49 protein-coding genes and 1 tRNA gene (1 of these 50 running past the window's edge) are annotated in these 57,671 nt (G+C 48.8%); 31 read left to right on the top strand and 19 right to left on the bottom strand.

Annotated features, from left to right (window positions below; translation table 11 throughout):
- Positions 1 to 1,848, top strand: the 3' portion of a protein-coding gene (locus H9I36_RS11390) for a glutamine synthetase III family protein (RefSeq protein ID WP_187385474.1). Its footprint begins 243 nt before the window's first position; only the last 1,848 of its 2,091 coding nucleotides appear in the window; the start codon falls outside the window, past its left edge; the stop codon is at positions 1,846 to 1,848.
- 160 nt (positions 1,849 to 2,008) lie between these two features.
- Here H9I36_RS11390 and purD read toward each other — a convergent pair whose 3' ends face one another.
- Positions 2,009 to 3,346, bottom strand: coding sequence for a phosphoribosylamine--glycine ligase (gene purD / locus H9I36_RS11385; protein ID WP_187385473.1), 1,338 nt, complete (start codon positions 3,344 to 3,346; stop codon positions 2,009 to 2,011).
- Positions 3,347 to 3,579: 233 nt separating this feature from the next.
- Between purD and H9I36_RS11380 the strand changes: the two genes are divergently transcribed.
- From H9I36_RS11380 to deoC, 8 genes are all read left to right on the top strand, one after another.
- Entirely contained in the window at positions 3,580 to 3,792 is a 213-nt protein-coding gene (locus H9I36_RS11380) for a FeoA family protein (protein WP_187385472.1), read from the top strand.
- Positions 3,793 to 3,850: 58 nt separating this feature from the next.
- Positions 3,851 to 4,072: a FeoA family protein gene (locus tag H9I36_RS11375; protein WP_187385471.1), complete on the top strand. Its 222-nt coding sequence runs from the start codon at positions 3,851 to 3,853 to the stop codon at positions 4,070 to 4,072.
- A gap of 81 nt (positions 4,073 to 4,153) precedes the next feature.
- A complete protein-coding gene (feoB, locus tag H9I36_RS11370) occupies positions 4,154 to 6,340 on the top strand; it encodes a ferrous iron transport protein B (RefSeq protein ID WP_187385470.1) in 2,187 nt (728 codons plus the stop codon).
- Between the two features lie 167 nt (positions 6,341 to 6,507).
- Positions 6,508 to 6,708: a FeoB-associated Cys-rich membrane protein gene (locus H9I36_RS11365; RefSeq protein WP_187385469.1), complete on the top strand. Its 201-nt coding sequence runs from the start codon at positions 6,508 to 6,510 to the stop codon at positions 6,706 to 6,708.
- A 4-nt stretch (positions 6,709 to 6,712) separates the two neighbouring features.
- Positions 6,713 to 7,300, top strand: coding sequence for a DUF3793 family protein (locus tag H9I36_RS11360; protein ID WP_187385468.1), 588 nt, complete (start codon positions 6,713 to 6,715; stop codon positions 7,298 to 7,300).
- 13 nt (positions 7,301 to 7,313) lie between these two features.
- Positions 7,314 to 7,730 (top strand): flavodoxin, encoded by a 417-nt coding sequence (locus H9I36_RS11355; RefSeq protein ID WP_187385467.1) that lies wholly within the window; start codon positions 7,314 to 7,316, stop codon positions 7,728 to 7,730.
- A 241-nt stretch (positions 7,731 to 7,971) separates the two neighbouring features.
- Entirely contained in the window at positions 7,972 to 8,346 is a 375-nt protein-coding gene (locus H9I36_RS11350; protein WP_187385466.1) for a heavy-metal-associated domain-containing protein, read from the top strand.
- Between the two features lie 67 nt (positions 8,347 to 8,413).
- On the top strand, positions 8,414 to 9,121 hold the full coding sequence (deoC, locus tag H9I36_RS11345) for a deoxyribose-phosphate aldolase (protein ID WP_187385465.1): 708 nt from the start codon (positions 8,414 to 8,416) through the stop codon (positions 9,119 to 9,121).
- Between the two features lie 56 nt (positions 9,122 to 9,177).
- Here the strand turns inward: deoC and H9I36_RS11340 are convergent, their stop codons facing one another.
- Entirely contained in the window at positions 9,178 to 9,690 is a 513-nt protein-coding gene (locus tag H9I36_RS11340; RefSeq protein ID WP_187385464.1) for a ferritin, read from the bottom strand.
- 107 nt (positions 9,691 to 9,797) lie between these two features.
- Here H9I36_RS11340 and H9I36_RS11335 point away from each other — a divergent pair, with 107 nt between their 5' ends.
- On the top strand, positions 9,798 to 11,375 hold the full coding sequence (locus H9I36_RS11335; RefSeq protein ID WP_187385463.1) for an HAL/PAL/TAL family ammonia-lyase: 1,578 nt from the start codon (positions 9,798 to 9,800) through the stop codon (positions 11,373 to 11,375).
- Positions 11,376 to 11,998: 623 nt separating this feature from the next.
- The gene (locus tag H9I36_RS11330; RefSeq protein WP_187385462.1) at positions 11,999 to 14,089 is read left to right on the top strand and encodes a methyl-accepting chemotaxis protein; all 2,091 of its coding nucleotides are present in this window, start codon (positions 11,999 to 12,001) and stop codon (positions 14,087 to 14,089) included.
- 118 nt (positions 14,090 to 14,207) lie between these two features.
- Here H9I36_RS11330 and H9I36_RS11325 read toward each other — a convergent pair whose 3' ends face one another.
- Positions 14,208 to 14,660, bottom strand: a complete 453-nt coding sequence (locus H9I36_RS11325; RefSeq protein ID WP_187385461.1) for an RpiB/LacA/LacB family sugar-phosphate isomerase — start codon at positions 14,658 to 14,660, stop codon at positions 14,208 to 14,210.
- A 286-nt stretch (positions 14,661 to 14,946) separates the two neighbouring features.
- Here H9I36_RS11325 and garR point away from each other — a divergent pair, with 286 nt between their 5' ends.
- From garR to H9I36_RS12965, 9 genes are all read left to right on the top strand, one after another.
- Positions 14,947 to 15,837 carry a 2-hydroxy-3-oxopropionate reductase gene (garR, locus tag H9I36_RS11320; RefSeq protein ID WP_187385460.1) on the top strand — a complete coding sequence of 297 codons (891 nt, stop codon included), beginning with the start codon at positions 14,947 to 14,949 and terminating at the stop codon, positions 15,835 to 15,837.
- 13 nt (positions 15,838 to 15,850) lie between these two features.
- Positions 15,851 to 17,659, top strand: a complete 1,809-nt coding sequence (locus H9I36_RS11315) for an alpha/beta hydrolase family protein (RefSeq protein ID WP_187385459.1) — start codon at positions 15,851 to 15,853, stop codon at positions 17,657 to 17,659.
- A 3-nt stretch (positions 17,660 to 17,662) separates the two neighbouring features.
- Positions 17,663 to 18,352: a cyclase family protein gene (locus H9I36_RS11310; protein ID WP_187385458.1), complete on the top strand. Its 690-nt coding sequence runs from the start codon at positions 17,663 to 17,665 to the stop codon at positions 18,350 to 18,352.
- Positions 18,349 to 19,791, top strand: coding sequence for a four-carbon acid sugar kinase family protein (locus H9I36_RS11305; RefSeq protein WP_187385457.1), 1,443 nt, complete (start codon positions 18,349 to 18,351; stop codon positions 19,789 to 19,791). Before H9I36_RS11310 ends, H9I36_RS11305 begins: the two co-directional genes overlap by 4 nt.
- Before the next feature lie 55 nt (positions 19,792 to 19,846).
- Complete coding sequence (locus H9I36_RS13080) at positions 19,847 to 20,749, top strand: MurR/RpiR family transcriptional regulator (RefSeq protein ID WP_187385456.1); 903 nt, start codon at positions 19,847 to 19,849, stop codon at positions 20,747 to 20,749.
- 87 nt (positions 20,750 to 20,836) lie between these two features.
- Positions 20,837 to 20,992, top strand: a complete 156-nt coding sequence (locus H9I36_RS11295; protein ID WP_187385455.1) for a hypothetical protein — start codon at positions 20,837 to 20,839, stop codon at positions 20,990 to 20,992.
- 60 nt (positions 20,993 to 21,052) lie between these two features.
- The gene (locus tag H9I36_RS11290) at positions 21,053 to 21,724 is read left to right on the top strand and encodes an SPASM domain-containing protein (RefSeq protein WP_187385454.1); all 672 of its coding nucleotides are present in this window, start codon (positions 21,053 to 21,055) and stop codon (positions 21,722 to 21,724) included.
- A gap of 12 nt (positions 21,725 to 21,736) precedes the next feature.
- A complete protein-coding gene (locus H9I36_RS11285) occupies positions 21,737 to 22,501 on the top strand; it encodes a zinc-binding dehydrogenase (protein ID WP_255422742.1) in 765 nt (254 codons plus the stop codon).
- Between the two features lie 15 nt (positions 22,502 to 22,516).
- Positions 22,517 to 22,702 carry a zinc-binding dehydrogenase gene (locus H9I36_RS12965; RefSeq protein ID WP_370586973.1) on the top strand — a complete coding sequence of 62 codons (186 nt, stop codon included), beginning with the start codon at positions 22,517 to 22,519 and terminating at the stop codon, positions 22,700 to 22,702.
- Between the two features lie 614 nt (positions 22,703 to 23,316).
- On the opposite strand, the gene hisIE is transcribed toward H9I36_RS12965, so the two are convergent.
- Both hisIE and H9I36_RS11275 read right to left on the bottom strand, forming a co-directional pair.
- Positions 23,317 to 24,615 carry a bifunctional phosphoribosyl-AMP cyclohydrolase/phosphoribosyl-ATP diphosphatase HisIE gene (gene hisIE / locus H9I36_RS11280; RefSeq protein ID WP_187385453.1) on the bottom strand — a complete coding sequence of 433 codons (1,299 nt, stop codon included), beginning with the start codon at positions 24,613 to 24,615 and terminating at the stop codon, positions 23,317 to 23,319.
- A 194-nt stretch (positions 24,616 to 24,809) separates the two neighbouring features.
- Entirely contained in the window at positions 24,810 to 26,222 is a 1,413-nt protein-coding gene (locus H9I36_RS11275) for an MATE family efflux transporter (protein WP_370586972.1), read from the bottom strand.
- An 88-nt stretch (positions 26,223 to 26,310) separates the two neighbouring features.
- Between H9I36_RS11275 and trxA the strand changes: the two genes are divergently transcribed.
- Complete coding sequence (gene trxA / locus H9I36_RS11270) at positions 26,311 to 26,622, top strand: thioredoxin (RefSeq protein WP_021331264.1); 312 nt, start codon at positions 26,311 to 26,313, stop codon at positions 26,620 to 26,622.
- Positions 26,619 to 27,299, top strand: coding sequence for a tRNA-uridine aminocarboxypropyltransferase (locus H9I36_RS11265; protein ID WP_187385452.1), 681 nt, complete (start codon positions 26,619 to 26,621; stop codon positions 27,297 to 27,299). Before trxA ends, H9I36_RS11265 begins: the two co-directional genes overlap by 4 nt.
- Before the next feature lie 114 nt (positions 27,300 to 27,413).
- Here the strand turns inward: H9I36_RS11265 and H9I36_RS11260 are convergent, their stop codons facing one another.
- From H9I36_RS11260 to H9I36_RS11240, 5 genes are all read right to left on the bottom strand, one after another.
- Entirely contained in the window at positions 27,414 to 29,126 is a 1,713-nt protein-coding gene (locus tag H9I36_RS11260; protein ID WP_187385451.1) for a glycoside hydrolase family 3 protein, read from the bottom strand.
- Positions 29,123 to 30,061: a thioredoxin-disulfide reductase gene (trxB, locus tag H9I36_RS11255; RefSeq protein WP_187385450.1), complete on the bottom strand. Its 939-nt coding sequence runs from the start codon at positions 30,059 to 30,061 to the stop codon at positions 29,123 to 29,125. The genes H9I36_RS11260 and trxB overlap by 4 nt, the downstream gene beginning before the upstream one ends.
- A gap of 48 nt (positions 30,062 to 30,109) precedes the next feature.
- Positions 30,110 to 30,181: transfer RNA gene (locus H9I36_RS11250), tRNA-Cys, on the bottom strand.
- A gap of 130 nt (positions 30,182 to 30,311) precedes the next feature.
- Entirely contained in the window at positions 30,312 to 31,634 is a 1,323-nt protein-coding gene (locus H9I36_RS11245; protein ID WP_187385449.1) for a sn-glycerol-1-phosphate dehydrogenase, read from the bottom strand.
- A gap of 83 nt (positions 31,635 to 31,717) precedes the next feature.
- Positions 31,718 to 33,028: a sn-glycerol-1-phosphate dehydrogenase gene (locus tag H9I36_RS11240; RefSeq protein ID WP_187385448.1), complete on the bottom strand. Its 1,311-nt coding sequence runs from the start codon at positions 33,026 to 33,028 to the stop codon at positions 31,718 to 31,720.
- 218 nt (positions 33,029 to 33,246) lie between these two features.
- Here H9I36_RS11240 and H9I36_RS11235 point away from each other — a divergent pair, with 218 nt between their 5' ends.
- The 6 genes from H9I36_RS11235 to H9I36_RS11210 all read left to right on the top strand — a co-directional run bounded on the left by H9I36_RS11235 (position 33,247) and on the right by H9I36_RS11210 (position 39,500).
- Positions 33,247 to 34,035 carry a DeoR/GlpR family DNA-binding transcription regulator gene (locus H9I36_RS11235; RefSeq protein WP_187385447.1) on the top strand — a complete coding sequence of 263 codons (789 nt, stop codon included), beginning with the start codon at positions 33,247 to 33,249 and terminating at the stop codon, positions 34,033 to 34,035.
- Positions 34,036 to 34,291: 256 nt separating this feature from the next.
- A complete protein-coding gene (locus tag H9I36_RS11230; RefSeq protein ID WP_187385446.1) occupies positions 34,292 to 35,548 on the top strand; it encodes an extracellular solute-binding protein in 1,257 nt (418 codons plus the stop codon).
- 29 nt (positions 35,549 to 35,577) lie between these two features.
- Complete coding sequence (locus H9I36_RS11225; RefSeq protein WP_187385445.1) at positions 35,578 to 36,825, top strand: extracellular solute-binding protein; 1,248 nt, start codon at positions 35,578 to 35,580, stop codon at positions 36,823 to 36,825.
- A gap of 93 nt (positions 36,826 to 36,918) precedes the next feature.
- The gene (locus tag H9I36_RS11220) at positions 36,919 to 37,746 is read left to right on the top strand and encodes a sugar phosphate isomerase/epimerase family protein (RefSeq protein ID WP_187385444.1); all 828 of its coding nucleotides are present in this window, start codon (positions 36,919 to 36,921) and stop codon (positions 37,744 to 37,746) included.
- A 55-nt stretch (positions 37,747 to 37,801) separates the two neighbouring features.
- Positions 37,802 to 38,671 carry a carbohydrate ABC transporter permease gene (locus tag H9I36_RS11215; RefSeq protein WP_187385443.1) on the top strand — a complete coding sequence of 290 codons (870 nt, stop codon included), beginning with the start codon at positions 37,802 to 37,804 and terminating at the stop codon, positions 38,669 to 38,671.
- Positions 38,672 to 38,840: 169 nt separating this feature from the next.
- On the top strand, positions 38,841 to 39,500 hold the full coding sequence (locus tag H9I36_RS11210) for a carbohydrate ABC transporter permease (RefSeq protein WP_187385442.1): 660 nt from the start codon (positions 38,841 to 38,843) through the stop codon (positions 39,498 to 39,500).
- Between the two features lie 173 nt (positions 39,501 to 39,673).
- Here H9I36_RS11210 and leuB read toward each other — a convergent pair whose 3' ends face one another.
- The 6 genes from leuB to H9I36_RS11180 all read right to left on the bottom strand — a co-directional run bounded on the left by leuB (position 39,674) and on the right by H9I36_RS11180 (position 47,956).
- On the bottom strand, positions 39,674 to 40,759 hold the full coding sequence (gene leuB, locus H9I36_RS11205) for a 3-isopropylmalate dehydrogenase (protein ID WP_187385441.1): 1,086 nt from the start codon (positions 40,757 to 40,759) through the stop codon (positions 39,674 to 39,676).
- Between the two features lie 63 nt (positions 40,760 to 40,822).
- Positions 40,823 to 42,427, bottom strand: a complete 1,605-nt coding sequence (cimA, locus tag H9I36_RS11200; RefSeq protein ID WP_187385440.1) for a citramalate synthase — start codon at positions 42,425 to 42,427, stop codon at positions 40,823 to 40,825.
- Positions 42,428 to 42,690: 263 nt separating this feature from the next.
- Positions 42,691 to 44,043: a tetratricopeptide repeat protein gene (locus H9I36_RS11195; RefSeq protein WP_222864698.1), complete on the bottom strand. Its 1,353-nt coding sequence runs from the start codon at positions 44,041 to 44,043 to the stop codon at positions 42,691 to 42,693.
- A gap of 3 nt (positions 44,044 to 44,046) precedes the next feature.
- Entirely contained in the window at positions 44,047 to 45,234 is a 1,188-nt protein-coding gene (locus H9I36_RS11190) for a pyridoxal phosphate-dependent aminotransferase (RefSeq protein ID WP_187385439.1), read from the bottom strand.
- A complete protein-coding gene (locus tag H9I36_RS11185) occupies positions 45,234 to 45,728 on the bottom strand; it encodes an Lrp/AsnC family transcriptional regulator (protein WP_187385438.1) in 495 nt (164 codons plus the stop codon). Before H9I36_RS11185 ends, H9I36_RS11190 begins: the two co-directional genes overlap by 1 nt.
- A 185-nt stretch (positions 45,729 to 45,913) precedes the next feature.
- Positions 45,914 to 47,956: a methyl-accepting chemotaxis protein gene (locus H9I36_RS11180; protein WP_187385494.1), complete on the bottom strand. Its 2,043-nt coding sequence runs from the start codon at positions 47,954 to 47,956 to the stop codon at positions 45,914 to 45,916.
- Between the two features lie 336 nt (positions 47,957 to 48,292).
- On the opposite strand from H9I36_RS11180, the gene H9I36_RS11175 reads away from it, so the two are divergent.
- From H9I36_RS11175 to H9I36_RS11165, 3 genes are all read left to right on the top strand, one after another.
- Complete coding sequence (locus tag H9I36_RS11175; RefSeq protein WP_187385437.1) at positions 48,293 to 49,057, top strand: transglycosylase SLT domain-containing protein; 765 nt, start codon at positions 48,293 to 48,295, stop codon at positions 49,055 to 49,057.
- Between the two features lie 669 nt (positions 49,058 to 49,726).
- Positions 49,727 to 50,392: a DUF2715 domain-containing protein gene (locus tag H9I36_RS11170; RefSeq protein WP_187385436.1), complete on the top strand. Its 666-nt coding sequence runs from the start codon at positions 49,727 to 49,729 to the stop codon at positions 50,390 to 50,392.
- Positions 50,393 to 50,806: 414 nt separating this feature from the next.
- Positions 50,807 to 51,481, top strand: a complete 675-nt coding sequence (locus H9I36_RS11165; protein ID WP_187385435.1) for a DUF2715 domain-containing protein — start codon at positions 50,807 to 50,809, stop codon at positions 51,479 to 51,481.
- Positions 51,482 to 51,666: 185 nt separating this feature from the next.
- Here H9I36_RS11165 and mnmE read toward each other — a convergent pair whose 3' ends face one another.
- From mnmE to H9I36_RS11150, 3 genes are all read right to left on the bottom strand, one after another.
- On the bottom strand, positions 51,667 to 53,052 hold the full coding sequence (gene mnmE / locus H9I36_RS11160) for a tRNA uridine-5-carboxymethylaminomethyl(34) synthesis GTPase MnmE (RefSeq protein ID WP_187385434.1): 1,386 nt from the start codon (positions 53,050 to 53,052) through the stop codon (positions 51,667 to 51,669).
- Between the two features lie 9 nt (positions 53,053 to 53,061).
- On the bottom strand, positions 53,062 to 55,389 hold the full coding sequence (locus H9I36_RS11155) for a putative glycoside hydrolase (protein WP_187385433.1): 2,328 nt from the start codon (positions 55,387 to 55,389) through the stop codon (positions 53,062 to 53,064).
- A gap of 144 nt (positions 55,390 to 55,533) precedes the next feature.
- Complete coding sequence (locus tag H9I36_RS11150; RefSeq protein ID WP_187385493.1) at positions 55,534 to 57,624, bottom strand: methyl-accepting chemotaxis protein; 2,091 nt, start codon at positions 57,622 to 57,624, stop codon at positions 55,534 to 55,536.
- Between the last annotated feature and the right edge of the window lie 47 nt (positions 57,625 to 57,671).

Here is a 57,671-nt window from a genome sequence, read left to right as displayed (position 1 = left end):
TTTATCGCTCCCGACAAAAACGGCGGCGTCATTATGGAGTTCGGCGGCAAAGAGCTTGTCAAAGGCGAAAGCGATGCGTCGTCGTTTCCGTCGGGCGGAAGCCGCGCCACTTTTGAAGCGCGCGGGTACACGGTGTGGGATCCGACGGCGTACGCGTTCGTAAAGGATCATTCTCTGTGTATTCCGACGGCCTTCTGTTCGTACACGGGAGAAGCCCTCGATAAAAAAACGCCGCTCCTTCGTTCCATCGAAGCGCTCAGTAAACAGGCTGTGCGCGTGCTTCGTCTTTTCGGCGAAAAAAACGTCGAACACGTGATTTCCTGCGTCGGTGCCGAACAGGAATATTTTTTGATCGATGAAAAACTCTATGAAAAGCGCAGAGATCTTCAGATGACGGGGCGGACGCTTTTCGGCGCAAAACCCGCGAAAGGGCAGGAGATGGACGACCAGTATTTTACCGCGATCACGCCGCGCGTTACGGAATACATGGAAGACCTCAACGAAGAGTTGTGGAAGCTCGGCATCTTTGCCAAGACGGAACACAATGAAACGGCTCCCGCCCAGCACGAAATGGCGCCGATTTTTTCGACGACGAATTTGGCGGCCGATCAAAATCAGCTGACGATGGAGATCATGAAAAAGGTTGCACGTCGGCACGGGCTTGTGTGTCTGCTGCACGAAAAACCTTTTGCCGGCATCAACGGCAGCGGCAAGCACAACAACTGGTCGATCGAAACCGATTCGGGCGAAGGTCTTTTGAAGCCGGGCGATACGCCGAGGGAAAACGCACGCTTTTTGCTTTTCCTCACCGCGGTGATCCGCGCCGTCGACGACAATCAGGATTTGCTGCGCATTTCGGTTGCGAGTGCGGGAAACGATCACCGGCTCGGAGCGAACGAAGCGCCGCCTGCAATCATGTCGATATTCGTCGGCGACGAGCTCGAAGCCGTATTGAAATCGATTAAAGACGGAACGCCGTACAGCGCGAAATCAAAACAAAAGATAAAAATCGGCGCGGATGTTTTGCCGCCCATCCCGAAAGATACGACCGACCGCAACCGCACGTCTCCTTTCGCGTTCACCGTAAATAAATTCGAATTCCGCTCGGTCGGTTCTTCTCTGTCGATTTCGGGGCCGATGACGACGCTCAATGCGATCGTCGCAGACGTTTTGAAAGAGTATGCCGACAAACTCGAAGGCGCGAAAGACTTCAATCAAGCGCTGCAGGAACTTATTAAAAAAGAAATTACGGATCACTGGAAAATCATCTTTAACGGTAACGGCTACGGAGACGATTGGGTTTCGGAAGCGAAAAAGCGCGGGCTTTTAAATCTGCGCAATCTTCCGGAAGCGGTCGCCGAATATCTGAAACCGAAAAACGTCAAACTGTATACCGAAACGGGCATCTACACCGAAGCGGAGATGAAAAGTCACTACGAAGTAAAGCTCGAAAAATACTGCCAAGTGCTCAATATCGAAGTCGGCACGATGCTCGAAATGGTCAATAAAAATATCATGCCCTCCGTGCTCGGATATATGGATTCGATCGCGGAGACTGTCGTATCGGTAAAAAATGCCCTTCCGCTTGCAAAATGCGGCGCGGGGATTTCGCTGCTCGAAAAACTCGATGAGCTTGCCGATTCTCTTTCGGCAGAGACGGCTTCGCTTTTTGAAAAGCATGCGGAGGCGATCGCAAACGGCGATTATATGCTCCGCGCAAAAGCTTACGCCGAAAAAGTGATCCCCGCGATGGAAAAAGTACGTGCGGTGACCGACGCCATAGAGCCGCTGCTTGCCGAATCGTACAAGCCGTTTCCGTCGTATGAAGAGTTGCTTTTCAGCGTGTGAAGGGTGGGGTGCCGCGCGTTTACGGCAGCGCCGCCGGTGTAAACACGATGCGATTTCACCTGCGAAAAGCACGGGGCTCCATCATCGGAAATGCGATTAAAAATTAACGCCGCACGAAGCGTAATACGCATTCTTGTCGATATGCGTATCGCTGTCCGCTTTACAGCTTTCCCGATTCCGCCGCTCCCGCGAGTCCTATGTCTTTACGATAAAACGCGCCTTCGAAGCGTATCGCGCCGATCGCGTCGTATGCCTTCTTTCGCGCGTCGTCGAAGTCCGTGCCGTGCGCGCTGCATGCGAGCACGCGCCCGCCGTCGGTTACGAGTTTTCCGTCCGCGGTGCGTTTTGCTCCCGCGATAAATAATTGCGCGCCGGCCGATTGTACGCGCTTTTCATCGATTGTAATTTCTTTGCCTTTTTTGTATGCGCCGGGGTAGCCCTCCGAAACGATGACCGGAGCGACGACGCATCCCGTTTTCCATTTGAACGCGAAATTGTCAAGCGAGCCGTTGACGATCGAACAGCACATCGCGGCAAAGTCGAAATCGGCGAGCGGGAGTACCGCCTGCGTTTCGGGATCTCCGAGCCGCACGTTGTATTCGAGGAGTTTCGGTCCGTCTTTTGTGAGCATAACGCCGAAAAAGATAAAACCGCGGTAATCGAAATTTTCGGCGATGAGTCCTTTGAGCGTCGGCGAAAGGATGTCGCGCCGGAAACGCTCCATCGTTTCGCCGGTTACGTCGGCGAGCGGGCATACGGCGCCCATGCCGCCTGTGTTCGGCCCTTGCGCTCCGTCGAGCAGGCGTTTATGATCACGCGCCGGTAAAAACGGCACGATTTTCGCTTTTTGTTTTTTTGCAGCTTCAGATGTTACCGAAACTGCGGCAAGCACGGAGATTTCGACGCCTTCGAGATATTCTTCGATAACGATTTTTTTTCCGGCTTTTCCGACGCTGCCCGAATCCATGATATCGCCGATCGCCGAAAGGGCTTCTTCGACGGTCGCCGCGACGACAACGCCCTTTCCCGCTGCAAGCCCGTCCGCTTTGATGACGACCGGCGCACCGTTCTGTCGGACGTATGCTTTCGCTTGTTCGCTGTCACTGAACGTTTCGCTTTTTGCGCACGCGACACCGTAGGTATGCATAAAGCGTTTTGCAAAATCTTTGCTCGCTTCGAGTTCGGCCGCCGCTTTTTTCGGCCCGATGCACGGAATATCGGCTTTCCAAAAATCGTCCGCAATGCCTTCCGCGAGCGGATTTTCCGGTCCTACGATCGCCATAATGCATTCTTCGCGTTGTGCGATCTGCACGCAAGCCGGCACACCGTCATCTTTGAGGTAATCGCATAGCGCCGCGTCGACGTTTTTGCACTTCGGTTCTGCAGCCGTACCTCCGTTTCCGGGAACGACGATAATTTTTTGTACGAGCGGGCTTTGCGCAAGGCAGCGCGCTATCGCGTGTTCGCGGCCGCCCGAGCCGATGAGAATGATATTCATGCGTTTATGATAAAGTAAAAAAACGTGAGTTACAATACGGGCTGTCTCAAAAGGGCGCTTACTTTTTTAGCAGGCGGGCGAGTGTAAAATTAAGTCTTTATACTGAAATTTTTGGACGGTTCCTAAAAACTTTCGAAAAGTTAGCATAGGCTATTGACAGTTTCTGCCGGTTAGCGTATATTAACCGAGTAGGTGTATGCCTATTTCAGGGTATACTACCAAGCAGGTGAATTATGATGCCTTTATCGATGTGTGCAATCGGTGAACAATGCACGGTAAAAAAAGTCGGCGGTACGGCGGACGTAAAGCAGCGACTCAACGAAATCGGCTTTAACGTCGGTACGGCGGTTACTGTCGTGTCTACGACTGACGGAAATATTATCGTACAGGTAAAAGAATCCCGAATTGCATTAAACCGCGCGATGGCTAACCGCATCATGGTGTGAGCGCGGATTTTTTTACGGTGTGATTTATTAAGGCCGTCAAGAGGTCAAGGAGATCATAATGAAAACATTGCGAAATGTTACCGTCGGTGAAACGGTAACGGTCAAAAGGTTGGATGGGGAAGGTGCATTGAAACGCCGCCTCATGGATATGGGTTTTACCAACGGATGCAGCGTGTATATTCGTAAAGTCGCGCCGCTCGGCGATCCGGTCGAAGTGACGATCAGGGGATACGAGTTGAGCGTTCGCAAAGACGATGCGGACTGTATCGAGGTAGAATGAGCGCTTTCAAACGGTTGTGTACGAATCGCACATGTCTTGTATTGAAAACGACTGAAGATTTTTGTAGCTTGTGGAGGAACTATGGCAACAATTAAGATTGCGCTTGCAGGAAACCCGAACTGCGGCAAAACGACAATGTTCAATTCGCTGACGGGGGCGAACCAGTATGTCGGCAACTGGCCGGGAGTAACGGTAGAAAAAAAAGAAGGCCGAATGAAAGGCGAAAGCGATATTATCGTTACGGACTTGCCCGGTATTTATTCGCTTTCTCCGTATACGCCTGAAGAAGTCGTAAGCCGCGATTATCTCGCCGGAAACGATCCTGCGGCGGTTTTGAATCTTGTCGATTCGACGAACATCGAACGAAACTTATATTTAACGACGCAAATTCTCGAGCTCGGAAAGCCCGTCGTCATTGCGCTGAACATGATCGACGTGCTGAAAAAATCGGGCGATAAAATCGATACGGAAAAACTGAGCGAAGCGCTCGGCTGTAAGATAATCGAAACGTCCGCCTTAAAAGGTACGGGCGTCAAAGAAGCCGCGCGCGCTGCAGCGGAAGCGGCCCGCAACTCGAAAACGGTTATGCCGAAAAAATGCTTTTCCGCAAACGTCGAACAGGCGATCTCAAAAATGGAAGCGCTTGTTCCCTCAGATATTTCTGCAGAACTCAAACGCTGGTATGCGATCAAGCTGATCGAGCGCGATAGTGTTGTGCTGGAGCGTCTGCACCTTTCGGCGGAAGATGCCGCAAAAGCGGAAGAGATCACAAAAGCCCTTGAATCGGATTACAACGACGATTCCGAATCGCTCATCACGAACGAACGCTACGAATACATCACGAAGATGCTGAAAGGCTGCTTGAAAAAATCGGGCAATAAACTGACGACATCCGACAAGGTCGATAAAATCGTAACGAACCGCTGGCTCGGTATTCCGATCTTCCTTGCCGTCATGTGGGTCATCTATTATATTTCGGTGACGACGGTCGGTACGTGGATGACGGATTGGACGAACGATTCGTTTGTCGCGGGTATTCAGGAGATCGTTTCCGGCTGGATGGAAAATGCGGGTGCAAACGAAGTGCTCACCGATTGTCTTGTCAACGGTTTGATCGGCGGTGTCGGTACGATCCTCGGCTTCGTGCCGCAGATGGCCGTTTTGTTTTTGCTGCTTTCAATCGTCGAAGATATCGGCTATATGGTGCGCATCGCGTTCGTTATGGATCGCGTGTTCAGACACTTCGGACTTTCGGGAAAAAGCTTTATCCCGCTGCTCATCTCTTCGGGCTGCGGCGTTCCCGGTATTATGGCGTCGAAGACGATCGAAAACGAAAACGACCGCCGCTTGACGATTATAACGACGACGTGGGTGCCCTGCGGCGCAAAGCTTCCCGTTATCGCGCTTATGGGCGCGGTCATGGTACAGCATGTGTCGGGTATGAACTCGGCGTGGCTTGCTCCGGCTATGTATGCGACGGGCGTTGCGTGCGTACTCATCGCGGCTATTATGCTTAAAAAAACAAAGCCCTTCCACGGCGAAGCGGCTCCCTTCGTTATGGAATTGCCCCAATATCATATTCCGCAGCCGAAGACGGTGCTCATCCATACGTGGGAACGTTTGAAAGGCTTTATGATCAAAGCGGGAACCGTGCTTTTCCTCATGTGCTTGGTCATGTGGTTCCTGTCGAGCTACGGTTTCGGCGAAGAGGGTTTCGGTCTTGTCGATCCTGCCGAGTCGATGCTCGCCGCGATCGGTAACGTGCTCCGCTGGATCTTCGTACCGCTCGGTTTCGGAGGCGAAGTCGGCGGTTGGCAGGCGGCTGCTTCCGCGATTTCCGGTTTCGTTGCGAAAGAAGGTATCGTCAGTACGATGGGCGTTCTCGCAAACGTCGCTGAAGAAAGCGTTGAAGAAGCCGATGCTGTTGCAAGCGCGGTCGCGACGTGGTTCCCGACGCTTCCCGCAGCTATTTCGTATCTCGTGTTCAACCTGCTCGATTCGCCGTGTATCGCGGCTATTTCGACGATGGCGCAAAACCTGCAAAGCCGGAAGTGGTTTTGGTTCGCGGTTCTGTTCCAGAACATATTCGCATACGTTATCGCCCTCTGTGTGTATCAGTACGGTATGCTGATTACCGCCGGTGCATTCGGTGTCGGAACGGTGTTCGCGATCCTCTTTACGATCGCGATCCTTGTTATGCTGTTCCGTCCGGATCCCTATAAAAAACAGGAACGCATGATGCGCGGTCGCGCGTTTGCCGCTGCGTAATGGGACATGAATATTGATCTGAAAAGAAAGAGAAACATACGCAATGTAAAAAAGTATTTATAAAAGGTGATCGGCTGCAGCGTCTGCCCGACGGACGCTGCAGCTTTACGGCGGACGGTTCGCGGGTAAAGCGTGAGCGGTTTTGCCTGCGGTTTACGGAGGTTCGTATGGTTGCAAATATTATTGCAGTGCTTTGTATCGGTGTGTGGGGATTTTTTGCGCTGCGGGCTGTCATAAAAACCCATCACGAAGCGAAGATTACCGGCAATCCGGGGTGCCTCGGGTGCACGGGTTGGTGTTCGTCAAAAGGCGGCTGCCACGAATTTTCAAATGTAGAAAAATTTTTGGCGGAGCATGTGAAAAAATAAGTTTATGAGCTTTGAAGAAGCCGTCATACATTGCGGGGCTCCCGCGCTGTGCGGCATTAAACCGTCGTGCCTTTTTTCGATACGGAAAGAAGTGTACGACGCATGTAAAAGCAAAGTGAAGGAATGGCACAGCGCTTTTGCCGGAGAGGGAAAATATATCGTTGCGCTTCCGCGGCGCAATGCGCAGGTATTGTTTTTCGTGTACGATAAAAACCTGCTCGAACGGCAGTGCGGTGATTGCTGCATACGGGAGTATCTGAAAGAAAAAGCTTATCCCGTCGAATCGGGATTTAATGCGATGCTTTCCGAGTTGCTCCATCGCCTCGTCGGAGAAAACGATTTTCCCCACGAGGTCGGCGTCTTCCTCGGCTATCCGCTTGAGGATGTCGTTCAGTTTGAAAAAACTGCGGGCGGCAATTACCGGTATGCGGGGTTTTGGAAAGTGTACGGAGATGTGCACGCCGCTCGAAAGCGGATGGAACAATACAGAACGTGCAGTGAGGGCTGCCGTAAATTATTAAAGAGAGGATTATCCGTGCCGCTTGCGGCGAAAAAATACGCGCGCGGTGCGTTAATACATAATAATTATTGAATGGAGGCAAGTAATGACAAAAGCAATCGTATATGCGAGCACGACGGGAAATACGGAAGCGATGGCTCTGGCGATCGAAAAAGGCGCGAAGAGTTCGGGAGCGACCGTCATAATGAAAAAAGCGGATGAAGCGTCCGCTGCGGAAGTTTTAGGCGCCGATGTGCTTATTCTCGGCAGCCCCGCGATGGGTGCGGAAGTCCTTGAAGACAGCATGGAATCGTTCTTTGCGTCGATCGAAGGCAGCCTCGGCGGAAAAAAAGTTGCGCTCTTCGGCTCCTATGACTGGGGCGACGGACAATGGCTTCGCGACTGGGCCGACCGCGTCAAAAATGCGGGCGGTACGATGGTAAACGGTGAAGGTCTTATGGTCCACCTCGAACCGGATGCGGACGCGATCAAAGCGTGCGAAGACCTGGGTGCAAGCGCATAACAAAAAAGGCGGCACCGTTTGCGCTGCATGATTTACGGCGGTCGGCGGTGAAGCGGACGGGATCGGAAAGAGTCCTTACTATCGGTTCTTCTGCGTGCAAGGGGGTTGTCAATTCTCTTGCACGGGACATAGCTACACAGTAAAAGTTTCCAGCTTTTCACAGGGTCTGCTGCGTACGCCACAAGCGCACAGACCCTGGTTTTTTTGAAAACTCATCATAAAAATTATTAAGGGGGTTGCTATGGCGGTAAATGTAATCATTATTTTAATAATCGCAGTCGGGTTCGTGTTCGGCGTACGTTCGATTTTGCGGAGCGCTGCAGGAAAAAGCTGCTGTTCCGGCGGAGACTCCATCGTCAAGATAGGGCCGTCGGATCCGGATCGTTCGCATTATCCGTACCGTGCGGAAGCGACGGTGGAAGGTATGACATGCAAAAACTGCGCGCTGCGCGTCACGAATGCGCTCAACAGCCTCGACGACGTATGGGCGACCGTAAATCTCAAAAAAAATTCGGTATCGATTTTATTGAAACAAAACGGCGGTGAAGCGGCGCTCGTCGAAGCGGTTTCAAAAGCCGGCTATACGATGAAAGACGTTCGAATCGCGGCAGTGTGATCGGAATTTTTATCAAAATGCGATGCCGAGTGTTGGCAAAGCTCGGCCTTTTTGTTAATATGCTCTTATGAAACCGACAAAAAAAGCCGAATCGATGACGGCCGCCGAATTGGCGCAATACATCGACCATTCCGTATTGAAACCGCAGTTTACGTTGGACGATATCCGCGAGCAGATAAAGCGCGGTATCGCATACGGCTGCAAAACCGTGTGCGTCAATCCCGCGTATGCATCCCTTGCAAAAGAATTGTGCGCCGGAACGAAGACCGGCGTATGTGCGGTGTGCGATTTTCCGTTCGGCGCTTCTTCGACGGAAAGTAAAGTCGCACAGGCGGAACTCATTTTAAAAGGCGGCGGCATAGAGGATTTGGACGTCGTTGCAAATTACGGACTTATGCGCAGCGGCGCGTGGGATGAAGCGAAGCGCGACATCAAAGCCGTTACCGATGCGGCACACGCACACGGCGCGAATATAAAAGTCATATTCGAAACCGATGCGCTTTCGATGGACGAAATCGTACGGGCGACGGAAATAGCCTGCGAGGCGGGAGTCGACTTTGTCAAAACGTCGACCGGATTTTATACCGGCGGCGAATTGCACGGAGCGACTCCGGAAATCATAAAAGCGATGATCGATACGGTTGCCGGAAGATGCCGCGTAAAAGGCTCAGGCTGTATCCGCAGCCGAGAGCATTTTCTAGCGCTTATCGACCTCGGCATAGATCGTATGGGAATCGGTTATACGTCGACTCCGATTGTACTCAACATACAGTGATATCGGGCGGGGAAACGACACCGACGGTTTCTTTTCCCCGCACCCTTGTTCTTCCCTTACAACGTGAGCGACGGCGGCGCATAAGCGCGCGCTTTCAATTCGTTGTCGAGCATATACAGGGCTTTCGCATCGCTTCCGAACAGATCGTATTTTTTAATCATATCGTCGGCATTCTTTTCTTCTTCGCCCTGCTCCTTTACGAACCAATCCAAAAACTGCATCGTCCGGTAATCTTTTACCGCTTGTGCAGCATCATAGATCGCGTGGATCAAACTCGTCACGTACTGTTCGTGCTTGAGCGATACGGTCAGGGCGTCTTTCAGCTGTTCGTAGCTGTGATTCGGTTTTTCGATCGCTTCGAGCGTTATGCGCTCACCGTTATTTTGCAGATACTGCAGTATCAGATCCGCGTGATCCTGTTCTTCCTTCGCTTGGATTTTGTACCAATTGCCGAAGCCTTCCAAACCCTTGTCGTAAAAATAATTTGAAATATCCAAATACAGATATGCCGAAAACAATTCCTTGTTGATTTGATCGTTCAGCAGTTTTTGCACCTTTTTATCGAGCATAGTATTCTCCTTGTCGTTTTTTAATAAAATAATTATAATTATCTTATTTGTCAACTTGTGCATAAGTGTGACATGTTATACAGTGATTCCGACAAGGACAGTACAGAATGAAAACGATAACGATTGACGGAGAGCACCTCACAATCGACGACGTGTGTGCCGTTGCATACGGAACAAGCGTAATTTCGTTTCCGGAGGACGACGCGTTTTTCGAAACGCTTCGCCGCTCGCGCAAATTTCTCGAAGATTATATCGCAAAGGGATTTCCGACATACGGAGTGACGACGGGCTTCGGCGATTCGTGCGCAAATCAAATCAATCCCTCCCGCGCGGCAGAGCTGCAAAAATCCATCGTGCGTTTCCACGGCATCGGACTCGGTAAAAAATTTTCGCATGAAGAAGGACGCGCCGTCGTACTGTGCCGCTTGAACTCCGACGTAAAAGGCGGGCATTCGGCGATCAGAGTCGCCCTTGCAGAAATGCTCAAAACCCTGCTCGACAAAGATATCGTTCCCGTGATCCCCGAACTGGGATCGGTCGGCGCCTCGGGCGATTTGACGCCGCTGTCCTATGTGGCTGCCGTCGTTATGGGAGAGCGCGAAGTATATTACAAAGGTAAAATAGTTCCGGCGATCGATGCGCTCAAAGCCGAAGGAATCGCCCCTCTTCCGCTTGCGGCGAAAGAGGGACTTGCGATCATGAACGGTACGTCGGTGATGACGGCCGTCGCCTCCCTTTCGTGGAAGCGCGCGCGGAGGCTTGCGAACATCTGCGATTTTGTCACCGCAGCGACTGCGGAGATCGTACGCGGCAACGAAGTGCCCTTCCGAAAAAAAGTCGCGGAGATGAAAAATCATACGGGGCAGATCGAAAGCGCGGGCTATATTTATGATATCGTAAAAAACTCGAAGCGCGTGTATCGATACGAAGACTTGCTCGAACGCATCGGCTCCATCGGCGACGCGCAGTTTGAAAAGCGCTTTGTCAAAATTCAGGATCGCTATTCCATTCGCTGCGCTCCGCAGATAAACGGCGTCCTGCGAGATACGCTTCGGATCGCACGGCAGTGGATCGAAGAAGAGCTCAACTCCGCGAACGACAATCCGCTCGTCAACGTCGATACGCAAGAGCTCTACAACACCGGCAATTTTTACGGCGGACACATCTGTGCCGCCTGCGATTACCTGCGCATTGCGCTTGCGAATATCAGCGATTTGGCGGACAAACAGGCGGAGATCATCATCGACGGAAAATTCAACAACCTCACGGAAAATCTGATCCCGTTTACGGACGATACCGACGAACGCGCGGGACTGCGATTCGGCTTTAAGGCGGCGCAGATCACGATGTCGGCGATCCGTGCGGAAGTGCAGCATTGCTGTACGGCGATGAGTATTCAGTCGAGTCCGACGGAAGCGCTCAATCAGGATAAAGTTTCCATGGGTACGATTTCGGCGCGGAAACTGCGCGACCAAATCGATCTTATCTATCTGCAATACGCCGTACACATACTCGCAGTGTGCCAAGCGGTCGATTTGATAGGCGCCTCCGAGTTCGGCGAATTTACGCAACGATTGTATGCCCAAGTGCGCGCCGTCTCCGCTCCGCTCGTCGACGACCGCCGGCTCGATGAAGATGCGGAAAAAGTCGCACGGCTGCTCGAGGCGACGGAGCTTTTCGACTGAACGATCCGGGCTTGCTGAAAATACGATCGGGTTTTTCGAGATGCCCGTCACAGTAAACCGAGCGCCGAAAGACGCGTTTCCAGTGCTGCCGCCGTTGTAAATAAAAAAGTCGAAAGCCCGAGTGCTTCGGCGGCCTCTATGTTTTCCGGATTATCGTCGGCTGGAAACACACCCGCATTCTTGCGTACAGCGTAAAAGCTTGTTTAATTATTTCATTGATATTATCGATTTTTCCTCTTTCCAAATTTGACATTTGGAGTTATACTATATAAGCATCAGGAGATATCATTGAGATTTCCTATATCGACCGACAATTTTACCCCCAAAAAGAATCTGTCAATATTTACGATTATAAACGTTTACTTCGCGCTTGCGATTGTTTATTAAAAAATTATCGGTACTTACTGCGCAAGTATTATGATTTGCTTGCACGTTGTCAAACAGTTTTGTTAAAAAATAAAGATACCATCGATTATTATCGTGCCGGCTTTGAACATCCGCCCGGCGCAAATGAGGTATCCGTTCTATATCGATATCGTTTTGGCGGTCAGATGGAAATACGCATCGGCAAGCTTACATGATTGTGGTGTGCAATATAAGAAGTTTTTATAGGAGGCTCTACTTTGAAAAAACGTTTTTCGCTCCGTTATAAGCTTATCCTTATTTTCGGATTATTAATTTTAGCTGCGGGTGCAATCGAGTCGTTGCTTGCCATACTTTCATCGCGCAAAGCGGTTATCGAAAAAGTCGAAATACACCTTATCGACAAGGCAACCGATGTTTCGAGAATAATAGACGGTCGCATTACCTCGATTTGGCAATTTCTTGAAGGTATAGCGCGTATGCCTATGTTTACCGATGCATCCGTTTCAAATGCGGAAAAAATCAGACTGCTGCGGGAACAGGCGTCATTCAATACATCCATTCAGGAATTGGATTTCAGCGAGTTTGACGGCACTCTCCATAGTATCGGCGGAAATGCCCAAGTCGGCGATCGGGAGTGGTTCCAATCGGCACGGAGCGGAAAACCGTTTCTTTCCGAACAGCTTTTTTCAAAAACGACGCAAAAACTCATCCAAGTTATTGCCGTTCCCATATACGACAATAATCATCAGGTCATCGGTGTTTTGAGTGCGGATATTGACGGATTTTGGCTTTCCGAACAAATTAAAGATATCGTTGTCGGTAAAACGGGTAATTGCTATATAATGGCCGACAGCGGTGTCATTGTCGCAGATAAAGATACCGAGCTGGTTAGAAGTCAAGCGAATATCATCGAGCAGGCAAAGACGAATAAAGAGCTTGCTTCGTGCGCCGCTTTTTTGGAGCACGTTTGGAACACCGATGAAAGTGAAATAGGCTATTACACATACCAAGACGAAGCCTATATCGCTTCTTTTGCGACGATGCAAACGACCGACTGGTCGGTTATTATCCGCGCTCCCGTAAACGAATTTTTGGGAGCGGTAAACACCTTGCGCCTTTCGCTCTTGGGGCTTACTGCGATTATTTTGGTTATTACGTTTGTCGTTATCTATTTTGTTGCGCGCGCTATTATAAAGCCGATTCAAACCGCCGTCGGTGCATTGCGGAATATTTCACAGGGCGAAGGCGACCTTACCGTGCGTCTTCCCGTCAACGGCAACGATGAAATCACCGATATGGCCGAATACTTCAACGAAACGATCGCGAAAATCGGTCGTTCCATAAAGACGGTAGGAGAGAACTCCGGCACGATGGAAGCCATCGGCGAAGAGCTTGCGTCGAATATGACCCAAACGGCAAGCTCCGTACATGAAATCAGCGCGAATATCGACGGGGTAAAGCAGCAGGCGCTGACACAGGCGGCGAGCGTGAGCGAAACGGCCGCGACGATCGAAGAGATCGTTCGTACGATCAAACAGCTTAACAACAGCATCGAAACGCAGGCGGCAAGCGTCGCCCAGTCGTCGGCATCGGTGGAAGAGATGGTCGCGAACATCGGTGCGGTTTCACAGACGCTCGAACAGACGGATGACGTTATCAAAACGCTTGCGGATGCGACGGCTGACGGCAAAGGTACGGTCGTCAGCGCCAATGCGGTGACGCAACAGATCGCCGAAGAATCGGGGAGTTTGCTTGAAGCCTCGAGTGTCATACAGCACATCGCAAGTCAGACGAACTTGCTTGCGATGAATGCGGCGATCGAAGCGGCGCATGCGGGAGAAGCGGGGAAGGGTTTTGCGGTCGTTGCCGATGAGATCCGAAAGCTCGCCGAAGATTCCGCGATGCAGGGCAAGACGATAACGGAGACGCTGAAAACGCTCTCCGGAGAAATCGAAACGCTGTCGGCGTCGTCGAAAACGGCGGAAGAAAAGTTCAATACGATTTTCAATTTGTCGGAGCAGGTAAAATCGATGAGCGATCGATTGACGGAAGCGATGCGCGAGCAGGAAAACGGGAGCAAAGAAGTGCTTGCGGCGATAAAGAGTATCAGCACGGTGACGATGGAAGTGCAGTCGGGATCGGAAGAGATGCTGAAGGGCGGGGAGAGCGTTGCCGGAGAGATGCGGAAGCTCGACGATCTGACGCGCATCATTACGGACAGCATGAATGAAATGGCGTCGGGAGCGGTGCAGATAAACAACGCGGTGCAGGAAGTGAACCGGATTACGCAGGAAAACAAAGCGAGCATCAAAAAGCTGGCTGAGGAAGTGGGTAAGTTCAAAGTGTGATGAGCTGACCGGTGCGTGTCTTACAATGGACGCGTAGACGTATACGAGCGGGTTTTCGAAAGGAAATCCGCTCATATTAAAAGCCGGTTAATTTTTCGACCTATTAAAAGTGTTGCGTTTATTTGCCGTATTTTCTTTCTATAGCGGAAAGCGTATCGACCCGTTCCGTGTAGACGCCGCCTTCAAACTCGGCGTCGAGAAAAGCATCGACAATCATTTTTGCCTCTTCCTGCCCGACGATACATACGCCCATAGCGACTGCATTTATGTCACTGTGCTCGACGGCGAGCTTTGCCGTACACGGTTCGCTGCACACCGCAGCCCTCACTCCCGGAACTTTGTTCGCGGCGAGAGAAATACCGACGCCCGATCCGCACACCATTACGCCTTTTTCAACTTCGCGTGATGCAATCGCTTCACCGATCTTTAAGCCGAACTCGGCATAATTTGCCGGGATATTCGAATCTGCAGCGCCGTAATCGACGCATTCGTATCCTTTACCGCGTACGTGTTCCATTAGAATACGTTTTAATGCGACTCCCGAATGATCGCTTCCGAATCCGATTTTCATATACACCCCTTTTGTAATGATTATTAAAACTTCATATCGAAGTACGGTACTATAATACCATATTGCCAATTTTAAAAATAGTCGTTTTCTCAAAAAAAACCTAAAATTGATTCAATTCCGGTTTTGTTTGTCCTCAGCGGCGGTTTTTATGCGATGCGGGAAGCTGTGGGATGTGCTGAAAAAATTGCTTGACATATTGAAATTTCGGACTTATACTAAAACAGTTAAAAAATAACTTATTAGTTAAAAGTGAGATAAAATATTGCTATATTTAAAGGGGTGTGTTATGAAAATAGGTTTTATCGGATTGGGCATAATGGGTAAGCCGATCGTAAGCAATATCCTTAAAAAAGGGTATAGCGTTTTGTGCTACGACATTAATCCGAAGCCGCTTGAAGAATTGGCGGGCTTGGGTGCGCAGACGGCTCAAAGCGTCAAGGAAATCGGACAAACGGTCGATACGGTTTTTACCATGCTGCCTGCGTCCGCACATGTGGAAGAAGTGGTTTTAGGCAAAGAAGGTTTATTGGAAAACATAAAAAAAGATGCCGTTATTTTCGATCTTTCTTCCATCGATCCCGATACTGCAAAAAAAATCGGACAAATCTGCCAATCTAAAAACGTGCATTTTTTTGACAGTCCCGTCAGCGGCGGAGAGCCTAAAGCGATTGACGGTACCCTGACTTTGATGACGGGAGGCAACAAGCAAATTTTAGAAACGATATATCCCATTCTCAAAACTTTTGCGGAAAAGATCACTTGGGTGGGAGAAAACGGAGCCGGCTCTACGGTAAAGCTTGCGAATCAAATAATTGTTAATTTAAATATTGCCGCAGTTTCGGAAGCGTTTTGTCTTGCCGCTTCCTGTTCGTTAGATCCTAAAATCGTTTACGAAGCGATTCGCGGCGGTCTTGCGGGAAGCGCCGTGTTGGAAGCAAAAGCGGAAAAAATGTTTACACGCGATTTTAAAGCCGGCGGACGTATCGATATAAATCAAAAAGATATCGGAAACGTACTTAAAACGTCTCACAAAAGCGGCGCCGTTTTGCCTTTGACGGCACAGCTTTACGAAATGATGATCGCTTTGTCTGCGGCCGGACTGCAAAAAGAGGATCACAGTGCGATTTTAAAATATTATGAAAAACTATCCTGTGTAGAAGTAAAAACGGGAAAATAATAGGAGGAAAGGAATGTCTCAGAAAAAGCGGAATTGGATTTGGATAACGGTATCGATCCTTTGTGTTTTGTTTTTAGGATTTTTATCGAAAATGATCGATACCGATTGGGGAAAGATCGATGTTTCCTATCTTAAAATTATGACGCAAGAACAAAAGGTGATGACTGCAAAGTTGTATCGTCCGAAATTTGCCGATGAAAAAAATCCTTTGCCGGGTATTTTGGCTTTGCACGGCTATCAAAGCGATAAAGAAGCACCGAGTACCTTCGGTATGTTGGAGCTGGCAAAAAGAGGCTTTGTCGTTTTATCGATCGATCAGCTCGGACACGGTTATTCTCAAGGAGAAGTAAACGATAAAACGAAAAGCGGTGCAAATAACGGTTATATATATTTAAAAACATTATCGTTTGTCGACAAAGAAAATATCGGTATATTCGGTCATTCAACCGGCGGGATGAACTCGATTGCTTTGGGAAATTGGAATCCGGATCATAAAGCGATCGTAGGTTTGAGTTCTTCCGGCGGGAATCCCGGACTGCATAACTATATGATGGTACAAGGTCTTTACGAGGAAATAGGCGGTTACCGGGAAAAAACGTGGCCGGTAAAAGACCTCGTCACTCATCCCAAGCGCTTGGAAGCTTTCGGATTTCCCGGAAACGGGCGTATTGAATGGAATACGACGTACGGTGATTTTTCAGACGGATCGGCTCGCAGGATCGAACTTGTTAAAGGTACGCATCTGGGCGTTATGGTAAATAGAAAAGCAAATGCGGCCGTATGCGAATGGTTTCACAAAGCGCTTCAAAAATCCGATAATCCTTATTTTTTTGATTCCTCAAAGCAAACCTATTACATTAAAGAAGTCCTCGGTTTTATTATGCTGCTGATTACGTTATCGCTGCTTTTTCCGCTTACGGATATTTTGCTTGCAAGTTCATTTTTTGCTTCAATTACGCGTCCGAAGCAGGTAAGCGCGTATTCGCAAAAGATGAGTTTTTGGTGGATCGCGGCGTTTATAAACATAGCTTTAACGGTATTTTGTTATCCGTTCTTTGCCAAACACGGCGGCCCCGGAACGAAAACCATTTTACGCTTTCCTTTCGCCAGAATGGAAATGACAAACGGTATTACAAACTGGATGTTCTTCAGCGCGCTGATTTCGATCGCGATGTATGTCTTATGGCTGTTTCTTAATAAAAAGAATAAAGAAAAGACGCTCGCTTGTCGAATGGAATACGCCTGTTCGGAAAGTACGGTGTTTTGTATTCGCGACATCGCAAAGAATATTCTCGCAGCTTTGATTCTTGTAGGAGCGATGTATGTTCTTACGATTGTATGCGGTTTCTTTTTCAATACCGAACTCAGATGTCTTTGGCCTTTTATGAAGGCATTTGACGTGAGAAGAATCGGATATGTCTTTGTTTATTTTGTTCCCGTCTTTATGTTCTTTTTCGTAAACAACGGTATATTCCTTTTCGGGCAAAATAAATTGAAAGAGTATCAGAGCGAAAAGAAAACGATTTTGCTGTGGTGGCTGTTTAACGTTATTGCTTCGGTCGGCGGCTTGATGCTCTTGTGGCTTATTCATTTTGTTCCGGATTATATGCAGATCGGTCCCGGACTTGACGTGTTGGGATTTGGAGCGTATGCCGGAAGGTGGATGATGATGCTTAATGTTATGATCCCTCAATTCATCATCATTAATCTTGTTCTCATACTGCTGTATCGGAAAACGCGGAGAATTTATTTGGGTTCGTTTGTCGGAACTCTTTTGATTTTATGGTTCCAAGCTGCAGGACAGGTTATAGGAAGGTTTTAATCTATGGTACATTTGCTGTCTCATATCCTTTCGGAAGATGACCCGCCTTTCCCCAATGCTCCGACGATGCGGATAAAACCGTTTGCGAGGATAGAGAACGGAGATGTGTGCAACACTTCCGTGATAGAAATATTCAATCATTTCGGAACGCATATGGACGCTCCGAAGCATTTCTTTGACAAAGGACTTTCTATCGCGGAACTGCCTGTAGATTTCTTTATTTTTAATAAACCGCTGATCCTCGATATACCTTTGGATGCGGAACAATTATTAACAAAAGAAATGATAGCTCCGTTTGAGAGTGAAATAAAAAAATGCGATTTGCTGTGTATACGTTCGGGTTTTGCGCTTAAACGGAGTTCCGATCCGAACGTATATTCAAGCAGAGGACCGGGCTTATCCGCTTCTTTGTGTAAATATTTTATGGACGAATTCCGTAATATAAAATGCATCGGTATCGATTGGATAAGCGTTACATCCTATCCGCATTTGGAAGACGGTATTCTTGCTCACCGATATCTTATGGGGAGTTTTCATGATCGATATATAACCGTTATTGAAGAATTGAATCTGGAAAAAGTGTATAAACGCGATATCGGTAAAGTAATCGCATTGCCCTTGTTTGTTAAAGGGAGCGACAGCGCTCCCGTAACGGTTATAGCATTTGAAGACGGTACGGAGAAAACCGAATGAATCGTAATACAGACGTATCGGAAATTTCTTTTGCGGAAATTTCGAAAAATATAGCGGCACCCGTTAAAGACGGAATCGATTCTCTTTTGCGGAAAGAACTGGAAAAGAATCATCAAAAAATAATAGTGCTTGACGATGACCCTACGGGAGTGCAAACCGTACACGATGTTTCGGTATACACACGTTGGGATACAGAGAGTATTGAAGCGGGTTTTGCCGAATCGAATAATTTGTTTTATATCCTTACCAATTCGCGCAGTCTGTCTGCCGATGAGACGGAGCGCTTGCATCGCAGTATCGCCGAGACGATTCTTTCCGTATCGGAAAAGACGAAAAAAGACTTCCTCCTTATAAGCCGAAGCGATTCCACTTTGCGCGGGCATTACCCTTTGGAAACGGAGACCTTACGCAATACTATTGAACGGCATACCGGGCAAAAATTCGACGGGGAGATATTGTGTTTCTTTTTCAAAGAGGGCGGACGTTTTACGGTCGATAACATACATTATGTGCAATACGGCGATACGTTGATTCCTGCCGGAAAGACGGAATTCGCTTCCGATAAAACATTCGGTTATACTTCTTCCGATTTGCGCGATTACATCGAAGAAAAAACTTCGGGGCGATGTAAAGCGGGCGATACGGTTTCAATTACATTGGAAGATTTGCGCGCGCATAATTTTGACAAAATAGAATCGCAGTTGATGAGCGTGCACGATTTTCAAAAAGTGATCGTTAATGCGATCGATGCGACGGATGTAAAAGTTTTTTGTATTGCCCTTTATCGTGTATCGGCTAAGGGTAAAAAATTTATTTTCCGTTCGGCGGCTGCATTGGTTAAAGAAATGGGGGGTATTTCGGAGCGTTCCTTATTGACCTGCGAGGAAATGAATGTAAAGAAAACCGCTTCGGGCGGTTTGGTTATTATCGGATCGCATACAAAAAAAACGACGGAACAGCTTAATGCGCTGCTTGATACCGGAACCGTTACGGCGATTCCTTTCGATTCCGACCTTGTTTTGCAAAAAGGATTGTTGGAAAAGGAAATCGAACGCGTAACGAAGGAAGCCGAACGGCTTATACGGGAAGGGAAAACGGCGGTTGTATTTACCAATCGCAAACTTTTAACCGTAGCAGGCGATACAAAAGAAGCCGCTCTGCAACGTTCCGTCGAAATTTCTTATGCGCTGCAAAGTATCGTATCGCACTTGAATGTTGAACCGGCTTTTATTATCGCGAAAGGCGGCATTACATCCAGCGATATAGGAACAAAAGCGCTCGGCGTTCGGCGTGCAACCGTTATGGGGCAGCTTTGTCCGGGCATTCCGGTGTGGCAGTTGGGCAGGGAAGCTAAATTCCCGGGTATTCCGTATGTCATATTTCCGGGTAATGTCGGCACCCTTGATACTTTAAAGGAAGCATGCGAAAAACTCTTATAAAAACGATATACTGCGTCTATACTTACTTGACTGCTCAAAAGGAATATAAATTTTTGTGAGTGATCGATCCGTTTTAACCGATATAACGCTCCAGCAAAACCGTTTGTCTGAAGTCCAGAAAAAAATCGCCTCATATTATCTTGCGGATCCGCAGCAAGTTTCTCAGCTGACTTTAAAAACTATTGCAGAAAAACTTTGCGTCAGCGAAACCGCCGTCATACGTTTTATAAAAAAGATAGGATATAAGTCGTTTAAAGCTTTTCAAATAGACGTATTAAAAGATTCCAGCGTTGTAAAAAATAATACGATACCTAAGGCTTTAAAAATCGAAGACGGTTATTCGGAGATAGGCGAAGCCGACACGGTACAAACGATAAAAAAGAAAGTTATCGTTTCTGCCGTTAAAGCTATCGAAACTTTGTACGATTTCGTTAAAGATTCGGAGATAGAAAAAGTTGCCCGCCTTTTTCTGAAAGCGGAGCATATTTTGTTTTACGGTTCCGGCGGTTCAAGCAGTATCGCAATGGACGCACATCATAAATTTATGCGTTTGGGCTTACCGACGATTTACGAAGAGAATTCCCATCTTGCCATTATTCGCGCATCGCATTTAACGGCACGGGATGTTGTTGTCGTGATCTCCCATACGGGGGAAAGCCGTGAAGTGCTTGAATGTTCAAAGAATGCTAAAATTAACAATGCTGCAGTTGTCGGGATAACAAGTTATTCCCTGTCCTCGCTTACAAAAGTTTCCAATATCACTTTATACAGCGCAACTAATACATTGCCGTATTATACGGATGCTATGGTATCAAGACTTTTGCAGCTGGTTATTTTTGATATGATTTTTATACGCTGTACTTTACTGCTCGGTGCAAAGGGTAAAGCTGCCGTGGAAATATCCCGGCGCGCAATAAAATCCGCAAAAAAGCAAGAAAAATCGAGCGTACGATTTTGAATCGCAGTTGATCGTTCCGTATTAAAATTAATTTTCTCATTGTCACGCTTCCGTTTTTGCGTTACAGTAGCGCGCAAGCGGGGTGTTATGGTTGAGCTGATTACGGGACCGATGTTTTCGGGAAAGTCGACGCTATTGTTTCAAAAGATAGAGCGCTACATATACGCGCATAAAAAAATCATCCTCGCCCGAACCGACAAGGGAGCCGCATGCGGTTCTGCGTGCGGAGCAGGCGGAAAGTAATCCGTTTGGAGATTATAGCGGACGGTAGATTTTTATGCTGCCGTCCTTTTTTTTATCGATATGTCACATGAATATTTTGCCTTCCAATGGCACATCACCGACGAATGCGACCAACGCTGTAAACACTGTTACATCTTTGCCGAAGGACACCCTGCGTTAGTAACAATGAACCGCGTGCGAATCGAACACGTTTTTTTTAACGCATTGGAATTCTGTCAAACATTCGATCGGCTTCCGTATTTTTATATCACCGGCGGCGATCCGATTTTGCATCCGCATTTTTGGTTTTTGCTTTTGCTTATGAAAGAACACGGACGCTTTGAATTGCCCGCTCATACGCCGGCGGATAAGACAACTTCGGCTTCCGGAACATCGTATGCGGGAACGGTTTCCGATTCGTCGAATTCCGGCGTCGGGTACAATTTCGACAAACTTATCATTTACGGCGGCTGTAACTGCGGGAATTGCCATATCACGATTTTACCGACGGGCGATATTTACGCCTGCCGCCGCGTTGCAAACAGCCGTATCGGGAATGCATGCGATGAGCGGCTGGCCGATGTATGGACGGGCAAAAAAATGGAAGCCTACCGCGACTACGGAAAATTCAGCAAGTGTTCAAGATGTGAATTGCTGCCGTATTGCCGCGGCTGTCCCGCCGTTGCAAGCGGAAGCTGCGGCGGAGATTTTTATGCCGCCGATCCGCAATGCTGGAAGGAAGTTGCCGGTTAGCAGGAGAAGTCTATGAATACTATGAAAGCTGTGGTACTGACCGAACCGACCGCGGCAAAAGACATTGTTTTAACCGATGTTCCCGTCCCCGCTGTAAAGAGCGGATGGGTACTCATAAAGATCCATGCATTCGGACTCAACCATTCCGAACAAATCTTACGGCAATTTGAAATTGAACATGACTACATACAAAAGCCGATTATCCCCGGTATCGAATGCGTAGGCGAAATTGCCGATGCTTCCGATACTCATTTTTCCGCCGGACAAAAAGTCGTTGTGCTCATGGGAGGGATGGGGCGCAGCTTCAACGGCAGCTATGCCGAATATGCCTTGCTTCCTTTTCACCATGTTTTTGCAATACAGTCCGATATGGCATGGTCCGATATCGCCGCTGTTCCCGAAACATATTTTACCGCGTGGGGTTCTTTGTTCCGCTGTTTGCGGCTGCAAAAAGACGATGAGCTTTTGATCCGCGGCGGCACCTGCGCACTCGGCTACGCTTCAATTCAAATCGCAAAAGCGATAGGCTGCCGTATCGCCGCTACAACTCACCGTGAAAGCAAATTGAGTTTGCTTAAAAATGCGGGAGCTGACGAGTGTATTTTGGACGACGGCAATCTGAACGAAAAATATCAAGGCCGCTTCAATAAAGTTTTGGAACTGGTCGGTTGTAAAACCTTGCGCGATACGTTGCGGTGTACCGCTTCAGGCGGCATCGCCTGTAATACGGGTGTGCTCGGCGGCGTGTTTGCGCTTGAAAATTTTACTCCCATTTAGGAAATTCCGAGCGGCGTGTATCTTACCGGCTTTCACAGCAATTTCCCGACACAAGCCGATATCGATTCGATTTTCGCTTTTTTAGCCGAACACAAATTAAATCCGCTCGTCGGAGAAAAGTTTGCTTTCCGCGATATTGCAAAAGCCTGCGAAGCGTACGACGGCGGCAAGGTAAACGGTAAAATCGTCGTGGAACTGTGAGTTTGCAGCTGCCGAAAGAGCCGACGAGTGTCTCGACGATTTGGAAAAACGTCACATAGTAAATCAAGGAAATTTTCCAAAAACTGATTCGCAATCCGCTTTAGCGGATACTATAATAAATTTCCTTTCAGAACAAGCCGGCAGGCTTGCAGTTTTTGAAAAGTTGCGCAGGGAACTTCGCGCTCGTTGCAAGTTGCACGGTAATCTTTGTTTTATTCAATGCACGGCAGGGATGCCGTGTCGCAGCTTTGCAAAACAGCTGCGCATTTTTGCAAAGCAAAAATGCGGTAGTGAGCGGTACACGGATGTACCGCGAACGAACACTGCTCGGAATCTGTAAATAAGTCGAGAGTTGAAAAACGGCAGAGCCGTTTTTCTTTTATCCGCGCGGAGGCTTTCATACCCCATCCTTTCGGATGCTATAAAAGGTATGAAAGCCGACTGCAATTCCTTATGAGGACACAAAGCGCGACGTTTACGCGCGCTTTGTGATAGGAGACGCACATAAATCCTGCGCACTGCTCGGAAGCATTCTTGAAGTCGAGAGTTGAAAAACGGCAGAGCCGTTTTTCTTTTTATAGGAGACGCACATAAATCCTCCGCACTGCTCGGATTTATGTGCTCTTATGTCGTCTGTCGAGCTCTGCATAAACGTCGCGCCAGGTGACGCCTTCGCGGTACATGAGCACGTTCATAAAATAAAACAGATCCGCGGCTTCCCACACGACATCCTGCTTCGTCTCCGCTTCGTTGCACAACTCGTCGGCTTCTTCCAAAATCTTTTCACGGACGCGCTTTCCGTCGAGCGTCGCAGTATAAGAGCCGGGCTTCGGGTGCGCAAACCTGTCCGCGATGATGTCGTACAATCTTCCGGCGGACGACGTTTCGTCCGCTTCGCCCGTAAAGCAGGTAAAGCTTCCCGTATGGCACACGCCCCCGTGAGGGACGACCGTCGCAAGCACGGTATCCCGATCGCAGTCGGCGCGAAGTTTTTTCACCCCAAGATAGTGTCCGCTGTGCTCGCCCTTTGTCCACAGCACTTCCCGCGTACGGCTGAAAAAAGTCAGCTTGTTCGTTTCAAAGGTTTTTTCAAACGCCGCGCGGTTCGCATAACCGAGCATAAGCACGTCTCCGTTTACGCTCTGCGCGATCACCGGAATGAGCTCGACTTTATCCCAATTCAAACAGCCGATAAACGCATCGGCAAGCGAAACCTTTCCGGTGTAGAGCGCCATACCGAGCTGCACGTCGCATCCGAGCTTTTCAAGCTGCACGATTTCTTCCGCCGACGAAACGCCGCCTGCTACAACGATGCGGCACTGTACCGCTTCGCGCAGTTTTTTGACCGCATCCGTATCGGCGCCCTGCATACAGCCTTCTTTTTCGACGCAGGTAAATAAAATTTCGCTGCAGTATTTTTCGGCAAGCACGGCTCCTTCTATGAAGGGCACATCCGTCGTTTCCGTCCATCCGTGCACTGCAACTTTTCCGCCATTCGCATCGACGGCGATGATAACGCGCTCGCGGCCGATCGCCTTTACGAGAGCTTCGAGGAATTCGACATCGAGCGGGCACTCTCCCGCTTTCGGATTTTTTTTCCAGGCCGCAGAACCGATGATCACTTTTTCCGCACCGAGTGACACGAGTTCTTTTGCGCGTTCCACGCTGCGTATGCCGCCGCCCGTGCGCACGTTGCCTTTGCGCAAAAGCTTCTTTAAAAGCGGCGTATTTTTCGTGTCGCCGCGCACATCGACGTTTCCGAGCGCCGCATCCAAATCGATGACGGCGACTTCGCCGTACCTGTCGAATTCTTCGATGAGTGATTCCGCATCATCCCGCGCAAGCACCGGCTGCGCACCGTTTTTCAGCTGCACGACGCGTCCGTCTTTTAAATCGATGGAAGATATGACCATAGGCGCAGTGTAGCAAAAAGCGGACGGACTGGCAACATAAAAAAAATTATTAAGAAAAGAAATCGGATCCGTCGATTTGCACGAAAATGCGGACATACGCAGGAGGGAAGAATAAGGGCGCGGGGAAAAGAAACCGTCGGTGTCGTTTCCCCGCCTGCCTTATCGATATGACGTGATACCGAGCACGTCGAAAACTATCGCTTGTTAAATTGTTTTGCAAGCGTACGCTTGCAGCGGATAAACGCGGGTATCAAAAAGCAGTCTGCCAAAAGCCATGCGAACGGAGAAGCGAAACCCGCGCTCACAAAACCGAAATGCGGTACCATAAAGACGCCCATGAGCATACGCGCGATCATTTCGAACACGCCGGAAAAAATCGCAAAGCGCGAAAATCCCATGCCTTGAATCATAAATCGGAAAATATTTACGACCGACAAAAGGATGTACGCGGAACCGTTTTGCAACAAAAACAGTTTTGCATTTTTAATAATTTCCGTCTGCTCTCCGTTCATAAAGAGCATGACAAGATAATCGCCGAAGATAAAATATATGATGAGTGCAATCATCGAATACGCAGAAGCGATAATCATGCTGTCGCGCACGCCGACACCGAGTCTGTCGATTTTTCCGGCTCCCGTATTTTGTCCGCCGTAGGTTGCCATCGTCGTGCCGAGCGCATCGAAGACCGTACAGAAAAACTGCCCCACGCGGGTCGCAGCTGTAACTGCGGCGACGGCGGCGGAACCGAGTCCGTTGACGGATGCCTGCAGGATAACGCTTCCGATCGCCGTTATGGAATACTGCAGCCCCATCGGCACGCCGACGCCGCACAGCACGCTGCAATAATTTTTATTAAATTTTCGCTCGTCGCCTTTCGGTTTGATGATGTCGAACTTTTTGATCATATACAAAAGACAGGCGATGCCGGCGACTCCCTGCGAGATAACCGTCGCGAGCGCCGCTCCCTGCACGTCCCAGTGAAACACGAGGATAAAAATCAAATCGAGTGCGATATTGAGCAGCGACGAAAGCACGAGAAAAAATACCGGCGTTTTACTGTCGCCGAGTGCACGGATCAAACCGGATGTTATATTGTATAAAAACGTAAGCGGAATACCTGCGAAGATTATCCTGATATAGTCGCCCGCACGAGAAAGGATGTCTTCCGGCGTTTCCATAGCAAGCATGAGCGGATCGCAAAAGATAACCGTGGCGACAGCCATGACGGCGGAAAACGCGGTGCACAGGTATACGATATTCGCGACGTACTTCCGCATGAGCGAAAAATCTTTTGCGCCGAAACGCTGCGATACGGGAATCGTAAAACCGTTGCATACGCCCATGACGAATCCGATTATTAAAAAATTCACGGCGCCGGTCGAACCGACGGCCGCAAGCGCTTGAACGCCGAGAGATTTCCCGACGATGACCGTATCGGTGAGATTATAAAACTGCTGGAAGAGATAGCCGAGCAGCACCGGAATCGAAAATTCGAGGATGAGCGGAAACGGTTTTCCCTGTGTCAAATCTTTTGTCATAGCACCACCCGTAAAGATATGCAAAAAGTCGGCCGCGTTGTGAAAAACCGACGAATTCGTGATTATCACTGTAGCGAATTTTATTTGCTTTTACAATAAGAAAAGACTATATTTAAATAAATACGATTTTATAATAAATAATATACCGGAGGTAATTATGGAACTCACGCTTACTGCGGAGAATTTTAACAGCGAAGTGCTCGAATCGGATCTTCCCGTACTCGTCGATTTTTGGGCGTCGTGGTGCGGTCCGTGCCGCATGATGGGGCCGGTCGTTTCGGAAATCGCCGAAGAAAAAAAAGGCGTATTGAAAGTCGGCAAAGTCAACGTGGACGAACAGGAAAGCCTTGCCGCACAATTCCGCGTCATGAGCATTCCGACGTTTATTTTGTTTAAAAACGGCAAAGCCGCCGCTCAGCAAACGGGTGCGATGAGCAAAGCCGATTTGTTGAAATCGCTCGGCGTATGAGCGATCGCTGCTGGCGCTGTTTTCGACCCGTGCGCTACTGTCTCTGCAAATACGCGGAGCCGGTAGACGCGGGTGTCAAATTCGTGCTGCTCATGCATCCCAAAGAAGCCAAGCGCGAGCGTACGGGAACGGGGCGCATCGCGCACGTGTCGCTCGTCGATTCGGAGATTCTCATCGGTCTCGATTTTTCAAAAAATGCGCGCCTGCACGAACTCCTCGCCGATCCGCGCTACTTTCCCGTGCTGCTCTACCCGGGAAAAGATGCGAACACGGTACGCACCGAAGGATTTGCCGATCTCGTCGGGGACAAAACGCTTCTCGTGATCGTTATCGACGCGACGTGGTTTTGTTCGCGCAAAGTGATCGAGCACAGCGCTTTTTTACTTGACCTTCCGCGTCTCTCTTTTGCAGGCAGCTACCGCTCCGAGTTTACGTTTAAGCGTGAGCCTTCTCCCGATTACATCTCCACCATCGAATCCTGTTATTATCTCATAAAAGAGCTGCAGTCCGTACATCTTGCAAACGAAAATGCGAATCCCGAACCGCTTATGACGGTTTTCCGAAAGCTCATACGCGATCAGCTGCAGGCGCAAAACGACCGCATCGACGGCAAGCTTCCCGACACGCACAGCTACAACTGGAAGTACACGAAAAAAGTTGCGATCCCGAAAGATTAATAATTTTTTCAGCGGCTCAAAAAAGGCGACAGCGGAGAGCGGGTTAAAGCGCGTAAACGGCATTCGGAAAGCACGTTGATTGAAAATGCGCTCAACCGTATCGGTGCAAGCGCTTTACGGTTTAAACGGCAGCGTTCCTTGAGCTTCGTATTCGCCTGCAAGTGCGCCGAACATAGCATCGAAGGTATATGCCGACCAGCTGTATCCCATGACAACGGAATCCGCCCAGCCGAAATCGAGCGCATATTCCGGCGACATGATCGAAAAGATCACGACTCTCTTTCCGCTTCCTTTGAGCATGCGCGCGATACGTGCAGACTGCGCATTGGAAACGCAGCAGACGACCGTGTCGTAAGAAGCGGCGCTTTCAAGGATGCGGTCGCACATATACTGCGTTTCATTCTGTCCCGGCTCCGAAGAAAAACGGTAATCGCCGGAAGACACATAGCGTCGCTTTCCTTCACTGAAAAATCTTGAAAGCGAGCCGACAAAGAGCACGCGGCCGGCATCTTTGCTCGAAAGCGGCAGGGTGCCTTTTTTATACAGCGTAATCGATCGGCACGCCTGCTCGAGAAAAAATTTTTCGCCTTCTTTATCGGGGATATGCCGTCGAATCGCAGCCGCATCGGGATAAAGAGGAGCTGCGTTTCCGCTTTTAAAATAGTCGAGTTTCGCTTTTAGGACACGGTATGCCGCATCTTTTACGCGCTCACGAAATGCGCCGTCTGTTTTCATTCGGTCAAGATTTACCGCCCACAGCGGTTCGTTTAAACGCGCCGTCGTAGAAGAGATAAGGATATCGTTGCCTGCCGCTATCGCGAGATAAAATGCATTCGTCAAAGAACCGGCGTAGAGCGTATCGCCGTTCATCATCATATCGTCGGTAATTATCAATCCGTCAAAACCGAGCTTTCCGCGCAGCAAATCGGTGAGAAAATATTTTGAAAGGGATGCGGGCGCGCCGCTTGCATCGATTTTCGGAAAACTCAAATGTCCCGACATGATCGCGGGGATTTTTTGCTTGACGAGGTATTCGAACGGAACGAGTTCGCGATGCGTAAACGTCTTTTCATCGATATCGATTTCGGGGAGCTTTACGTGCGAATCGCCGTCTGTGTCTCCGTGTCCCGGAAAATGTTTTGCCGTAGGGATGACGCCCGCCGCGATACTGCCGGCGGAAAAAGCCGCGCCGAGTATACCCGCATGTTCGGGGTTGTCGCCGAAGGAGCGCGGTCCGATGATCGTCGAAGTGCGATCGGTAAAGAGGTCGACCGACGGCGCAAAATTCATATTGATGCCGAGCGCTTTGATTTCGCGCGAAATATAATACGCGCTGTACCACGCGTCGACGGGATAGCCCGCAGCTCCGATCGCCATATTGCCCGGCGTAACGGACGTTTCTCCTTTGACGTGGCGGATCCAGCCGCCTTCCTGATCTGTCGCGACGAACAGAGGTATTTTAAATCTCGTCTGCGACGCGCTCCGCTGCAGCGAAAAAATCGACTCTGCGACGAGACGGATATCGTCGGTGTTCCATCCGAACACTTTTACGCTGCCGAGCCCGCGGGAAACCCAATCGTACAAAAGCTGTTCGGGCTCCGCACCCGCCCAGCCGAACATAAAAATCTGCGAAAGGCATTCCGCATCGCTCATGCGCTCGACGATCGTGCGTGCAAGCGTCTCCGCCGGATAATCGCTCCAAAAGATGACGTCTTGGGGAAGCTCTCGAAGCGGCTCGGCGATCGTTCCGCTCTGCGCAAAAATGCGCGGCAAAGAAGCGATCATAATATTAATAATTAATAATATTGATTTTGCAAAGTGTTTCATGCTCCGTCTCCGGACGAAACGCGCTTTACGTATTCGGCGGCTTCGTGTGCCGCAATTGCGCCGTCGGAAACGGCGGTGATGATTTGGCGGAACGGCTTCGCGCGCACATCGCCCGCACAGTACAAGCCCGGCATGATCGTCTCCATCTTTTCGTTCGTCACGATATAGCCCGACTTATCTTTCGGCAGCGTATCGAAAAGCTCCGTGCGCGCTTTCATGCCGACGAAGATGAACACGGCATCGGCAGGCAGTTCCGTCTGCGCGCTCGTCTCCGTATCTTCGAGCAATACGGATTGTACCCGTCCGTTTCCGCGGATTTCTTTTACGAGCGTATTATATTTGACGTTTATGTTTTTATCGTTTTTTACCTTTTCGACGACGGCGTATTCCGCGCGGAATTGCGCTTTGCGATGGACGAGCGTAATATTCGGAGAAAGCGTTGCAAGGTAGAGCGCTTCGGTACATGCGGAATCTCCGCCTCCGACGACGACGATCGCTTTATTGCGAAAAAAAGGCCCGTCGCAGGTCGCGCAGTATGAAACGCCCCTGCCGGTCAATTCTTTTTCACCGGGAACGCCGAGCATACGGTGTTCGGCACCCGTCGCAATAAGGAGCGCGGAAGCGGTATAGACGCCGCCTTCCGCACGAACGTAAAACGTATTTTTGATTTTATCGATCGAAGCGATCTTTTCGTGCACAATTCGAGCACCGAAAAATTCCGCCTGCTTTTTCATCGTATCGATAAAATCGATTCCTGTAACGGCGGGAAAGACGCCGGGATAATTTTCAAGCTCGACGATCTGCAGCACCTGTCCGCCCGAACCTAACGGATCGAAAACGACCGTACGCAAACCCGCACGCGCGGCATATTGCGCAGAAGCGAGTCCCGCGCTGCCTGCTCCGACAATGATGTAATCGCACGAAATGGTTTCCATACGCCGCCCCGATAAAAAAACCGGAACATCATGCGATATTCCGGCCCAAGGCGTCGAGCGGAATTGAACCGCTGCATAAGGGTTTTGCAGACCCGTCCCTTACCACTTGGGTACGACGCCGTTCGTACTATAACAAAAAAAACGGCTGTATGTCTAGAGGCATACAGGGCAATAAAATGTATGCACAAATGACAATAACCCCGATACACAAATGAAACGCGAAGCCGCGGGACAGGTACAATCGACTGATTTAAAGAGCGACCCTGTTTACTGTTTCGTCAAGTTCGCCGATATCCCAAAGCAGGCGCGTTCCCACATATTTATCGCGGATATCTTTCGTACATTTTACAAGCGTCGGAATATCGCGCGGTGCGACACCGAGTTCCGTAAGACGCAGGGGTATGCCGAGCGCTTTCATAGTATCTTCGATTTTCTGCGAAGGCGGAAGCATCTCTTTCATCACACTGCGCAATTCGGGCCACTTTTCGGCAATCTTTTTTATGCGTACTCTGTGCGAGGCTTTATCGTATTTGCGCTCTTTCGCTTCGAGTGCGATCATCGACTCGGCGGATTTTCCGACAAAGGCGCGCAGCGTTTTGCTCCATTCATCGTAATCGAAGGCGGCGACATACCGTTCGGCTTTTGCAATATCTATCGCATCGATCTTTTCGATTTCCTCATACAATTTCAGCGTATACAGCGTCCCGATGCCGGCTTGAATACCGTGCAAATCCGCAGGGGTTCCGAAGACAAGATGCCGCATATCGATGACGTGTGAAATATAGTGTTCCATGCCGCTCGCAGGCCTCGTAACGCCCGCATACGCCATCGCGCAGCCGGCAAGCAGGAGTCCGTCGGTCAATGTCCGTACCGCTTCTCGGTCTCCCGACAATAAACGAGGGGCGGTATCGGATACCTGTTGCAGCGCGCTTTGCAGAAGAGATGCAATCTCTTCGCAATAGTATTCGCCGGTGATGATATGCGAAATCTTCCATTCCGTTATACTTACATATTTGGCAAGCATATCGCCGAATCCCGCCAAAATCATGCGCACGGGAGCGTGTGCCAAAACGTCGATATCCGCAACGACGGAGTGCACCGTAGCGGACGGAAGCGATACTTTGAGCGACTGCACGTCCATCGATGAAGTCGGAGAAACCATGCCGTCCATACTCGGCGCCGTCAAAACGAGGATATACGGACGTCCGCTCACGCGCGATACGAGTTTTGAAACGTCGTTGATGACTCCGCTCCCGACCGCAACGATATAATCGCAGGACGGATCCCAAAACATCATAACGCGCCCGAACGTTTCCTCCGTCGGCGCAAGCGGCTCGGTCGTTTCATATACATAGGATGAAAACGGTATGCCGGCATTTTTCAAAATATCCGAAACCGTATCGCCCGCCGCTTTTTTCGTATTTTCGTCCATTATAAGGAACGGTTTTTCAGCGCCGGCTTCACAAAGCAATGACGGAAGCGATACAAGCGCACCTTTTTCGATTATTAATTTTTTTACGCCGCATACGTGTTTTTTCCCGCAGCCGCACGATCCGCCGTTATTTAATTCCATATCGCCGCCTCCTTTGCAAAAAATATTGGGACGCTGTGCCGGACGGCAAGCTCATCTTAAAAACAGCACACTGCGGCAGTATATCAGGCTTTGTCCCATGCGCTGAAATAGGTGCCTGCAGGATCGATAATGCGCTCGATCATCGCATCAAGCAGTCCCGTTTCGTACAGCAAATCGACAACAGTATATCGGTTCCGCATCATCTGAGCAACGCGCATACCGTACCGATGATCTTCGATCGACAGACAAATATCACTCGGTTCGGTCGGACAGCCGGCCGTTTGAAACATCTCTTTCAGCTTTGCAAACGGGATGATCTGCCCTTCGATTTTTTGCCGCAGCTCGTCCCACTTGTCGGCAATCGCAGATTGCCGCGCGGCAAGCGCATCCCCTTCCAAAAACTTTTTCCGGCATATTTCGATTTGTCTGTCCCGCACCGACGGCTCTCGGACAAAATGCGCGATCGATTTTTGCCGCTCTTCCCACGTTTCGGGTGTATACGATGCGGCCGCTTTTTCCACATCGCTTTTCGATAATTTTAATAATTCTTCCATAATCGCGGTAGTCGTCAGCGTACCGATTGCAACTTTAAAACCGTGAGAAGCTTCTTTACCGCCGACGGTACAGCAACCGTGCATTTCCCATACGTGGCTCATAAGATGCTCGGCGCCGCTTGCCGGGCGGGAATCGAAATACTCCTGCATCGCAAAACCGGTTTGAATGAGCCCTGTAAAAACGGCCGCTGCGGTTTGGGGATCCCGAGCGCGAAGTTTTGCAGGCTCGGAAATCGCGGCTTTAAGCGAAGGCTGTACCATATCCCACACGCTTTCAACGATTTTTTCAATGCCGAGCGCGTCTGCGATAAGCCAATCCGCGCCCGCAGGGACTTTCGCCGCCAAATCGCCGTAACCTGCTGCGATCATATCGATCGGCGCATTCGACAAAATATCCGTATCTGCCACAACGAGAACGGGAGCGGGACACGGAAGCGTCGTCTTTAATCCGCGGTCGGTAATGGCCGCACCGTTGCTCGTAAAGCCGTCTACCGACGGTGCGGTTGCGATGCACATATACGGCCGCTCCCCTGCAACATAGGATGCCCGCTTGCACAAATCGTTGATCGTGCCGCTTCCGAGCGCGACGGCGACAGCGTCGGGCTTTTCTTCGAGCGCCCTCTGCACAGCCAAAACGTGCTCATCGTCCGCATATATCGTTTTTGCATCGAAACAATGACTGCTGCATTCGTCAAACTGGGAAACGATGATATCTTCGGCAAGGGCTTGCGTATTCGTATCGTCTATGATGAGCGGCTTTTTACCCGGGAATTTTTTACGGAACGCTTCGGCAACTTCTTTCACTGCGCCGCTTTTCATCAGCAATTCACTGCGTATCATATATACCTCAGCAAAAAGAGACACCGGTTGTTGCGTATCATGATTTCCGGTATCGGATTTAATTATATCACGGAAGTTTTTTTTGTCAAACAAATTAAAACAGATTTTTTATAAAAAATTACAACACAACAAATATTATTAACACTAATTCACTTCTTTTACACTTCATGCTATAATAACTGATATATTCTCACAATAAATGATATTCGGGAGGAAAAATGAAAAAAACAGGAAAAGAGCAATCGACACCTAAAAGACGCGATGCGGTTTATCAATTTCTGCAGCAATATAAAATCGCATCGGCAAAAGAAATAAGTAAAAAATTACACGTATCGGAGATGACGATCAGACGCGATTTCGAATATTTGGAAAGTAAAGGACTCGTAGAACGGACTCACGGCGGTACAATCATTTCAAACAGATACAATACAACATTACTTTTTTCACAAAAAAATATGTTGCATATCGAAGCAAAACAAGCTATCGCGCGAAGTGCAGCCGCATATATTCAATCATACGATACGATTTTCTTAAACAGTGGAACAACAACGATGCGTATATTTCCATTCATCACTGCGGAACACATAAAAATCATCACCAACAATCCGTGTGTCCCTCTTGATGAAATATCCGAAAATATCGAAATCATTTCTACCGGCGGCATATATAATACCGAATCACTTACACTCGTAGGTGGAATCGCAAATACCACCGTCGGCAACGTGTGGGCGACAAAATCCTTTATCGGAATAGACGGTATCGACATCGACTGCGGTCTTACGACACCGGTCGAACAGGAGAGTTATATCAATCGATTGATGATCGAACACACTCGGGAAAAAATTATCATAGTTGCGGACAGCAGCAAAATCGGTAAAATTTCCCGATTCCGTGTCGCTCCGGTAACGAGTATACATATTCTGATCACGGATATCAATGTATCGAATACGGACGTTGAAAAATTTACAAATGCGGGTATTCAAGTAATCAAAGCGCCTTTTCTTTGATATACCGCAATTATGCTGTAACATTTCCATAATTATTAAAAGTAAATTGCTGTTAAAAACATCGATAATTTTGTGAAATTATATAAAAAAACTGTTCGAATTTTCTTGACAGATGATTTTTCTGTGGTATAATTTTCACTGCAATCCCTATAAGAACTTTTATTCATTTTTTACATCGCTTATAGGATGTTCATATGTAGCTTATTTTGTCCGAAAATTGCAAATTGCTTTGCAATATATTTTACAGGAGGCAATCATGAAAAAACCGGTGGTTTTTGGGTGTATCTTACTCGTATTTTCTGCTGCATTATTTGCAGCAGGCCAATCGGACGTTTCAAAACAAGATGACGGGCCGATTAAGTTGACATTGTGGCATCGCTGGTCAGGCGCAAACAGCGACTACCTTGCACAAGTCGTGCGAGCGTTCGAAGCAAAAAACAAAAATATTAAAATCGATATTGTCGCAAAGCCCGGTGAATATATGCAGCTTTTACAATCCATGGTTGCAGACATCGCAGCCGGGAATCAACCGCCCGATTTATTTATCGGAGGATATAATCTCCTCGACTATATCGCAACGGAATTACAGCCGACGGAATTGAAAAATTTGGCTCCGAACGAAGCGGCTCTTTCGGAACTGCGATCGCGATTCGATAAACCCGTATACGATATTACGAATATCAATGGCAAACAAATCGGTCTTCCGTTCGCACTTTCAAATATTGTCTTATACGTAAACATGGATATTTTTAAAGCGGCGGGATTAAGCGAACGTGACATCCCTGCAACATGGGATGAAGTTATACGCGTCGGAAAAATTATCAAAGCAAAAACTGATAAAATGCCGATCGCCATCCAGCTTCCCGATACATGGGCGGACTGCAGCCTCATCTATTCTGCGGGAGGACGGATCAAATCTGCAGACAACAAACGCATCGACTTAACAAATACGGGGGCAATACACGCGCTCACGATGTGGCAAACTCTTTACCAAGAGGGTCTTTCTCCTGTCGAAACGGACGCGGAAAGCGAATCCGGCTTTGCTGCGGGCAACCTTGCGATGCGCCCGACAACGATCATGAAAATCAACGGATATCTTTCACAGGCAAATTTCGATCTTCGTACGGCAAAAATGCCGAACTTTGCGGGGAAAACAAATAAACTCGCAGCCGGAGGCGCGGCCGTCATCACGTTTGCGAAAGATAAAACAAAAAAAGATGCGGTCTGGCAATTTATGAATTTCGTTTCGTCAAAAGAAGCAATGGATATCTTTACCAAAACGGGGTACCTCTGCGTTACAAAAGACGTCGTTGCAAAGACAAAGTATCAGGAAGTCGCTTATGAGCAAGAGCCGCTTGCAATGATATGGCCGAACTGGCCGGGCGGGGCTGCAGGAATGGAAATCGAACGGCTGTATCTTAACGCCCGCAACAAGATCGTACTTCAAAATGCACCGGTTGAATCGACGCTGAAAGCGTTGGAAACGGAATGCAATAAACTCTTGGCAAGGTAGATACGATTATATTTTTAAGGAGTTGTTATATGAGAAAATTATTAAATGTACTGATATGTTTATCAGTATTATCTGCAGCCGTGTTCGCAACCGGCAATCCGGATGCCGCCGCGAAAGACACTACAATTCAGCTGACGCTTTGGCACAGATGGTCGGGAGGGCACAGCGACAGGCTCAATGAGGTCGTAAAAGCATTCGAAGAAAAAAATCCCGACATCAAAATAACTGTCGTTGCAAAGCCCGGCGAATATATGCCGCTCTTGCAGTCACTGGTAGCAAATCTTGCCGCAGGAAATCAACCGCCCGATATGTTTGTCGGAGGATACAACTTACTCAACTATATAACGACGGAATTGCAGCCTGTAGAATTAAAAGACTTGGCGCCGAGCGCTGCGGCTCTCGCTGAAGTCGAATCTCGCTTTAATAAATCAATCTATAACACGACCAACGTTAACGGAAAACATGTCGGTATGCCTTTTGCCCTGTCAAATATAGTCATGTTCGTGAACATGGATATATTTAAAGCCGCAGGATTGACCGAAGCGGATATTCCGACAACATGGGATGAAGTAATGCGAGTCGGAAAAATCATAAAATCGAAAACGAAAAAATATCCGATCGCAATTCAAATGCCCGATACATGGCCGGACTTCAATCTCATCTATAGCGCCGGCGGCACTATCAAAACGCGTGACGATAAAAAAGTCAATTTCACCAATGCCGGCGCTATAGAAGCGCTGACGATGTGGCAAAACTTATACAAAGAAGGTCTTGTTCCGATAGAAACGGATGCGGAATTCGAATCCGACTTTGCGGCCGGCAATATCGCCATGCGTCCTACATCCTGCATGAAAGGTGCGGGATACGCCGCTCAAGCAAATTTCGATTTGCGATGTGTAAAATTTCCTTCCTTTACGGGGAAGTCGAATAAACTCGCAGCCGGAGGCGCGGCAATCATTTCCTTTACAAAGGATAAAACGAAAAGAAATGCCGTATGGAAATTTCTTGACTTCGCGGTATCGAAAGAAAGCATGAACATATTTACGAAAACGGGATATCTTTCCGTTACAAATGCCGATGTTAAAAAAACTCCGCTGCAGGCTGCAGCGTACGAACAAGCGTCAAATATGATCATGTGGCCGAATTGGCCGGGCGGCGCCACAGGGATGGAAATCGAACGTTTATACTACAATACGAGGAATACCATTATTCTGGAAGGTGCACCCGTTGCACCCTCATTAAAAAAACTCGAAGAAGATTGCAATAAATTATTATAGAGCAAAACAATAAAAAGAGCTGTATGCCGTTTTATCGACACAGCTCTTTTTGTCTATAAAAAAAAGAAACCTTAGACACCGAGGAAACTATTTATGGGTAATAATTTTTACCGTGACAAAAACGAATACGCCATTTCTACATATCTGTTTGAAAACTGGGATCTGGAAAGCGCTCTGCATTCGGTTGCAGCGCACGGTTTTAATTCCGTAGAATTGTGGGCAGACGAATCGCACCATGTCGATCCGCGCAGCTTAGCCGATGAACACAAAGTCCGCGCGTTATTAAAAAAATACGATATTCACGTACATTCCATTCATACCCCGTTTCGAAGATTCAGGACTTTCGACAGCATTGAAGAAGCAAGAGCGCACAGGATGAGCGTAAAAAAAGCCTCTATCGATTTTTGCGGCCGATTTGAAATTCCTATCGCCGTCATCCATGCATGCGACCGAAAGGAATACAATGCCTCAAAAGCCGATATCCCTTATCTGCATGATGCATTAACGGAACTTGCGGATTATGCGCATAAGCAGGGCGTAAAACTTGCCCTCGAAAATATTCCGAGCAGTAAAAACAAAGACGATGAAGTACTCTGCACATTGATAAATCAGCATGCGTTATTCGGTGATATCAAAAATTTATGTTTTTGTCTCGATATAGGGCATGTTACCATTACAAGCAATGATATGCAAAAAGAGATCGAAGCAGTAGAGCCGGAACGCCTCATCACATTCCATATACATAACAATGACGGAAAGAGCGACAGTCACAGGCTTCCCGACGACGGTATAATCGATTGGCCGAAGTGGCACGATATGATACGCAATAGAGGTTTCAAAGATCAATTTGTTTTTGAAATTTGTGAATACGGAAATCCGTTTGCAAAGATGGATGCTATCAGCGCTTTATTCAAAGAGTAAAATTCATATGATAAAACAAAAAAAATCAAAGACTGCAATGCGGCAACAAATAAAAATGAATATATATTTTTTGCTATATGTGCTTCCGGCTCTCTTTGTATTTATTTTATTTAAATGGTGGCCGATCATCTACAGCTTTTTTCTCAGTTTTGAAAAATGGAATTTTATCGGTGCAAAACATTTTGTCGGCCTCAACAATTACGCACGTATGTTTACGCATCAAAGTTTTGCAAAAGCATTCGGCAATACCTTTGTCTACATCGCGGAAATGTTTCCGTTTTTTGTAATATTCCCGCTGCTGTTTGCGCTGTTTCTCACTTATATTAAAAATAAAAAACTGCAATCGACGTTTCGCGCCATGCTTTTTATTCCGACCGTTTTAGCGTTTTCCATCGTATGTCTCGTGTGGATGTGGATGTATAATCCGACTTTCGGCGTATTTAACAATATTTTAGCGCAATGCGGAATTCCGAAAATAAGCTGGCTTACGGACACTCGCTTTGTGATACCGTCTATAGTGACGGTCACCGGCTGGAAGATACTCGGTTCCAATTTGATTTTATACGCGGCGGGATTGATGATGATAAGCGATGAATACATTGAAGCCGCAACGATAGACGGCGCATCGCAGTGGACAATCTTTTGGAAAATCAAATGGCCGCTTCTCGGTTCGACGACAATTTATAATATTATCACCGCCATCAATTATTCTACCGATAAAGCCTTTATCCCGATTAATATATTGACCCAAGGCGGACCGAATGAAGCATCGACCAATTTGGCACACATGATTTACGTATTCGGTTTTAACTTTTTCAATATCGGTCTCGCTTCGGCAGCAGCCATATTCACTTCCATTCTCTTTTTAATTATCACCGGTCTTATGATGAAATATGCGGGAGGATTCGGATATTATGAAAACTGAACATAAAAAATTAACGGTCGGGCACATTGTCTTAATCATATTTATGGTGTTTCTTGTAATCTGCAATATCTTTCCCATATTGTGGATGTTCAGTTCCGCATTCAAATTACCGAATGAATTGTTTACAAATGAGATTCATATTATTCCGCGATATCCGACATTAAATAATATGAAGACGGTTTTCTTCGAATATGATTTTTTTGAATGGCTGCATAATACCCTTGTTTCAACCGCATGGATAGGCGTCGGACAGATCGCCGTCTCCGTACTCGCTGCATTCGGTCTTATCTATTACAAAACGAAATTCAATAAAGCGGTATTCTTAATTTTAATAACGACGATGGTCATTCCGTTCCAAGTAACGATGATACCTAACTATATCATCATAAGCAAATTCCGCTTATTAAATACGATGACGGCCGTGGTAGTTCCCGCACTCGCATCTGCCGCGGCATTTTTCTTTATCTATCAGCATTTTCGCGGTGTTCCCATCGCATTTTACGAGGCGGCGAGGGTAGAAGGCGCAAATTCATTTTGGATTTTTTCCAGGGTTGTCATCCCCCTTTGCAAAAGTTCGATTTCATCGATGTTCATATTGTGCTGCATTGACGGCTGGAATCAATATTTTTGGCCATTGCTCGTTTTAACGTCATCAAAAAAACAAACCCTCGCCATAGGTTTGCAGCAATTTCTCGATTTTGAAATGGGAAACAACTGGGGGCCTTTTATGGCGACGGCGACATTGGCATCGCTGCCGATCATCATCATTTATCTATTCATGCAGAGAAATATCATAGACGCATTTATGTCGTCGGGATTGAAAGGATAAGGTACTGCCGGAAGCTGAAGTTTTCGGAAGTACCCGGGTATTTTATTCGTGTGGAGGGTTCAATACCCTGACGCTCTGCGTCGGGGTTGTTGATTGCGGAACGATCTTTCGATAAAAAATTGTTCCGCAAATTTTTTCCGCCCGTCTATCTTTATCTTTGAACCGCCCGTGCCTTATCCCGCAATACGCTCGGCGACGAGCTCGCCCATCTTTTTCGTGCCGGCAAGTTTTCCCGCAGCTTTTACCGCCGCAATATCTCCCGCGATGTCTCCGGTGCGCCAGCCTTCGTCGAGCACGCTTTCGACGGCAGTCTCGATCGCGCGCGCTTCGGTTTCCGCGTGAAAGCTGTAGCGCAAAAGCATCGCTGCGGATAAAATAGTCGCAAGCGGATTCGCCGCATCTTTACCCGCAATGTCGGGCGCGGATCCGTGAATCGGCTCGTAGAGTCCCGGCCCGCTTCCGTCGCCGAGAGACGCGGATGCGAGCATGCCGATGGAACCCGTGATTTGGCTCGCTTCGTCGCTTAAAATATCGCCGAACATATTGCTCGTCGCGATGACGTCGAACTGCTTCGGGTTTCGCACGAGCTGCATCGCCGCGTTGTCGATATACATATAGCCGAGCGAAACGTCGGGATAATCGCCTTTGACGCTTTCCGTGACTTTGCGCCACAGTCGGCTCGTGTTGAGGATATTCGCTTTGTCGACGACCGTGAGCACTTTCCGCCTCTTTTGCGCCGCTTCAAAGCCGAGCCGCACGATGCGCTCTATTTCATGCCACGAATACGTTTCCGTATCCCATGCGGTTTTTCCGTCCTCCGACGTACCCCGCTCGCCGAAATAGATGCCGCCGGTCAATTCACGCACGATGAGGATGTCGATGCCGTCGCCCGAATCTTTGAGCGGACAGGCTTCTTTGAGCTGTTTGAACATGACGGCGGGACGGAGGTTCGCGTACACTTTCATGCCGCCCCGTAAACCGAGGAGCGCTTTTTCGGGGCGCATTTCAGGCGCGACGTTGTCCCACTTCGGCCCGCCGACGGCTCCGAGCAGCACCGCATCGGATGCGAGGCAGATATCGAGCTGGTCTTTCGGAAGCGGATTTTGCCGGCTGTCGATCGCAGCCCCTCCCGCAACGACATTTTTGTATACAAATTCGTGCCCGTATTTTTTTGCGACGGCGTCAAGCACGCGCACCGCTTCCGCTACGACGTCCGGTCCGATCCCGTCGCCGGGAATAAGCGCAATCGTTTTTTTCATATCAACCTCACTTAGCGCACATACAATCGAATTTTATTAATTATTAAAATCCGATATGCGCGCTCATATCATTTTTCGAAAATGTTTTTCGATATCTTTTATCAATTTATATTCGAACGAATCGACGAGGGCAAGCCAAGAGGCTTCCATGATATCCGCCGAAACGCCGACCGTCGTCCACGAATCGCTTCCGTCGGTGCTTTCGATGAGGACTCTCACGCGCGCTGCGGTCGCGGACTTTCCGTCGATGACGCGGACTTTAAAATCGGTGAGCCGGATCTTTTTTACTGCGGGATAAAATTTTTCGAGCGCACGGCGGAGCGCGATATCGAGCGCGTTGACGGGGCCGTCGCCTTCGCCCGCACTCACCGCGATCTGTCCGTCGACTTCAACTTTAATCTGCGCGCACGCGTTGACTCCCTTTTCGGGCCTCGGATTGATGCCGCTCGTCTGATAATAATGCAGCGTAAAAAACGGCTGGTATTTTCCGATCGTTTTGCGCACGAGCAGTTCGAAACTTCCATCGGCTCCTTCAAACTGGTAGCCTTCGAATTCGAGCTCTTTCATTTTTTTAATAATTTCCAAAACGACCAGATCGTCTTTTTGAATCGCCGGATCGAATTTTTTAATCTTTTCGATGATCATGCTGCGGCCGGCAACTTCGCTCATGAGGAACACGCGGGAGTTTCCGACGCTTTCGGGAGCGATGTGTTCGTACGCGTCGGGATTTTTGATAACCGCATCGATGTGCATGCCCGCTTTGTGCGCAAACGCGTTCGCGCCGACATAGGGCAGCTGCGGATTCAGGGCGATATTCGCGATTTCGGCTACTCGCCGCGCGATCGGTGTAAGCGATTTCAGTTTTTCATCCGGAAGGCAGGTATAGCCCATCTTCAACTGCAAGTCGGCGATGATGGTCGCAAGGTTCGCGTTTCCCGTGCGTTCTCCGAAACCGAGGAGCGTTCCCTGCACGTGGCGGGCTCCCGCTTCGACCGCGACGAGCGAGTTCGCAACGGCAAGCCCCGAATCGTCGTGCGTGTGGATACCGATAAGGGCTTCGCGTCCGAAATGCGCACACACATCGGCAACCGCTTTTTTGCACTCGCCGATGAGGCAGCCGCCCGTCGTTTCGCAAAGCGTGAGTACACCGGCTCCCCCTTCGATCGCCGCGGCGAGCGTTTTCAGCGCATAGTCTTTATCGTGTCTGTAACCGGTAAAAAAATGTTCGGCGTCGTAGATGACGCGGCGGTTGTTTTTTGTTAAAAACGCACACGTATCGCGGATCATCGAAAGGTTTTCTTCGAGTGTCGTTTTAATAATATCGACGACGTGGAATGTCCACGACTTTCCGAATATGACGACGTCTTCCGTCTCCGCAGCCAAAAGGCTTTGCACGTTTACGTCTTCCGCGCACGAAATATCCTTTCTGCGCGTCGCACCGAAAGCGCAGAGCTTTGCGTTTGCAAGAGGCGTTTTTTTTATCTCCTGAAAGAATTCCATATCTTTCGGATTCGAGCCGGGATTCCCCGCTTCGATATACGCAACTCCGAGTTCGTCGAGCGCGTGCACGATGTGAATTTTATCCTGAACCGAAAGACTGATCCCCTCGCCCTGTACGCCGTCGCGCAGTGTCGAGTCGAGGATATCGACCGTAGTGTTTGAACGCATATTGATAGTTATAATGGAAACGGCGGATAAAGGGAAGTACGGAAAATTTCGATATCGATTGCGAAAAGACACGCGACTTGCAACGAGCACGAAGTGCGAAGTTCCCCGCGCCACTTGCAACGAGCATGAAGTGCGAAGTTCCCCGCGCGACTTGCAACGAGCACGAAGTGCGAAGTTCCCCGCGCGACTTGCAACGAGCACGAAGTGCGAAGTTCCCCGCGCAAAGGGCGGAGCTGCTGCCGGTCCTACAGCCGATTTTCCGCTTACATAAGCTTTTTCAGCATCGAAACAAGGCGGCCTTTTTCGATCAAATCGATGGGACGGCCTTCGGAAAATTTGTGCGCGCCTTCGGTAAACGCACCCGCCGTGATGCAAAAACCTTTGTCGCATTTCATATCGCGGAGCTTTGCGTGAAATTCGCGCACGTACAATTCACCGATCGCTCCGGTGCTGCGGTAAAAACGGAACAGCTCGGAATCTTCCCAGCGCGGCGTATCGACGGTACAGAGGATTTCGACGAACTCCTGCGTCACCGTAGAGTCTTCGATCTTTACCGTCGCATCGGAATAATACGAAGCGACAAAGCGGCGGCAGAGCGCTACAAAATCGCCCGTCGGCGACATGAGGTAGGTTTGCAGGTTCGCGTTCGTATTGAGTTCCTGATAGCGCTGGATCAGAGCGGGCACGTCTTTATAGCCCGGCACCGTATCCTGTATCTCTTTGAGATAGGTGAGCGCTTTGCCGATATTTTTTTGCGCGAGATACACGTTCGCGAGCCGATAGCGCAGCGTCGTCTGCAGATCAAGTGGAACCTCTTCGAGCTTTAAACCGATTTCGTAATCCTGCTCCGCAAGCTGATATTGATTTGCGTGTTCGTGGATCAAGCCCGCCGAAAGACAGGACTGAGCGCCGTATTGGGGATCCGGGCGCAAGTGCATAAACACTTTAAGCGCTTTATCGCCGTAGCCCGTTTTATCCATCGCCGTCGCAATCGCAAAAAGCGCGTCTTTGTCGGTCGGATCCTGATCGAGCACGCGGCGAAGGAAGGGAATACTTTCACGGTAATGCTGCGATTTAAAATACGCCAAACCGAGCGGTTCGTCCGTTTCCGTCGATTCGGGATTGAGCGATCTCGCTTTCCGCAAACAAAGGACGGCTTTTTCATATTCGTTTTTTTGATACATGAGCCGGCCGAGATAAAAGTTTGCGTCGAAATTGTCCGGCTCGAATTTGCATGCGGCCAAAAGTCCGCGTTCAGCGTCTTCAAATTTATTGAGATGAAACGCGGAAATTCCTTGCCGCGCAGCCGCCTTTCCCGCATTGATTTCGACGTGCGTCGGTATCAAATCGAAAAGGAGGTTGTAGAGCGGGAACGCTTTATCCCAATTTCCTTCGTCATAGTATAGGTCTCCGAGTGTCGAGAGCGCCTCCACGTTGCGCGGATCGCGCGCGAGCTTTTTCGAACACTCGCGGATAACGAGGCGTCTGCTCTTTTGTTTGCCTCCCGCACCGGCACCTTTTTCACCTCGTGCCGCCGCGGAACGAAGCGCCAAAATGAGAGATGCGACGACGGCCGCAAAAACGACTGCTATTAAAATAGGTATCGCTGCATCCATGTGTTAACGATTAGTCTCCCGCTTTTTCCGAAGCTCACCTACCAGTTCCGCTATGCGCGAAACGGCAATCTTTATTTTATTAATATCGGTCGCATAGCAGCATCTGATAAATCCTTCGCCGCCCTTTCCGAAACAGGTACCCGGCACGACCGCTACTTGATAATTTTCGATAAGCTGCGTTGCAAATTCTTCGCTCGTCAAACCCGTCGAACGGATATCGGGAAAAAGATAAAACGCGCCTTCACCTTCCGTACACGGAAGTCCCATATCGCAAAACGCTTTATACATGAGATTCCGCCGCTGCTCGTAACTCCGTCGCATCCTCTCGACTTCGTTCCATCCGTTTTTCAAACCTTCAATCGCCGCGTATTGGCTCATGATCGGAGCGCAGATCGTGGAATACTGGTGCAGCTTGCACACCTGTTTTGTCAATTCCGCGTTCGCCGCGAGATAGCCGATGCGCCATCCGGTCATTGCAAAGGATTTCGAAAATCCGTTGATGATGACCGAGTAATCTTTCATGCCCGGAAAACTGCCGATCGAAACGTGCTTACGTCCGTCGTATACGAGCTCGCCGTAAATTTCATCGCTGATGCACCAGAGCTTGTGCGCTTTGACCACTTCCGCAATTTTTGCAAGCTCGTCGCTCGGGATCATGCGTCCCGTGGGATTCGACGGAGAGCACAGCATGAGCGCTTTCGTGTGTTCGGTGACCGCGCCTGCGATTTTTTCCGCCGTCGGGATAAAATCCGTTTCGCTCGTATCCAAGTGAACGAGGGTTGCGTCGCACTGTTCGGAAAGCGGCTGATACGAAACGTAGCACGGCTCGCACACGATGATCTCATCGCCGGGATTCAAGACGGAACGGAGTACCGCGTCCACCGCTTCCGATCCGCCGATCGTTGCGATAATTTCGTTTTTCGGATTGTAATACATACCGTAGCGCGCAAGGTAACGCGCGATCTCTTCACGCAGTTCGAGAAGCCCCCAATTCGACGTATACGAAGTCTGCCCCTTTTCGAGATGATAAAACGCTTCTTCGCGCAGCTGCCACGGCGTCGGAAAATCGGGTTCGCCGACACCGAGAGAGATGATATCGTCGCGACCGATTATCAAATCGAAAAATTTGCGGATGCCCGACGGAGGTGTTGCGAGAATTTTTTTGGAAAAGCGATCGTCGCGCGTGTTCATCAGGCGGTTACTCCTTCACGGCCGTCGCGATCCTGTTCGACGTAAACGATATCGTTTTCTTTATATGTTTTTAAAATAAAATGCGTTTTCGTCGAGCGTACGCCTTCGATCGTCGAAAGTTTACTCGCGACGAAGAGCGCAACTTCTTTCAGCGTATCGCCTTCGATGATCACTTTGAGATCATAACCGCCGCTCATGAGGTAGAGCGATTTTACCTGCGGAAAGCGCCATATCCTGTCGGCGATCGCATCGAAACCCCTGTCGCGTTCGGGCGTAACCTGTATTTCGATTTCGGCGTGCACACGGTCTTTGAATTCGCCGTCTTTTTCGGGATTGACGATAGCCGCGTATTTCATGATGACACCGCTGTCTTCGAGTTTTTTAATCACAGCACGCACTTCGTCTTCCGTCTTTCGCGTCATCGCGGAAATGTCTTCGACGGAAAGGCGCGCATTTTCACGCAGTAAATCGAGAATCTCTTCGGCAATATCCATACTACGACTCCTCAAAGTATATCGTATTACTATATCATATTTGGAAGAGCCTTACAATTGAGTATGTTCTCATCATTTGAAGAAAAAAAACGGCTCCGCACAAACGAAGCCGTCTGAAAAAAACTTAATGATACATGATCGGGTGCACACAGCTGCGGCATTTTAAGCAGCCTGTGCGCAGCTCATCATACTTTAAACTTACCCACTTCCTCAGCCAGCTTTTTGATGCTCGTTTTATTCTCTTGCGTAATCCGGTTCACTTCCTGCACCGCGTTGTTTATCTGCACCGCTCCCGACGCCATTTCATTCATGCTGTCCGTAATGATGCGCGTCAGATCGTCAAGCTTCCGCATCTCTCCGGCAACGCTCTCCCCGCCCTTCAGCATCTCTTCAGAACCGCTCTGCACTTCCATCGTCACCGTGCTGATACTCTTTATTGCCGCAAGCACTTCTTTGCTCCCGTTTTCCTGCTCGCGCATCGCTTCCGTCAATCGATCGCTCATCGATTTTACCTGCTCCGACAAATTGAAAATCGTATTGAACTTTTCTTCCGCCGTTTTCGACGACGCCGACAGCGTTTCGATTTCTCCGGAGAGCGTTTTCAGCGTCTCCGTTATCGTCTTGCCCTGCATTGCAGAATCTTCGGCAAGCTTTCGAATCTCATCGGCAACGACCGCAAAACCCTTCCCCGCCTCTCCCGCATGCGCCGCTTCGATCGCCGCATTCATCGCAAGCAAGTTCGTCTGACTTGCGATGTGCTGTATGACGCTCGAGGCTTCAAGCAAACTCCCCGATTCTTCGGCGATCTGTTGCGTCACCGCATTGGCGCTGACGACGCTACCTTTGCCGTCAGCCGTCGCATCCGCAAGCGTTTTGATAACGTCATCCGTCTGTTCGAGCGTCTGCGTAACCGCACCGATGTTCGCGACCATCTCTTCCACCGATGCCGACGACTGGGCGACGCTTGCCGCCTGCGTTTCGATGCTGTTGTTAAGCTGTTTGATCGTACGAACGATCTCTTCGATCGTCGCGGCCGTTTCACTCACGCTCGCCGCCTGTGTCAGCGCCTGCTGTTTTACGCCGTCGATATTCGCGCTGATTTCGTGTACGGAGCTTGCCGTTTGGGTCATATTCGACGCAAGCTCTTCGCCGATGGCTTCCATCGTGCCGGAGTTCTCTCCGACGGTCTTTATGGAGCGGCCGATTTTCGCGATCGTTTCGTTGAAGTATTCGGCCATATCGGTGATCTCATCGTTGCCGTTTACCGGAAGATGGACGGTAAGGTCGCCTTCACCCTGTGAAATATTCCGCAATGCACCGACGACTCGTTGAATCGGTTTCACTATGGCGCGCGCAATGAGATAGATACCGATAACTGCGATAACTAACATAATCGCGGTGAGACCTATGAGCGAAAGGCGCAAGGTGTTTACCGCTCCCAAAAATTCGTTTACGGGAGCGCGGATAATAACCGACCAGTCGGCCATTTTCATTTTCGCAAAAGAAGCGATATAGGTTTCGTCTTGGTATGTGTAGTAACCGATTTCACTTTCGTCGGTATCCAAAACGTGCTCCAAAAAAGCGGCGCACGAAGTAAGCTCTTTATTCGTCTTTGCCTGCTCGATGATATTCGCTTGACTTCTAACCAGCTCGATATCTTTATCTGCGATAATGACACCGCTCTTACCCATTATATAGCAATTGCCTGTTTCACCGACAACGATATCGGAAATAAGATTTGTAAGAAGTTTCGCGTCGACAACGCAGTTTAATACACCGATCATATTGTGATCGTTATCATATAAGGGCGTTGCAAGTATGATCGTAAATTTATTCAGCGACCTGGAAAGAAGCGGCTCAGAAATAAACGTATGACCTGCAGAAGCGGCTTTAAACCAATCCCGATCGTGCACATCCACGATCGTTCCGTCGCTCGTCGTACGTACGCCGGAAAGTCCGTACAGATTAAGCTGTTCGATTTTTTCATTCAAAGAAACCGCTTTTTGCAGATAATCCGCCTTTTCCCGATATGACACTGCGGGATCTTTCAGAACGGGTTCCCGCGCAATATCCTCAAGAAGTTGAAAAAAGATTGCAATACGCCCGTCGACGATTTCCGCCGTGTCGTTTGCTTTGTCGATAAGGTGCGTTTCCACTTTTTCAATGACCGCTTTGCGAGATGAAAGTACGGCTATGAGCGATAAGATTGAACTCGTCAGAAAAGCCATACACCCGAAGATAACGAGAAGTTTGTAACGAAGAGAAAAACGCTTTTTCAAAATAGAGCCTCCATTCCTTATGCTGCGCGTTTGCGTTTTTTGTATTCGGATTCAGGCAACGCCGATATTCCGGACAACGCTTTTATCGTGCCCGTCGATCCGAGCATTGCGGGTACACTATATCACTAAACGCAAGGTTTGAAAAGAAAACAAAATCTGCAAAAGCAAAATCCGCAGCGGTCTACAAGCGGTCTACGGAAGATAGCAATTGTCCGAGTTTTACGGTATAGTTGTTCATGCCTGCCGTTTTTCGGAAAACGCACGGCAATTATCGGTATAACAAAAATGAAATACAAACCGAACGGAAAAGATTTTGCAAAGACAGGGAAAAGCGCTCTCATCTGTATAAGCGTGCTCGGCGCATTGTCGCTGTCGATATTTTTTATATTTCCCGAACAAAAGGTCGCCCCCTTCGACATTCCCGCAGCGAAAAACGAAAGGCCGAAAATACGGGCGGAATTCAATACGCCGCTGTCCGACAAACCCGCCGTCGTCCGGCACGGAGACGAAGGGCTCACGCTGTACCGCCAGCCGTATTACCGGCTCGCCGTCGAAGATTTTTATATCAGCGAAACGAACAACCGCGACATTACGCTGGCCATCCTCGAATTCGCCGACAAAAACGATATTCCGCTGTCGCTCGCATTTTCGCTCGCATATACGGAAAGCCGCTACAATATACGCGCGGTCAATTACAATACGAACAGCTCAATCGACCGCGGGCTCTTCCAGCTCAACGACCGCTCGTTTCCTCAGCTCGGCGAAAAAGATTTTTTCAATCCCGCAGTCAGCGCGCGCTACGGTATGGCGCACTTGCGCTTTTGCCTCAACATCGCCGGAAATATCATCCCCGCGCTTGCGATGTACAACGCGGGTGCGAACCGCGTGCGCGCAAACAGTACGCCGCAGTCAACACTCAACTATATCGGAAATATCATGACGCACAAGCAGATGATCGACAAACGCTTTGCCGAAGAAGTTATGGCATATATCGATTACAACAATCCGCTCGATGCGAATGCGTCGGTCGCGATGGGCGGAAAACGCTGAACGCGCAAACGTGGATATTGAAAGTCCCTCTTTTTACACAACACCGTAATAATTAAATCAATAATACAACCTTGACAGGAAAATAAAAAATATTTATAGTAATTATTGAATTTGAAAAGTAGCTTTTATGCGCACTACACTCTTTAATACAATTATAAAAACCGATGCGCTCAATTTTGTTAAAAAATTGAGTCTCCTGTATCAAAACACCCGCCGGTTTATTTCGTATTGGGCACTGCAATCTTTTCTCATTACAAAATCGCATCCGTATTACGCAGGCGATCATCTTCCGCATTTAAAGGGCAGCAATGCTCATTAAAAAGATTCACAAATTTTACGGCAGTGCCTGTAAACAAAAGGAGGTATGATAAAAAGCAACGTCTGAAATATCGCCGTCGTTAAAGTCTGGAGAAGAAAAACGCCGAAGCGTTTTTTATTTATAGGAGACACTCGCGATTTCTGCGCATTGCTCGAAATCGCAGCGTTCTTATCTCGAGTTTGCTCGGATGTTTGCAGAAAACTTGTATACGTACCGTTCCGATAAAAATCGGATGGATACGATGCATGTTATTTTACAAACTCGATTATTAACGCGTGCGCTAGCGCGCACGGCTAAAAACTTTTTCGGAAGTTGAAACTTCCTGTAAAAGTTTTTTATAGGAGTGTACAATGAAAAAACTGTTTTTAATTTTTTTTGCAGCAGTGGCGGTTTCCGCGCATTCGTTTGCTGGGGAATTTATCCTCTCGCCCACGATAGGCTTTTCCAATACGAGCAGCATAGGGATCGCAGTAGCGCAAGAAGGATCGCATGCCGGCGACCGTGAAACCTGTAAGATGTATTTCAATCACATGCCCGTCGGTATAACGCTGGGGCTTATTACGAACAAAGGTTTTACTTTTATGGTAAACAACGATTTTTCTCCGATAGGCAAAGGTACAATGAAGCTTAAAGACGATTCGGGAAACTTAAAACTGGATAAAAATATCATCTTTCAACAGAGCGTTATTTTCGGCTATACATTTAAATTGGTCAACCAAAAACTCTTTATCAACATCGGGTCCGGATTTATTTGGGGCACCGGGAGACTAAAACCGTATAGCTTTGAAAGCCACGGATACTTGCCGGAGAATATGCCTCTCGTTACTTTCGGCATTCCGGTACAGGCCGGGGCGCAGTTCTTTTTTACAAAAAACATCGGCATCAATTTGATGGTGACGGATGCGCTCGGATTCGCAGTCGGAAACTTAGGTAAGAACAGCAACGATGACCGAGTGTATTCGATCGGGTTTTCCTACATGGGTACCGTAAAAGTCGGTCCGGTATTCAAATTTTAATAATTGACTACCGCTAAAAACTCGGCCGTTTTTAGCGGTACCGTTTAATCGTCCGAACGCAATATGCGCCGACGGGAAAGCCCGCCTCTGCACGCTCACTTTCCGACGCAAAAATTCCCGAATACGCTTTCGAGTATGTCTTCCGGCGTCACTTCTCCGGTCACTTCGCCGAAAGAGGCGAGCGCGTCTTCCAAATGCAGATGATCGACAAACGCTTTGCCGAAGAAGTTATGGCATATATCGATTACAACAATCCGCTCGATGCAAATGCGTCGGTCGCGATGGGCGGAAAACGGTAAGAGAATATGTCCCGACAATTTCCCGTCTCGCACGAAAAAAAACAAAAAATAAAGGCTGCCTTGACGTACGGTTAAAAGCGGTTTATTATTAATTAAATTTTTATGGAGGAACAAAATGAAAAAACTGTTTTTGGTTTTTTTTGCAGCAGCGGCGATTTCCGCGCATTCGTTTGCGGCGGAGTTTATCCTCTCTCCCACGATAGGTTTTTCGAACACCGGCGTTGCGGGAATATGGAAGAATACACGGACAGTCGGATCTGTTTATGATGAAGCAACCGATGACTACACGATGTTTTTCAATCATATGCCTATCGGTTTGACGCTCGGCTTTATCACAAACAAAGGTTTTACCTTTATGGTAAACAACGACTTTTCCGTTGCAGGTAAAGGTACAGTGAAATCCGGCAGCGACTCACTGGATTTCAAACTCGATAAAAATACCATTTTTCAGCAGAGCTTTATTTTAGGCGCTACATTTAAATTGCTCGATCAAAAGCTCTTTATCAATATCGGTTCAGGGCTTGCATGGGGCATCGGAAAAATAACGCCGTTTGTTAATGACATATCATTTCCGGCAGATATGTGGCACTTCAATGTCGGTATTCCGTTACAGGCCGGAGCGCAATATTTCTTTACAAAAAACATCGGCATCAATTTGCTGTTGTCGGATGCATTCGGCATCGCAATCGGCAGATATAGTTATACAAGCGGTTCTCGCGAACGCACAATGACTTCAGTCGGTTTTTCCAATATCTTCAGCGTAAAACTCGGACCCATATTCAAATTCTAAGCAAATAGGCTGCCGCTGAAACACGGTCGGTTTGGTCGGTTTTCAGCGGTTTTCTTTTTCGGTTATCCGAAAACAGTATGAGCGCCGGTAGAGCTGCGATGCCCGCCGGCGCTTCTTTATGCGGCGGAGTCCGCGGTCTCGGAGGAGTCGGAAAACCGCGCTCGAAGCCGCCTGTCATTTGTGTTTCACTTTCCGACGCAAAAATTGCCGAATACGCTTTCGAGTATGTCCTCAGGCGTCACTTCTCCGGTCACTTCGCCGAGAGAGGCGAGCGCGTCTTCCAAATCCTGAACGACGGCATCGAGCGCGTAGTCTTCGTCGGCGCTCGTAAGCGCATGACGCACGCTTAAAAGCGCTTCTTCGACCGATTTTTTTTGTCTGGCCGAACCTAGCCCCGCCTGCTTCCGCTCCGTATCCGCCCCCGAAACGAGAGAGCGTTTTACTTCTTCGACGAGCTTTCCGATCCCGTCGCCTTTTTTTGCACTTACGACCATTTCCGCGCGCAGATCCGCAATCATTTTTTTCTGTTCATCGGAAAGCCGCCTCTCACCTTCGACATCGCTTTTGTTCCATACGAACACGACGGGTTCGGAACAGTCTCTCAAAAACGATTCGTCGTCGGAGGTAAAACCCGCCGTACCGTCGGCGAGGTAGAGCACGACGTCCGCATCCTTTGTGAGCGAACGCGCCGATTCAACGCCCTGCTTTTCGACGATATCCGCCGTCGCGCGCAAGCCCGCCGTGTCGAAGAGGCGCACCGGTATGCCTCCGAAATCCGCCCAGCTTTCAAGCCAGTCGCGCGTCGTACCCGCGATATCGGAAACGATTGCGCGTTCTTCTTTTAAAAGTGTATTGAATAAACTCGATTTGCCGGCGTTCGTCCTTCCGCACAAAACGACGCGCGCTCCGTCCTGATAGAGCTTTTCGCTTTTCCACGAATCGGCAAGCGCCTGCAAAAAAAATGCCGCCCGCTCGATGTCCGCACGGTCGAAAGAATCCGCTATCGTCTCTTCGTCTTCGGGATATTCGACGGCGACTTCGATAGACGCAAGCGTATCGACGAGCAGCTTTTTTATCGAATCGATTTCATCGAAGAGAGAACCCGAAAGCCTTCCGGCAGCCCGGCCCCTCGATGCGTCGGTGCGGCTTTCGATGATTTCCCTTACCGCTTCCGCTTTTGTCAAATCGGTTTTTCCGTTGACGTAAGCGCGGAACGTAAACTCTCCGCGCTCGGCTTCGCGGAATCCGTTTGCAAGCAGCAGTTTGTTGATTGCGTTTACGACCGCAGGTCCGCCGTGGCACGTTATTTCCGTCATGTCTTCGCCGGTAAAACTTTTCGGAGCGCGAAAAACCGACACGAGCACTTCGTCGACTTTTTTATCTCCGTCCCGGATCCAGCCATACACGATCGTGTTGCCTCCGGCATTCAACAATGCATCGGGACGCGAAAACAGTTCGGCAATGAGTTCGATGCAGCCTTTTCCCGAAGTGCGCACGATGCCGAGCGCGCTCGGAGCGAGCGCCGTCGCTATAGCGGCTATAGGTTCATCAGGCGTATAGGTTCCCGACATGTACGCTCCTCAGCGCAAGCGCATAAACGGAATATAGAGAAACGGCGTATAGCCGGACGCTTCGGACTCTTTGCGCGTTTTTTCCTGATGGAGTACGCTGTCGAGCACGGAAACCGTTTCATCGGCAAAGGGCGGCTTTACCGCGCTTCCGAACGCGGGCTTTCTGAACTTTTCATCCGCTTCGGGTGCCGTACCGATATACTTCGATTCGGCCGTTACGTCGGGAAGGATATAATCGTAGGCGCCGAGATTGTTCCAATACAGATAACCGCGGTCGACGGAATCGCGCACGCCGAAAATTTCCTTTTGGATATATTCGGTACCGTAATATTGCCGGTCGTAGCTGACGTTCAATCGGAACGCCTGCACCCACGGGCGAATGATCGTTCTGTTCCTCGTCATCACCGACGCGCGGAACGTTCCGTAATAGTAAATTCGATACGTCCTGTCCGCATAGGGCGCACGGTTCATAAACTCGTGTTCGAAGTGATTGGGATAAAACATCGGAGAAATGACATCGACGTATTCTCCGAGCATCTCCGCATCCTGCCCCGTGCGCGTACCGCTGCGGTACCATCCGTTGGCGCCGTATATATCGATCCCGATCGGTGCATCGATGTTTTCGCGCGCATACGAAAGGAATGAAATGAGCGCGCTCTCTTTCGTCATGCCCTTGCTTTGCCGGCGGTACGACGCGCTCTTCAAATTCAAGCCGTCCGTCGGAAAGCGGATATAATCGAATTGGATTTCATCGAAACCGCGCGCGATAAGCTCTTTTGCGACGGCGACGTTGTATTCCCATACTTCTTCGGAATACGGATCGACCCAGTTTTCATCGTAATACGAGACCGTCTTTTTCCCGGCCGAATCGGATCCGTCATCATAAGATTTAATACCGACCCACGGACTTTTCGACGCGGCATCCCATACCGCGTACTTGCCGCCCGAATACTTGGCGAGATTCCGGTCTTTAAACACGACGATGCGCGCAATGAGATATACCTTATCCTTTTTAAACTCGGAGACGAAGTGATCGATGTCAACGGCGTACTGCGATACGCGCCCTTTTTCCGCCACGAGCGGATCGCGCGGCTTGTAGCGCAAAAGACCGTAATCGTCTTTCATATCGATGACGAGCGCATTCAAATTATTATTATTTATTAATTTTCTGAAATTGTCGATTCCCGTCTGCTCGCTGCCGCGGTTCGGCGGCATGTATACGCCCTTTTTCAAGTTCGCTTTTTCCGCGTACGGAGTGTTGATCGTGCCGGGGTAGAGCATCCACAACTCTCCGAGCAAAAGACCTTCGGCAAGACCGCTTTTGCTTTTCGGCACCCACGCCGCGTTGACGATGCCCGGAACGCATGAAAAACTCCGCTTCCAGTTTTCAAAGTTTGCAGGGATGCCGGGACTTTGCAAAGATGCGACATCGATCGAACCGAGCGATTCTATGCGCGTAAAGACGAGGACACCTCCGACGCTCGTAATGCTTTCGATGCTGTCGGCGGGTTCCGTTCCCTCATAGATGCACACGGATGTTTTTAAGTTCCAATCGAATCGATAGAGGTTCGGCAAATACGACTGCGCAAAATAAATTTCTGCATACTTCGTTCCGTCAGCTTTCGTTCTGACCAGAGGATAGATATCCGAAATCTCGTCGGGCGACGTGAGCGACGCCGGCATTTTTATACCCTTGGGAACATCCTGCCACGCGGCGTTTTTCGCATACGGAAATATATACGAAAGTCCGAATATCGGGTGCGATTCGAAAACGGCGAGCGCCCCTCCTTCCATCGTCGCAATCGCAACGGCTTTGATGCCCGGCGTTATCCTGCTCGTCGAACCGATCGACTTCCACTCCCTTCCGCCGTCGCTCGTTATGTACACATCGTTTTCGGTAGCCGTCGCCATGTTCAGCGGATTCAGCGGATCGAAAGCCAAGTCTTTGAGAATCGGAACCTGCTCCGTAAGCGTCACGGTTTTTCCGTCGTATTTTTTAATAATGAGCGGAGCGATGCCCTTGTTGCGCAATTCGAAATCGGCAAGGTTTTCGCTGTACACGATTCCCTTCGATGTGCGGAAATACCAACGTTCGCCGAAATTTCCGCCCGCTTCAATGCGCACGATCTGCTCGACTTTTCCATCCGTCCACAAAGGGATCGCGGTATTCGATGACGCAATTCTATATAAACCTTTATCGGAACCTGCAAGGAATATCGCTTCCCGCCCGGAGTCTGCGGAAGACGGCAGTTCGTAGAGCGGCTTTGCATCCTGAGCAAAACCTTTTTCCGGAGCGATAAAAAAAACCGATGCGATAAAAAAAAGTAAGAGAGCCATATATCGATTATCGGCAAGCCCTTCGCAAATGTTTAAATCGGAAGACAGCGCATGCCGTGTACGGGAACGACCGCGGACGGCGCGGCTTTCCGCCAGCCGCCCGTGTACGATCCGCGCATTATACGGCAATTTTTTTGAGATGGCCTATACTTTGAACTTACCGACTTCTTCCGCCAAGTTTTCGATACTCCGCTTATTTTTTTGCGTTATCTCGTTCACTTCCTGTACGGCGTTGTTTATCTGCATCGCACCCGCCGCCATTTCGTTCATGCTGTCCGTAATAATACGGGTAAGATCGTCGAGCTTACGCATCTCTGCGGCAACACCTTCGCCGCCTTTCAACATTTCTGCGGAACCTTCACTCACTTCGATCGTTACCGAATTGATGTTTTTAATCGCGGTGAGTACTTCTTTACTGCCGTTTTCCTGCTCGCGCATTGCTTCGGTCAAACGGTCGCTCATCGATTTTACCTGTTCCGATAAATTAAAAATCGCATTGAATTTTGCTTCCGCGGTTTTTGCGGAATCGGAAAGTATTTCGATTTCACCGGAGAGCGTTTTCAATGTCGACGTAATGGTCTTCCCCTGCGTCGCGGAATCTTCGGCAAGTTTGCGAATTTCATCGGCGACGACGGCAAAGCCTTTACCCGCTTCACCCGCGTGAGCGGCTTCGATAGCCGCATTCATCGCCAAAAGATTCGTCTGACTCGCGATATGTTCAATGACGCTTGACGCTTCCAGCAGACCTCCCGATTCTTCGGCAATCTGTTGTGTTACCGTATTCGCCTTGACGACCGTACTTTTACCGTCGGCGGTAGCATCCGCAAGCGTTTTGATGACGTCGTCCGTTTTTTCAAGCGTTTGCCTAATCGATCCGATATTTGAAACCATCTCTTCTACCGATGCCGAAGACTGCGCAACGCTTGCAGCCTGCATTTCAATGCTGTTGTTCAGCTGTTTGATCGTACGCACGATTTCTTCGATTGTGGAAGCGGTTTCCGTTACGCTTGCAGCCTGTGTGAACGCTTGTTGTTTTACGCCTTCGATATTGCTGCTGATTTCGTGAACGGCACTCGCCGTTTCGGTCATATTCGAGGCGAGCTCACCACCGATCGCTTCCATGTCGCTGCTGTTTTCTCCGACCGCTTTTACGGAGTTACCGATCTTTTCGATCGTTTTATTAAAATACAGCGCCATATCGGTTACTTCGTCGTTGCCGTTTACCGGCAGTCGCACAGTGAGATCTCCTTCACCCTGCGCAATGTCATACAGTGCGCCAACGGCGTTTCGAATAGGCGCTATTATCTTCACCGCAATAAAGTACACGACAATAAAGGCGACGATCAAAGCAATGCAACCGATGACAACCAGATTCCGGATGAGTGACCGTACAGAACCCATAAATTCCTCGACCGGCGCTTTTATAATAACCGTCCAACCTGATGTTTTCATCGTCGCGTATGAAGCGATGTACGATTCGCCTTTGTACGTATAATATCCTATTTCGCTTTCATCTATCTTGAGCGCATGACGAAGAAATTCCGCAGTCGATTCGAGTGACGGATTCTGTTCGGCATCTTCGATAAGATTATACATTTTTTCTACGACGCTTCTGTCCGGATGCGCAACCGTCGTCCCCGTTAAACCGAGTACATAGGAGTTGCCTGTCTCTCCTACAACAATGTCGTCGATGTCGTCACACATTTCGGTCCCGCTTATTGCCGCCAGCAATATGTTAACAATATTTCTGTCGCGGTCGTAAACGGGAACGGCACATGCAATGATCAGTTCGCCGCTTACACGCGAAATAAGCGGCTCCGACATAAAATCTTTTCCGGATACGGCAGCTTTATACCAGTCGCGGTCTCCGACAAAGAGATTGCCGTTTGCGGTATACATATATCCCTGCGTATCGCAAAAATCGAAATCGTTGATACGCTTATTAAAAGCCGCTTCGTTTTTTAAGAATTGCAATTTTTCCCGAACGGAAAGAGATGTGTCCTGTAACTGCGGCATACGTGCGATGCCTTCCATGAATTGAAAAAAAGCCGTCACTCTGCCGTCGATAATTTCCGCAACATCGGTCGCTTTATCGGTAAGATGCTTTTCGACTTTTTCGATTACCGCCTTTCGTGCAGTTCTGATTGCAAATATCTGCACTGCCGCGACAGCCGTTAAGATTAATGATCCGAAAATAAGGATAAGTTTATAGCGAAGGGAAAAACGTTTTTGCACGTTTTCCGTATTGACAATTTGCTCCGTCGAAACGCTATGATTTTTTC

Origin of the sequence: Treponema sp. Marseille-Q4130 (genome assembly GCF_014334325.1) — a bacterium.
Lineage (GTDB): Bacteria > Spirochaetota > Spirochaetia > Treponematales > Treponemataceae > Treponema_D.
Note: the sequence above shows the minus strand (reverse complement) of the source record. Positions and strands in the feature narration are given on the sequence as shown.

Excerpts from the sequence above, each read along its gene's own strand:
- purD (WP_187385473.1), bottom strand. The coding sequence starts at position 3,346 with ATGAATATCATTCTCATCGGCTCGGGCGGCCGCGAACACGCGATAGCG.
- H9I36_RS11380 (WP_187385472.1), top strand. The coding sequence starts at position 3,580 with ATGATGCCTTTATCGATGTGTGCAATCGGTGAACAATGCACGGTAAAA.
- H9I36_RS11375 (WP_187385471.1), top strand. The coding sequence starts at position 3,851 with ATGAAAACATTGCGAAATGTTACCGTCGGTGAAACGGTAACGGTCAAA.
- feoB (WP_187385470.1), top strand. The coding sequence starts at position 4,154 with ATGGCAACAATTAAGATTGCGCTTGCAGGAAACCCGAACTGCGGCAAA.
- H9I36_RS11365 (WP_187385469.1), top strand. The coding sequence starts at position 6,508 with ATGGTTGCAAATATTATTGCAGTGCTTTGTATCGGTGTGTGGGGATTT.
- H9I36_RS11360 (WP_187385468.1), top strand. The coding sequence starts at position 6,713 with ATGAGCTTTGAAGAAGCCGTCATACATTGCGGGGCTCCCGCGCTGTGC.
- H9I36_RS11355 (WP_187385467.1), top strand. The coding sequence starts at position 7,314 with ATGACAAAAGCAATCGTATATGCGAGCACGACGGGAAATACGGAAGCG.
- H9I36_RS11350 (WP_187385466.1), top strand. The coding sequence starts at position 7,972 with ATGGCGGTAAATGTAATCATTATTTTAATAATCGCAGTCGGGTTCGTG.
- deoC (WP_187385465.1), top strand. The coding sequence starts at position 8,414 with ATGAAACCGACAAAAAAAGCCGAATCGATGACGGCCGCCGAATTGGCG.
- H9I36_RS11340 (WP_187385464.1), bottom strand. The coding sequence starts at position 9,690 with ATGCTCGATAAAAAGGTGCAAAAACTGCTGAACGATCAAATCAACAAG.
- H9I36_RS11335 (WP_187385463.1), top strand. The coding sequence starts at position 9,798 with ATGAAAACGATAACGATTGACGGAGAGCACCTCACAATCGACGACGTG.
- H9I36_RS11325 (WP_187385461.1), bottom strand. The coding sequence starts at position 14,660 with ATGAAAATCGGATTCGGAAGCGATCATTCGGGAGTCGCATTAAAACGT.
- garR (WP_187385460.1), top strand. The coding sequence starts at position 14,947 with ATGAAAATAGGTTTTATCGGATTGGGCATAATGGGTAAGCCGATCGTA.
- H9I36_RS11315 (WP_187385459.1), top strand. The coding sequence starts at position 15,851 with ATGTCTCAGAAAAAGCGGAATTGGATTTGGATAACGGTATCGATCCTT.
- H9I36_RS11310 (WP_187385458.1), top strand. The coding sequence starts at position 17,663 with ATGGTACATTTGCTGTCTCATATCCTTTCGGAAGATGACCCGCCTTTC.
- H9I36_RS11305 (WP_187385457.1), top strand. The coding sequence starts at position 18,349 with ATGAATCGTAATACAGACGTATCGGAAATTTCTTTTGCGGAAATTTCG.
- H9I36_RS11295 (WP_187385455.1), top strand. The coding sequence starts at position 20,837 with ATGGTTGAGCTGATTACGGGACCGATGTTTTCGGGAAAGTCGACGCTA.
- H9I36_RS11290 (WP_187385454.1), top strand. The coding sequence starts at position 21,053 with ATGTCACATGAATATTTTGCCTTCCAATGGCACATCACCGACGAATGC.
- H9I36_RS11285 (WP_255422742.1), top strand. The coding sequence starts at position 21,737 with ATGAATACTATGAAAGCTGTGGTACTGACCGAACCGACCGCGGCAAAA.
- hisIE (WP_187385453.1), bottom strand. The coding sequence starts at position 24,615 with ATGGTCATATCTTCCATCGATTTAAAAGACGGACGCGTCGTGCAGCTG.
- trxA (WP_021331264.1), top strand. The coding sequence starts at position 26,311 with ATGGAACTCACGCTTACTGCGGAGAATTTTAACAGCGAAGTGCTCGAA.
- H9I36_RS11265 (WP_187385452.1), top strand. The coding sequence starts at position 26,619 with ATGAGCGATCGCTGCTGGCGCTGTTTTCGACCCGTGCGCTACTGTCTC.
- H9I36_RS11260 (WP_187385451.1), bottom strand. The coding sequence starts at position 29,126 with ATGAAACACTTTGCAAAATCAATATTATTAATTATTAATATTATGATC.
- trxB (WP_187385450.1), bottom strand. The coding sequence starts at position 30,061 with ATGGAAACCATTTCGTGCGATTACATCATTGTCGGAGCAGGCAGCGCG.
- H9I36_RS11245 (WP_187385449.1), bottom strand. The coding sequence starts at position 31,634 with ATGGAATTAAATAACGGCGGATCGTGCGGCTGCGGGAAAAAACACGTA.
- H9I36_RS11240 (WP_187385448.1), bottom strand. The coding sequence starts at position 33,028 with ATGATACGCAGTGAATTGCTGATGAAAAGCGGCGCAGTGAAAGAAGTT.
- H9I36_RS11235 (WP_187385447.1), top strand. The coding sequence starts at position 33,247 with ATGAAAAAAACAGGAAAAGAGCAATCGACACCTAAAAGACGCGATGCG.
- H9I36_RS11230 (WP_187385446.1), top strand. The coding sequence starts at position 34,292 with ATGAAAAAACCGGTGGTTTTTGGGTGTATCTTACTCGTATTTTCTGCT.
- H9I36_RS11225 (WP_187385445.1), top strand. The coding sequence starts at position 35,578 with ATGAGAAAATTATTAAATGTACTGATATGTTTATCAGTATTATCTGCA.
- H9I36_RS11220 (WP_187385444.1), top strand. The coding sequence starts at position 36,919 with ATGGGTAATAATTTTTACCGTGACAAAAACGAATACGCCATTTCTACA.
- H9I36_RS11215 (WP_187385443.1), top strand. The coding sequence starts at position 37,802 with ATGAATATATATTTTTTGCTATATGTGCTTCCGGCTCTCTTTGTATTT.
- H9I36_RS11210 (WP_187385442.1), top strand. The coding sequence starts at position 38,841 with ATGAAGACGGTTTTCTTCGAATATGATTTTTTTGAATGGCTGCATAAT.
- leuB (WP_187385441.1), bottom strand. The coding sequence starts at position 40,759 with ATGAAAAAAACGATTGCGCTTATTCCCGGCGACGGGATCGGACCGGAC.
- cimA (WP_187385440.1), bottom strand. The coding sequence starts at position 42,427 with ATGCGTTCAAACACTACGGTCGATATCCTCGACTCGACACTGCGCGAC.
- H9I36_RS11195 (WP_222864698.1), bottom strand. The coding sequence starts at position 44,043 with ATGGATGCAGCGATACCTATTTTAATAGCAGTCGTTTTTGCGGCCGTC.
- H9I36_RS11190 (WP_187385439.1), bottom strand. The coding sequence starts at position 45,234 with ATGAACACGCGCGACGATCGCTTTTCCAAAAAAATTCTCGCAACACCT.
- H9I36_RS11185 (WP_187385438.1), bottom strand. The coding sequence starts at position 45,728 with ATGGATATTGCCGAAGAGATTCTCGATTTACTGCGTGAAAATGCGCGC.
- H9I36_RS11180 (WP_187385494.1), bottom strand. The coding sequence starts at position 47,956 with ATGGCTTTTCTGACGAGTTCAATCTTATCGCTCATAGCCGTACTTTCA.
- H9I36_RS11175 (WP_187385437.1), top strand. The coding sequence starts at position 48,293 with ATGAAATACAAACCGAACGGAAAAGATTTTGCAAAGACAGGGAAAAGC.
- H9I36_RS11170 (WP_187385436.1), top strand. The coding sequence starts at position 49,727 with ATGAAAAAACTGTTTTTAATTTTTTTTGCAGCAGTGGCGGTTTCCGCG.
- H9I36_RS11165 (WP_187385435.1), top strand. The coding sequence starts at position 50,807 with ATGAAAAAACTGTTTTTGGTTTTTTTTGCAGCAGCGGCGATTTCCGCG.
- mnmE (WP_187385434.1), bottom strand. The coding sequence starts at position 53,052 with ATGTCGGGAACCTATACGCCTGATGAACCTATAGCCGCTATAGCGACG.
- H9I36_RS11155 (WP_187385433.1), bottom strand. The coding sequence starts at position 55,389 with ATGGCTCTCTTACTTTTTTTTATCGCATCGGTTTTTTTTATCGCTCCG.